The 53,756-nt window shown below is 67.8% G+C and carries 57 protein-coding genes (2 of these 57 running past the window's edge); 33 read left to right on the forward strand and 24 right to left on the reverse strand.

Going from position 1 to position 53,756, the window contains the following annotated elements; all coding sequences use genetic code 11:
• Positions 1-1,519 carry the 5' portion of a single-stranded-DNA-specific exonuclease RecJ gene (gene recJ / locus H8F25_RS02380; RefSeq protein WP_197211853.1) on the reverse strand. Its footprint begins 434 nt before the window's first position, so only the first 1,519 of its 1,953 coding nucleotides appear in the window; it begins with the start codon at positions 1,517-1,519; its stop codon lies off the left edge, out of view.
• Positions 1,520-1,651: 132 nt separating this feature from the next.
• Here recJ and H8F25_RS02385 point away from each other — a divergent pair, with 132 nt between their 5' ends.
• The 3 genes from H8F25_RS02385 to H8F25_RS02395 are packed head-to-tail and all read left to right on the forward strand — an operon-like array spanning position 1,652 to position 3,871.
• Positions 1,652-2,446, forward strand: coding sequence for an HAD-IA family hydrolase (locus H8F25_RS02385; protein ID WP_197211854.1), 795 nt, complete (start codon positions 1,652-1,654; stop codon positions 2,444-2,446).
• Complete coding sequence (locus tag H8F25_RS02390) at positions 2,443-2,790, forward strand: DUF565 domain-containing protein (RefSeq protein WP_197211855.1); 348 nt, start codon at positions 2,443-2,445, stop codon at positions 2,788-2,790. The genes H8F25_RS02385 and H8F25_RS02390 overlap by 4 nt, the downstream gene beginning before the upstream one ends.
• The gene (locus H8F25_RS02395; protein ID WP_197211856.1) at positions 2,780-3,871 is read left to right on the forward strand and encodes a hypothetical protein; all 1,092 of its coding nucleotides are present in this window, start codon (positions 2,780-2,782) and stop codon (positions 3,869-3,871) included. The genes H8F25_RS02390 and H8F25_RS02395 overlap by 11 nt, the downstream gene beginning before the upstream one ends.
• Here the strand turns inward: H8F25_RS02395 and rpmF are convergent.
• A complete protein-coding gene (gene rpmF, locus H8F25_RS02400) occupies positions 3,832-4,011 on the reverse strand; it encodes a 50S ribosomal protein L32 (RefSeq protein WP_197211857.1) in 180 nt (59 codons plus the stop codon). The two genes, H8F25_RS02395 and rpmF, sit on opposite strands and share 40 nt — an antisense overlap.
• A 135-nt stretch (positions 4,012-4,146) precedes the next feature.
• Here rpmF and ftsH point away from each other — a divergent pair, with 135 nt between their 5' ends.
• The 3 genes from ftsH (at position 4,147) to H8F25_RS02415 (ending at position 6,875) form a co-directional block, all read left to right on the forward strand.
• Positions 4,147-5,985, forward strand: coding sequence for an ATP-dependent zinc metalloprotease FtsH (gene ftsH, locus H8F25_RS02405; protein WP_197211858.1), 1,839 nt, complete (start codon positions 4,147-4,149; stop codon positions 5,983-5,985).
• A gap of 114 nt (positions 5,986-6,099) precedes the next feature.
• Positions 6,100-6,543, forward strand: coding sequence for a VOC family protein (locus H8F25_RS02410; RefSeq protein ID WP_197211859.1), 444 nt, complete (start codon positions 6,100-6,102; stop codon positions 6,541-6,543).
• Positions 6,540-6,875 carry a hypothetical protein gene (locus tag H8F25_RS02415; protein ID WP_197211860.1) on the forward strand — a complete coding sequence of 112 codons (336 nt, stop codon included), beginning with the start codon at positions 6,540-6,542 and terminating at the stop codon, positions 6,873-6,875. Before H8F25_RS02410 ends, H8F25_RS02415 begins: the two co-directional genes overlap by 4 nt.
• Positions 6,876-6,920: 45 nt before the next feature.
• Here the strand turns inward: H8F25_RS02415 and H8F25_RS02420 are convergent, their stop codons facing one another.
• Positions 6,921-7,673 carry an META domain-containing protein gene (locus H8F25_RS02420; protein ID WP_197211861.1) on the reverse strand — a complete coding sequence of 251 codons (753 nt, stop codon included), beginning with the start codon at positions 7,671-7,673 and terminating at the stop codon, positions 6,921-6,923.
• Between the two features lie 150 nt (positions 7,674-7,823).
• A complete protein-coding gene (locus H8F25_RS02425; RefSeq protein WP_197211862.1) occupies positions 7,824-8,837 on the reverse strand; it encodes an isopenicillin N synthase family oxygenase in 1,014 nt (337 codons plus the stop codon).
• A 34-nt stretch (positions 8,838-8,871) separates the two neighbouring features.
• Between H8F25_RS02425 and H8F25_RS02430 the strand changes: the two genes are divergently transcribed.
• From H8F25_RS02430 to H8F25_RS02440, 3 genes are all read left to right on the forward strand, one after another.
• Positions 8,872-9,420, forward strand: coding sequence for a rhomboid family intramembrane serine protease (locus H8F25_RS02430; protein WP_370525866.1), 549 nt, complete (start codon positions 8,872-8,874; stop codon positions 9,418-9,420).
• Positions 9,421-9,855: 435 nt separating this feature from the next.
• A complete protein-coding gene (locus tag H8F25_RS02435; protein ID WP_197211864.1) occupies positions 9,856-10,542 on the forward strand; it encodes a response regulator transcription factor in 687 nt (228 codons plus the stop codon).
• Positions 10,543-10,759: 217 nt separating this feature from the next.
• Positions 10,760-13,186, forward strand: a complete 2,427-nt coding sequence (locus tag H8F25_RS02440; protein ID WP_197211865.1) for an EAL domain-containing protein — start codon at positions 10,760-10,762, stop codon at positions 13,184-13,186.
• On the opposite strand, the gene H8F25_RS02445 is transcribed toward H8F25_RS02440, so the two are convergent.
• From H8F25_RS02445 to H8F25_RS02455, 3 genes are all read right to left on the reverse strand, one after another.
• Positions 13,111-14,331, reverse strand: a complete 1,221-nt coding sequence (locus H8F25_RS02445; protein ID WP_197211866.1) for an acetate/propionate family kinase — start codon at positions 14,329-14,331, stop codon at positions 13,111-13,113. The genes H8F25_RS02440 and H8F25_RS02445 overlap by 76 nt on opposite strands.
• Positions 14,331-16,751: a phosphoketolase gene (locus H8F25_RS02450; RefSeq protein ID WP_197211867.1), complete on the reverse strand. Its 2,421-nt coding sequence runs from the start codon at positions 16,749-16,751 to the stop codon at positions 14,331-14,333. Before H8F25_RS02450 ends, H8F25_RS02445 begins: the two co-directional genes overlap by 1 nt.
• A 105-nt stretch (positions 16,752-16,856) precedes the next feature.
• The gene (locus H8F25_RS02455) at positions 16,857-17,246 is read right to left on the reverse strand and encodes a Crp/Fnr family transcriptional regulator (protein ID WP_197211868.1); all 390 of its coding nucleotides are present in this window, start codon (positions 17,244-17,246) and stop codon (positions 16,857-16,859) included.
• Positions 17,247-18,750: 1,504 nt separating this feature from the next.
• Here H8F25_RS02455 and H8F25_RS02465 point away from each other — a divergent pair.
• On the forward strand, positions 18,751-18,972 hold the full coding sequence (locus H8F25_RS02465; RefSeq protein ID WP_197211870.1) for a hypothetical protein: 222 nt from the start codon (positions 18,751-18,753) through the stop codon (positions 18,970-18,972).
• Between the two features lie 13 nt (positions 18,973-18,985).
• On the opposite strand, the gene arsS is transcribed toward H8F25_RS02465, so the two are convergent.
• A complete protein-coding gene (gene arsS, locus H8F25_RS02470) occupies positions 18,986-19,978 on the reverse strand; it encodes an arsenosugar biosynthesis radical SAM (seleno)protein ArsS (protein WP_197213355.1) in 993 nt (330 codons plus the stop codon).
• Between the two features lie 150 nt (positions 19,979-20,128).
• Here arsS and H8F25_RS02475 point away from each other — a divergent pair, with 150 nt between their 5' ends.
• From H8F25_RS02475 to H8F25_RS02485, 3 genes are all read left to right on the forward strand, one after another.
• Complete coding sequence (locus tag H8F25_RS02475; protein WP_197211871.1) at positions 20,129-20,569, forward strand: Hepatitis C virus core protein; 441 nt, start codon at positions 20,129-20,131, stop codon at positions 20,567-20,569.
• A gap of 102 nt (positions 20,570-20,671) precedes the next feature.
• Positions 20,672-22,840, forward strand: a complete 2,169-nt coding sequence (locus H8F25_RS02480; RefSeq protein ID WP_197211872.1) for a glutamine synthetase III — start codon at positions 20,672-20,674, stop codon at positions 22,838-22,840.
• Between the two features lie 536 nt (positions 22,841-23,376).
• Positions 23,377-23,628 carry a hypothetical protein gene (locus tag H8F25_RS02485; protein WP_197211873.1) on the forward strand — a complete coding sequence of 84 codons (252 nt, stop codon included), beginning with the start codon at positions 23,377-23,379 and terminating at the stop codon, positions 23,626-23,628.
• 126 nt (positions 23,629-23,754) lie between these two features.
• Here H8F25_RS02485 and H8F25_RS02490 read toward each other — a convergent pair whose 3' ends face one another.
• A complete protein-coding gene (locus H8F25_RS02490; RefSeq protein WP_197211874.1) occupies positions 23,755-24,339 on the reverse strand; it encodes a DUF2808 domain-containing protein in 585 nt (194 codons plus the stop codon).
• A gap of 182 nt (positions 24,340-24,521) precedes the next feature.
• Positions 24,522-25,778, reverse strand: a complete 1,257-nt coding sequence (locus tag H8F25_RS02495) for a glutathione S-transferase family protein (protein ID WP_197211875.1) — start codon at positions 25,776-25,778, stop codon at positions 24,522-24,524.
• 735 nt (positions 25,779-26,513) lie between these two features.
• Between H8F25_RS02495 and H8F25_RS02500 the strand changes: the two genes are divergently transcribed.
• A complete protein-coding gene (locus H8F25_RS02500; protein WP_197211876.1) occupies positions 26,514-26,852 on the forward strand; it encodes a P-II family nitrogen regulator in 339 nt (112 codons plus the stop codon).
• A 213-nt stretch (positions 26,853-27,065) separates the two neighbouring features.
• Here H8F25_RS02500 and hemN read toward each other — a convergent pair whose 3' ends face one another.
• Entirely contained in the window at positions 27,066-28,502 is a 1,437-nt protein-coding gene (gene hemN / locus H8F25_RS02505) for an oxygen-independent coproporphyrinogen III oxidase (RefSeq protein ID WP_197211877.1), read from the reverse strand.
• Positions 28,503-28,640: 138 nt separating this feature from the next.
• Positions 28,641-29,366 (reverse strand): biliverdin-producing heme oxygenase, encoded by a 726-nt coding sequence (locus tag H8F25_RS02510; protein WP_197211878.1) that lies wholly within the window; start codon positions 29,364-29,366, stop codon positions 28,641-28,643.
• Positions 29,367-29,576: 210 nt separating this feature from the next.
• On the opposite strand from H8F25_RS02510, the gene H8F25_RS02515 reads away from it, so the two are divergent.
• The 4 genes from H8F25_RS02515 to H8F25_RS02530 all read left to right on the forward strand — a co-directional run bounded on the left by H8F25_RS02515 (position 29,577) and on the right by H8F25_RS02530 (position 31,409).
• A complete protein-coding gene (locus H8F25_RS02515) occupies positions 29,577-29,810 on the forward strand; it encodes a hypothetical protein (protein ID WP_197211879.1) in 234 nt (77 codons plus the stop codon).
• 94 nt (positions 29,811-29,904) lie between these two features.
• Positions 29,905-30,597: a peroxiredoxin-like family protein gene (locus tag H8F25_RS02520; RefSeq protein WP_197211880.1), complete on the forward strand. Its 693-nt coding sequence runs from the start codon at positions 29,905-29,907 to the stop codon at positions 30,595-30,597.
• A gap of 14 nt (positions 30,598-30,611) precedes the next feature.
• Positions 30,612-31,019: a DUF1499 domain-containing protein gene (locus H8F25_RS02525; RefSeq protein ID WP_197213357.1), complete on the forward strand. Its 408-nt coding sequence runs from the start codon at positions 30,612-30,614 to the stop codon at positions 31,017-31,019.
• 60 nt (positions 31,020-31,079) lie between these two features.
• Positions 31,080-31,409 carry a DUF6439 family protein gene (locus tag H8F25_RS02530; RefSeq protein WP_231597011.1) on the forward strand — a complete coding sequence of 110 codons (330 nt, stop codon included), beginning with the start codon at positions 31,080-31,082 and terminating at the stop codon, positions 31,407-31,409.
• Here H8F25_RS02530 and H8F25_RS02535 read toward each other — a convergent pair.
• Positions 31,375-31,815: an ATP-binding protein gene (locus tag H8F25_RS02535; RefSeq protein WP_197211881.1), complete on the reverse strand. Its 441-nt coding sequence runs from the start codon at positions 31,813-31,815 to the stop codon at positions 31,375-31,377. The genes H8F25_RS02530 and H8F25_RS02535 overlap by 35 nt on opposite strands.
• 92 nt (positions 31,816-31,907) lie before the next feature.
• Positions 31,908-32,651, reverse strand: a complete 744-nt coding sequence (locus H8F25_RS02540; RefSeq protein ID WP_197211882.1) for a GUN4 domain-containing protein — start codon at positions 32,649-32,651, stop codon at positions 31,908-31,910.
• A gap of 121 nt (positions 32,652-32,772) precedes the next feature.
• On the opposite strand from H8F25_RS02540, the gene psb28 reads away from it, so the two are divergent.
• The 3 genes from psb28 to H8F25_RS02555 are packed head-to-tail and all read left to right on the forward strand — an operon-like array spanning position 32,773 to position 35,236.
• Entirely contained in the window at positions 32,773-33,141 is a 369-nt protein-coding gene (gene psb28 / locus H8F25_RS02545) for a photosystem II reaction center protein Psb28 (protein WP_197211883.1), read from the forward strand.
• Positions 33,138-34,223 (forward strand): AI-2E family transporter, encoded by a 1,086-nt coding sequence (locus tag H8F25_RS02550; RefSeq protein WP_197211884.1) that lies wholly within the window; start codon positions 33,138-33,140, stop codon positions 34,221-34,223. Before psb28 ends, H8F25_RS02550 begins: the two co-directional genes overlap by 4 nt.
• The gene (locus H8F25_RS02555; protein WP_197211885.1) at positions 34,220-35,236 is read left to right on the forward strand and encodes an AI-2E family transporter; all 1,017 of its coding nucleotides are present in this window, start codon (positions 34,220-34,222) and stop codon (positions 35,234-35,236) included. Before H8F25_RS02550 ends, H8F25_RS02555 begins: the two co-directional genes overlap by 4 nt.
• An 81-nt stretch (positions 35,237-35,317) precedes the next feature.
• Here H8F25_RS02555 and H8F25_RS02560 read toward each other — a convergent pair whose 3' ends face one another.
• The 7 genes from H8F25_RS02560 to rsmA form a co-directional block, all read right to left on the reverse strand.
• Positions 35,318-35,575 (reverse strand): hypothetical protein, encoded by a 258-nt coding sequence (locus H8F25_RS02560; RefSeq protein ID WP_197214074.1) that lies wholly within the window; start codon positions 35,573-35,575, stop codon positions 35,318-35,320.
• Entirely contained in the window at positions 35,572-36,531 is a 960-nt protein-coding gene (gene secF, locus H8F25_RS02565; RefSeq protein ID WP_197211886.1) for a protein translocase subunit SecF, read from the reverse strand. Before secF ends, H8F25_RS02560 begins: the two co-directional genes overlap by 4 nt.
• A gap of 10 nt (positions 36,532-36,541) precedes the next feature.
• The gene (gene secD / locus H8F25_RS02570; protein ID WP_197211887.1) at positions 36,542-38,044 is read right to left on the reverse strand and encodes a protein translocase subunit SecD; all 1,503 of its coding nucleotides are present in this window, start codon (positions 38,042-38,044) and stop codon (positions 36,542-36,544) included.
• 89 nt (positions 38,045-38,133) lie between these two features.
• Complete coding sequence (locus tag H8F25_RS02575) at positions 38,134-39,117, reverse strand: pyruvate dehydrogenase complex E1 component subunit beta (protein ID WP_197213361.1); 984 nt, start codon at positions 39,115-39,117, stop codon at positions 38,134-38,136.
• Positions 39,118-39,492: 375 nt separating this feature from the next.
• Positions 39,493-39,783, reverse strand: coding sequence for a DUF3082 domain-containing protein (locus tag H8F25_RS17485; protein ID WP_231597297.1), 291 nt, complete (start codon positions 39,781-39,783; stop codon positions 39,493-39,495).
• Positions 39,784-40,009: 226 nt separating this feature from the next.
• On the reverse strand, positions 40,010-40,969 hold the full coding sequence (gene ispE / locus H8F25_RS02585) for a 4-(cytidine 5'-diphospho)-2-C-methyl-D-erythritol kinase (protein ID WP_197211889.1): 960 nt from the start codon (positions 40,967-40,969) through the stop codon (positions 40,010-40,012).
• A 3-nt stretch (positions 40,970-40,972) separates the two neighbouring features.
• Complete coding sequence (gene rsmA / locus H8F25_RS02590) at positions 40,973-41,815, reverse strand: 16S rRNA (adenine(1518)-N(6)/adenine(1519)-N(6))-dimethyltransferase RsmA (RefSeq protein WP_197211890.1); 843 nt, start codon at positions 41,813-41,815, stop codon at positions 40,973-40,975.
• A 123-nt stretch (positions 41,816-41,938) separates the two neighbouring features.
• Between rsmA and H8F25_RS02595 the strand changes: the two genes are divergently transcribed.
• Positions 41,939-42,220 carry a hypothetical protein gene (locus H8F25_RS02595; protein WP_197211891.1) on the forward strand — a complete coding sequence of 94 codons (282 nt, stop codon included), beginning with the start codon at positions 41,939-41,941 and terminating at the stop codon, positions 42,218-42,220.
• Positions 42,221-42,222: 2 nt separating this feature from the next.
• On the opposite strand, the gene H8F25_RS02600 is transcribed toward H8F25_RS02595, so the two are convergent.
• Positions 42,223-42,585 carry a YraN family protein gene (locus H8F25_RS02600; protein WP_197211892.1) on the reverse strand — a complete coding sequence of 121 codons (363 nt, stop codon included), beginning with the start codon at positions 42,583-42,585 and terminating at the stop codon, positions 42,223-42,225.
• Between the two features lie 251 nt (positions 42,586-42,836).
• On the opposite strand from H8F25_RS02600, the gene H8F25_RS02605 reads away from it, so the two are divergent.
• The 9 genes from H8F25_RS02605 to H8F25_RS02645 all read left to right on the forward strand — a co-directional run bounded on the left by H8F25_RS02605 (position 42,837) and on the right by H8F25_RS02645 (position 49,663).
• Complete coding sequence (locus H8F25_RS02605; protein WP_231597298.1) at positions 42,837-43,238, forward strand: pentapeptide repeat-containing protein; 402 nt, start codon at positions 42,837-42,839, stop codon at positions 43,236-43,238.
• Positions 43,239-43,255: 17 nt separating this feature from the next.
• The gene (locus H8F25_RS02610) at positions 43,256-43,705 is read left to right on the forward strand and encodes a hypothetical protein (protein WP_197211894.1); all 450 of its coding nucleotides are present in this window, start codon (positions 43,256-43,258) and stop codon (positions 43,703-43,705) included.
• Between the two features lie 83 nt (positions 43,706-43,788).
• Positions 43,789-44,199, forward strand: a complete 411-nt coding sequence (locus H8F25_RS02615) for a LexA family transcriptional regulator (protein WP_197211895.1) — start codon at positions 43,789-43,791, stop codon at positions 44,197-44,199.
• A 9-nt stretch (positions 44,200-44,208) separates the two neighbouring features.
• Positions 44,209-45,501, forward strand: a complete 1,293-nt coding sequence (locus tag H8F25_RS02620) for a Y-family DNA polymerase (RefSeq protein WP_197211896.1) — start codon at positions 44,209-44,211, stop codon at positions 45,499-45,501.
• 67 nt (positions 45,502-45,568) lie between these two features.
• Positions 45,569-46,150 (forward strand): hypothetical protein, encoded by a 582-nt coding sequence (locus H8F25_RS02625; RefSeq protein WP_197211897.1) that lies wholly within the window; start codon positions 45,569-45,571, stop codon positions 46,148-46,150.
• Positions 46,151-46,154: 4 nt separating this feature from the next.
• Positions 46,155-47,162 (forward strand): SDR family NAD(P)-dependent oxidoreductase, encoded by a 1,008-nt coding sequence (locus H8F25_RS02630; protein WP_370525797.1) that lies wholly within the window; start codon positions 46,155-46,157, stop codon positions 47,160-47,162.
• 138 nt (positions 47,163-47,300) lie between these two features.
• The gene (locus H8F25_RS02635) at positions 47,301-48,098 is read left to right on the forward strand and encodes an acyl-CoA desaturase (protein WP_231597012.1); all 798 of its coding nucleotides are present in this window, start codon (positions 47,301-47,303) and stop codon (positions 48,096-48,098) included.
• A gap of 173 nt (positions 48,099-48,271) precedes the next feature.
• Complete coding sequence (locus tag H8F25_RS02640; protein WP_197211899.1) at positions 48,272-48,925, forward strand: TMEM165/GDT1 family protein; 654 nt, start codon at positions 48,272-48,274, stop codon at positions 48,923-48,925.
• Positions 48,926-48,976: 51 nt separating this feature from the next.
• Positions 48,977-49,663 carry a triacylglycerol lipase gene (locus H8F25_RS02645; protein ID WP_197211900.1) on the forward strand — a complete coding sequence of 229 codons (687 nt, stop codon included), beginning with the start codon at positions 48,977-48,979 and terminating at the stop codon, positions 49,661-49,663.
• A gap of 72 nt (positions 49,664-49,735) precedes the next feature.
• On the opposite strand, the gene H8F25_RS02650 is transcribed toward H8F25_RS02645, so the two are convergent.
• Positions 49,736-49,951 (reverse strand): chlorophyll a/b-binding protein, encoded by a 216-nt coding sequence (locus tag H8F25_RS02650; RefSeq protein ID WP_197211901.1) that lies wholly within the window; start codon positions 49,949-49,951, stop codon positions 49,736-49,738.
• 118 nt (positions 49,952-50,069) lie between these two features.
• A complete protein-coding gene (locus tag H8F25_RS02655) occupies positions 50,070-52,589 on the reverse strand; it encodes a PAS domain S-box protein (RefSeq protein WP_197211902.1) in 2,520 nt (839 codons plus the stop codon).
• A gap of 221 nt (positions 52,590-52,810) precedes the next feature.
• Between H8F25_RS02655 and H8F25_RS02660 the strand changes: the two genes are divergently transcribed.
• Positions 52,811-53,506, forward strand: a complete 696-nt coding sequence (locus tag H8F25_RS02660) for a cupin domain-containing protein (RefSeq protein ID WP_197211903.1) — start codon at positions 52,811-52,813, stop codon at positions 53,504-53,506.
• A gap of 107 nt (positions 53,507-53,613) precedes the next feature.
• Positions 53,614-53,756: the 5' portion of a molecular chaperone DnaJ gene (locus tag H8F25_RS02665; RefSeq protein WP_197211904.1), read on the forward strand. The gene runs 274 nt beyond the window's last position; 143 of the gene's 417 nt are visible here — the first part of the coding sequence; it begins with the start codon at positions 53,614-53,616; the stop codon falls past the right edge of the window.

Consider the following 53,756-nt stretch of genomic DNA (forward strand, 5'->3'; position numbering starts at 1 on the left):
AGCCGCAGCTCCAGAAGAGCGGCGCGGGATGGCCGATGCCGAAGGGCTCCAGGCGCTGCATCTGGGCGAAGAAGTCCCGATCGATCCGCTCCAGCCCCAGCAGCGCCTCCGGCTCCACCAGACGGGCTGTGCCTCCGTCCCCCAGCCACTGCAGCGCCAGCCGCTCGAGACGCTCCTGCAGGGCGGCCACGCGCTCAGCCCGCACGGTGAAGCCCCCGGCGGCGGGATGGCCGCCATGGCGTTCCAGCAGTTCCGAACAGGCCGCCAGCGCCCGGTCCACGGCAAAGCCCCTCGGAGCCCGCACCGAGGCTCGCAGCAGTCCGTTGCCCTCCCCTGCCAGAAGGGCCACCGGCAGGGAGAAACGCTCCACGAGCCTGGAGGCCACGATCCCGATCACACCGTGGTGCCAGTGACCCTGCGCCAGGAGCAGGAAGGGAGCCCGGTTCGGGCCATCGGCTTCCACCAGGGCGAGGGCTTCGGCCTCGATCGCATCGCAGAGCTCGCGCCGCTGGCGGTTCATCGCTTCACACGACTGCGCCAGCTCCAGCGCCTGGTTTCCGTCGTCGGTGGTGAGCAGATCCACCACCAGCCGGGGATCACCGAGTCGCCCGACGGCGTTGATCCGCGGTGCGAGCTGAAATCCCACCAACTGCGCATCGAGCGGCCGGGACTCGATGCCAGCCAGCTGCTGCAGGGCCTGCAGGCCCTTGAGAGCGCTGCGGCCCAGCCGGGGCAGCCCGTCGAGCAACCAGCGCCGGTTCACACCGCACAGGGGAGCCATGTCGGCGATGGTGCCGATGCAGAACAGGTCCAGGGCCATGGCGAGGGCATCGGAGCGGCCCATGCGACGGCAGAGCCCTTCAGCGAGCACGTAGGCCAGCCCGACTCCCGCCAGGCCGCGGTAGGGCGATCCCTCCGGTGTGGTGGCCGGATGGAGCAGGGCCCGGTGCGGCGGCATCCGCGCCGGCAGGCTGTGGTGATCGGTGAGGATCACCTCCAGCCCAAGCGCCTCGGCCCGCTCCAGGGCCTCCAGCGCCGAGACGCCGTTGTCGACGGTGATCAGCAGAGCGATCCCGGCGGCGGCGAGCCGCTCCACCATGGCGACGTTGAGCCCGTAGCCCTCCTGCATGCGGCTCGGAATCGCCGCCTCGGGCCTGGCCCCCAGCCGCTGCAGCACGCCCACCAGCAGGGCGGTGCTGGTCATGCCATCGGCGTCGTAGTCGCCGCAGATCGCCACCGCCTCGCTCAGGCGGCAGGCCTGCTCAAGCCGTGACTCTGCGTCGATCAGATCGGGGAAGTGCTCCCGCGGTTCCGGAGCCGGCGGCGGATCGAGCAGGTCGGCAAGGGAGTCGGCACTGCGGTGTCCCCGGCGCCACAGCACCGCCAGCAGTTCCGGTGGGAGTCCGCAGAGCTCACGGGAGGAGCCGGGGCCGAACGGATCGGCTGGCAGAGGCGAAGGCAGCAACCAGCGTTCCTCGATGGGCTCAGAACGCAAGGGCTGAAGGCGAAGCGTTGCCATTGTGCGATCCCCGGGCCGCAGCTGCCGCCCAGGTTTCCCCGGTTCCGGCATCCGCCCGCAGCGGGGATCGGCGGCACGGACGGTGATGGCTCGGCAGGATGCAGCGGCGTCCTCCCCCGACCGCGGCCCGCCATGGCCAGCTCCGCCCCGACCCCCCCTTTCGGCGGATCTCCGATCCGGGCGCTGCTCTGGGATGTGGATGGCACCCTGGCCGAGACGGAACTTGCCGGCCATCGCCCTGCGTTCAACCGGGCCTTCGCCGATGAGGGGCTCGCCTGGCACTGGGATGTCGACCGGTATCTGCCGTTGCTGCGCATCAGCGGCGGCCGCGAGCGGATGCGCACCTTCGCCCGCGACTTCGGCCACACCCTCAGCGAGGCGCAGATCGAGCGTCTGCAACAGCGCAAGCAGCGCCACTACGAGCAGCTGATCCGCTCCGGTGCCGTCGGCCTGAGGCCAGGTGTGCGCCGGCTGATCCTCGAAGCCCGCGCCGCGGGACTGGCCCAGGCGATCGTCACCACCAGCGGGCGCGCTTCGGTGCAGGCCCTTCTGGAGGGTGCCGCCGGGGAGCTGGCGCAGTGCTTCGCCTTCTGGGTCTGTGGCGAGGATGTGGACCGCAAGAAGCCGGATCCGGAGGGGTATCGACAGGCTCTCGAGCGCCTGGCTCTCCAGCCTGAGGAGGGGCTGGCGATCGAGGACTCCCGCAATGGCCTGCAGGCGGCCTGCAGTGCCGGTCTCGCCTGTCTGGTCACCCTCAGCGACAGCTCACGGTGGGAGGCCGCCGGCGAGGGGGCTCAGGACTTCGCCCCGGCGCTCGCGGTGCTGGACGGCCTGGACGATCCTCCGCCACCTTCCCCTCTCGTCTCGCGCTGTCCGACGGAGCAGGTGACACTGCGCTGGTTACATAGCCTGAGAGGGGCTGCATGAACGGGCCAGCACGCCAACGCACCCGTCTGCAGCAGCTGGAGAGGCGCCTCGGCGGCTCCCTGCTCAGCCAGCTGCGCTCCAGCTGGCGGGCTGGAAGTCTGACCCTGCTCGGGCTGCTGGTGGGCTTCTATCTGGCTCAGAACCTCACCTCGCTCCTGCTGATCAACCTCCCCGGTGGCCGGCCGGCCGGGGTGCTGTGGTGCGTGCTGCTGTTCGAACTGCTGGTGCGCCTGCGCACCCGCTTCGTCTCCGATCCACCTGGCCTGGGCTGGGTGATCGTCGACAACCTGCGGCTCGGTGCCACCTACGCGCTGGTCCTGGAGGCCTTCAAGCTTGGGACCTGATCCACCAGCCGTCCCAGGGATCGATCCCCTGCTTGAGGAGGGCTTCGTCCATCCGCTGCTGGCCCAGCTGCGCACCTGGCAGGCTGAGGCGCGGAGTGGAACGCGTCGCCTTCCGCTGATCGCCCTCAACGGTCCTGTGGGGGCTGGCAAGAGCACCCTGGGCCGCCAGCTGGAAGCGCTGGCACCGCGCTTCGGCCTCCGGCTCTGTGTGGCCTCGATCGATGACCTCTACCTCAGCTGGCCTGAGCGGGGGGAGCGCCTCGCCGGCAATCCGTTCGGCGTCAGTCGCGTGCCTCCCGGCAGCCACGATCTGCCCCTGTTGCTGGAAGCCCTGGCTCAGTGGCGGCATCGCGGGGTACTCAGGCTCCCCCGCTTCGACAAGAGCCTGGCGGCCGGAGAGGGGGACCGAGCCGGCTGGCGGGAACTTGCCTGTGATGCGCTGGTGCTCGAGGGATGGCTGATGGGCTGCCGTCCTCTCTCCGAAGCAGCTCTGGAGGCCGTGATGGAGGGTGCGTTGTTGAGGACTCTCCGCACCGGCGTCGCGGAACCGTCAGCCGAACAACCACTCGGGAGGGAAAACGGGGCGCCGCCGCTGCAACGCGAGGAATGGACGTGGTTGCCCCGCTGGAACCACGAACTGGAGCACTATCTGCCGCTGTGGCAGGCCTGTGATGGGCTGTGGCTGCTGCGACCCCTGCACTGGGGCCTGCCACGTCGATGGCGCTTTCAGGCCGAAGGGCGGCAGCGACGCAGCGGAGGGGGGTGGCTGGCGCCGGCCGATCTGGCGCAGCTCGTGCGGGCCAGTCTCTGCTCGCTTCCGCCAGCGCTCTATCAGGACCCGCTGAGCCAGGAACTGGCTCCAGATGGGGTGTGGCTGGGGGCAGGCTCCGCCGGTCTCCTCACCTCGCGTTCCGGTGATCGCCAGGAGACGCGAGCTCAGAGATCAGGAGCAGCGCCTCAGCCACACGATCCCAGCTTCAAACCTCCCACCCAGGCCGTGGCCTGGCTGGATGGTCGTCGGCGGTGTCGTTCGCTCTGGCTTCAGGCCTCGCTATCGCCTTCCTCTTCAGCCACTGGATAGACAAAACCCTGGGCGCGGCCGCTGAGCACGGCCTTGCCGATCGACAGAGCCTTGGCGGCAGCCACACCGGCTTTGGCCTTCCAGTGGGCATGGCGCTGGTTGCGCTTGCCTTTGGAGGTTTTCTTCTTGGGAACTGCCATTGCTGCGTCCGCGAGCCAAACGAAGATCATCCGTTGTCACGCGAGCTTTCGTCAAATCGCTACAGTCCGATTCCGATCCAGACCCCCGTGACCATCGGATCAGGTTCTCCAGCGCCGACCCCTGCTCAGCAGCCGATGCGGCAACCCTTCCAGTTCGGTGCGTTCGGCAGGCCGGTGCCTTCCTACAGCCAGATGCTGTCGGAGATTCGCCAGGGGCAGGTCAAGGCCCTGGAGCTGCAGCCGCGCCAGCGTCAGGTCAGTGTCACCTACAAGAACGGCAAGCGCGTCGACGTGCCTGTCTTCAGCGAGAACCAGCTGTTGCTGCGCACGGCCGAGCAGGCCCGTGTGCCGCTGACGGTGCGCGATGAGCGCGGTGAGGAGGCAACAGCCGGGCTGGTCACCAATGCACTGCTGCTGGTTCTGTTGCTGGCGGGCCTGGGGCTCCTGATCCGACGATCGGCCCAGGTGGCCAACAAGGCGATGGGGTTCGGTCGCAGCCAGCCCCGCCTCCAGGCGGAGGGGGCGATTCCCGTGCGTTTCGAGGATGTCGCCGGCATCGAGGAGGCGAAGGAGGAGCTGCAGGAGGTGGTCACCTTCCTCAGGTCGCCGGAGCGCTTCACCGCAGTGGGCGCCAAGATTCCGCGCGGCGTGCTGCTGGTGGGCCCGCCCGGAACCGGCAAGACCCTTCTGGCCAGGGCGATCGCCGGGGAGGCCGGCGTGCCGTTCTTCTCGATGGCGGCCTCCGAGTTCGTCGAGCTCTTCGTGGGCGTCGGGGCCAGTCGGGTGCGTGATCTCTTTCGCCAGGCCAAGGCGAAGGCCCCCTGCATCATCTTCATCGATGAGATCGATGCGGTCGGACGCCAGCGCGGTGCCGGCATCGGCGGCGGCAACGACGAACGTGAGCAGACCCTCAACCAGCTGCTCACCGAGATGGATGGCTTCGAGGACAACGGTGGCGTGATCCTCCTGGCCGCCACCAATCGTCCCGATGTGCTCGATTCGGCTCTGATGCGCCCAGGTCGTTTCGACCGACGCATCACCGTCGATCTCCCCGATCGGCGCGGTCGCGAGGAGATCCTGGCGGTGCATGCCCGCTCGCGTCCGCTCGATCCGTCGGTGCAGCTGGCTGACTGGGCCGCCCGCACCCCAGGGTTCTCGGGTGCCGACCTGTCCAACCTGCTCAATGAAGCGGCCATCCTCACGGCCCGGCGCCAGCAGTCGAGCATTGACGAGCAGGCCCTCAGCGATGCCCTCGAGCGCATCACGATGGGCCTCACGGCTGCTCCGCTTCAGGACAGTGCCAAGAAGCGACTGATCGCCTACCACGAGGTCGGCCACGCCTTGCTCACCACCCTGGTGCCCCATGCGGACCGGCTGGACAAGGTGACGCTGTTGCCCCGGGCCGGTGGCGTCGGGGGCTTCGCCCGCACCATGCCCGACGAGGACATCCTCGATTCCGGCCTGATCAGTCGGGCCTACCTCCTGGCCCGTCTTGTGGTGCTCCTGGGTGGCAGGGCCGCGGAGATGGTGGTGTTCGGACCGAGCGAAGTGACTCAGGGAGCGTCCGGAGATCTTCAGATGGTCAGTCGCATCTGCCGCGAGATGGTCACGCGCTACGGCTTCTCCGAGCTTGGTCCGGTGGCCCTGGAGGGTGAGGATGCCGAGGTCTTTCTGGGGCGGGACTGGGTGCGTTCCCAGGCTCACTATTCCCTGGCCACCGGCAACCGCATCGACCGCCAGGTCCGCGATCTGGCCTGCTGGGCCCTGGATCGGGCCATCGCGATCCTGTCGCCGCGCCGTTCGCTGATGGACGAGCTGGTGGAGCGGCTGATCGAGGAGGAGACGATCGAGGGAGATCGCTTCCGGCAGGCCGTCGAGGCCTGGCAGGTCGCCCATCCGGATGTGGCCGGTGAGGGATTGCAGGTGACAGCGGTGGCGTCTGCCGCTGCCCCGGTGGTGCTCGCCGCCACCTGAGAGAGGCCGAGCGGCTCATCTCCGTCGATGTCTTGCAGCCGTGAGGCCTGCACGGACAGCAGCGCCTTGTGCGGCGCCTCCATGATGGTGGTCCCCAGGGAGCCGCGACCGACCATGACGCGCAGCTGTTTCCACCTGTCCATCCCTGCGATCGATCTGGAGGCAACGGTGCGTTGGTACGTCGACGGACTGGGATGCCGGCCGGGCCGCCGCAGCCCTGACGCTGCGATTCTGGATCTGGGAGGCCATCAGCTGGTGGCCCAGCGTCTGGCTCAGGGCTCGTTCCCGGAGTCTCAACGGGGCATTTATCCGCGCCACTTCGGGCTGGTGTTCGAGGAATGGAACACCTGGAGGTCTCTGCACGAGCGCGTCAGCGCTGCAGGGATTGCCTTCGCGGTGGCACCGAAATGCCGTTTCCCCGGCGAAGTGCTGGAGCACCACACGTTCTTTCTGACGGATCCCAGCGACAACTGGCTGGAGTTCAAGCACTACAGCCATCCCGAGGCGATCCTGGGCTGTGTGGATCAGGCCGTCGTGGGTGATGCCCTGTTCCGATGAACGGAGCTGACCGTGACGCCTCGCGGCGCCTGCGCAGCCGCGCCCGTCTGCTGGAATTCCTGAAGTTCCGGGTGCTGGCCGCTCAGCTGACCTTCTTCGACGACTGGCGCCTGGAGGAGAGCTTCACGCCGGATCAGGCCGCCGCCAGGGCTACAGCTCTGCCGCCGCTGGATCTGGTGGCCTTCCGGCAGTGGCTGCAGCCGCTGTGGCCGGAGGCCATGGCCCTCACCGACAGCGATCTTCACGAGTGCCTCGAGCAGGCACACCGGCTGTATGTCGACGCGCCACCGCAGCCGCGGCTCGGAACCGTTTCCGCGCCTCCGTCGCTGTGATCAGCGCCTCTGCGGCCCCCGGCCAACCCTTTCCAGAGCGGCTGCTCACAACGGCCGCGCCTCCATCAGCAACCGCACGTCGCCACTCTCATCCAGCAGCTCCAGACGGCCCTGACGATCGAGGCGCCAGCGCCGCACCTCCAGCAGATCGGCCAGGAAGCGCGCTTCATCGGCGTTCACGGCGGGTTCGCAGTCCAGCCTCGTGCCGCCGGCTGGCTCGAGCCGCAGGTTCTCTCCCTGCAAGGCATAGGTTCCGATGAAGCGATTGCAGTCGCCGCTGCCGGTCAGCTCACGGGTGAGAGGATCCAGGCGGAACTGCTGCTCCTGCCTGGGCGCCCCCAACGGGGTCGGAACGCTCGCCGCCGGCGCCCGCAGCCACGGCAGGCCCCGTAACGGCGCATCCCCGACCGGTTCCAGCAGCACCCGCACCGGTGCGGGACGCCCAGGGATCACCGCCATGGCTGCCGTGGTGCTGAACAGCAGCCGATTGGCCTGGCGGATGCCGGCCCGCAGGCTGTAGCGGCTGTCCGGGCGGATGGCCGCGTCGAGGTAAGGCACGCTGAAGGTGAAGGGGGCTCGACTTCGCACCGGCGTGCGGGTTCGGCCGACCAGCACCGTGGAATCCCCCGCGCCAACGAGCTCGATCAGCTGCAGATCGAGCACGGCATCGCTTGGAAGCGGAAAGGGCTGGCTGAGGGCGGCTGTTCCGTTCAGCTCCCCGGCCATCACGGGCCCGACGACGCCCAGCAATGTCGTGCTGGCGAGGGCGACCTGGAACAGCCGCGCGGCACAGGCCAAGACCGGGCGCCGTGTCCGGGTGATCGGAGAGGGGGCGACGGCAGTCGTCCACTGCCGTGAACGCAGCGGGGTGACGCGCAGTGTCCTGCGCAGGACGCCTGCTGCGGGAATGGGGTGTCGCAACACGGCTCCCGACCGAGGGCGACAAGGCTAGGAAGAAGCGCCGGAGCCGCCGGGGGTCTCGAGCAGATTGATCCGATACAGCACTTCCTCCAGTGCGTCAGCCGCTGTGATCGCGCTGAACCGCTGGGGATGCGCAGGGGTGCAGCAGCTCGCCAGGGGCGCCAGCACGGTCCAGGGGCGTGCATGGCAGAACTGCACCACGCTGAACCGCTCGCCGGTCTCACCGGCCGGGGCCACCACCCGGTGCCACCCGGCGGGAATCAGGCCGTTGCTGAGCCGCTCCAGCATCAGACCGGTGTTGAGGATCACCCGTCCCGGCGGAGGACAGGCCGGCACCCACCGCTCCTCCACCTGCACCTCGAGGCCGGGTGCACTGGCGCGGGGCAGGGCCGTGATCAGGTTGATATCGGCGTGCGCCGCGGCCCACAGATGCCCTTGCCCTGGCGCAGCCGGCATCGGTGGGTAACGCAGGGCCCGGGTGAGGGTGGGGGCGTCCTGCACCATCTCGTCGAAGAAGGTCTCGGCGCAGCCGATCCCAAGGGCGATCACGCGCAGGAAACGCCGCTGCAGCTCGGCCAGGGCACGGTGGAAATCGAGGAGCACCGCGGTGATGCCGGGCACGACCGCTTCCGGCAGCAGCTGCTCGGGGTAGAGGAGCGGGTGACGGCGACGGAGGGGATGGCCCGAAGGCAGGGGTTCGGCCCAGTTGAGCATCTCCTTCCAGTCAGCCCGGACTTCGCCGGCGGCGGTTTCCACCAGCAGGCCCGTGTATCCCGTCTGACCGCTGCTGCCGCTGGCATGGAACCGCTGCTTCTGCTCCGCAGGCAGCGCGAAGAACTGCGCCAGCAGGGCGTAAGCGGTGTCGATCAGCTCCTCGGAGAGATCGCTGCGGCAGTACACGAACCCGGTTGCCAGGCTGCGCCGCACGCCATCGATCACCGCACGGCGCCGCTGCCCGTCGCCCCGTTCGAAGGCCAGGAGATCGACATCAAGAATCGCGTCCACACCCTCGGCTTCCGGGGCCGCAAGGCTAGGTGCCATGCGTCAGGCTGATCTGCCGACCATGGCGGCTTCGATGCGCCGACTCCCCTCCGTCTTCTGGATTCCACCGGCCGTCGCAGCCATCCCCTGGCTGCAGGAACTGGTCGACCAGCTGTTCTTCGCGGGCCGCTGGAATCTGGCGATGCTTCCGGGCGGCTCGCTCAGCGGAGTGTTCACCGCACCCTTCAGCCACGCCGGCTTTGGCCATCTGATCGCCAACACCCTCTGGTTCCTGCCCCTCTCCTGGCTGGTGCTGCTCAAGAGCCGTCGCGACTACCTCGGTGTCTGGCTCGGTGTCTATGCCACGGCTCTTCCGGTGTGGCTGTTCTGGCCGGTGGGCAGCCATGGCCTCTCCGGTGTCAACTACGGGCTGCTGGGGTATCTGCTCTCCATCGGCTGGCTGGAGAAACGTTTCACCAGCCTGCTGCTGTCACTGTTCTGCCTCTTGGCCTATGGCGGGCTGCTTCCGGCTCTGCTGCCGTTCCTGAGCCCGTCAGGGGTGAGCTGGATCGGGCACCTCAGCGGGTTTCTGGGAGGAGTGCTGGCGGCCCTGGCGCTTCACCGGGAACCACAACCCGGCTGAAGGCCCGCCGTGCAGGGACCTCTGCCAGAGGAAGAGCCGAAAGGAGCGAGCGCCGGCTTTCAGACGCTGAGATCCTGCAGCGGGGCCCATTGGGCGATGAGTTGCTCGTGCCTCACGAGGCGATACCGGGTCTGCTCGTCAGGCTGAACGCGGTACTGGTGGCGGAGTGCAGCGAGTTGCTGTCGCAGGGCGTTGAGGACGGGATGGTTGTCGTTCAAGGCACTGAAGCGAACCACCAAATATTAACAGAAGTGGAAGATCCGTGCCAGCCCTGGTTTGACGTCTTGCAACAGCACGCTTCAGCGTTCCTGGCAGGTTCGCCGCGCCGATCCGCCAGAGGCCAGTCCGGGCCTCTCGGCTTCCTCCCGCAGGGCGGGCCCGCGGGCGGAAGCGGCCTCGATAGGATCCCCGCTGGCCCCTGCTACGGGTCCAGCCATGGATCTGACGCCCTTTCTGGACACGCTCGAGGGGACCAGTCTCGATCAGATCCTGTTGTCTGTGGCGATCAGCGGCAAGGTGGCCATCGCCATGAAGGGCCGGTTCCTGCTGCGTGCCGTCTGTGAGAACTTCCAGGACCGCAGCCATATCGGCTGTGCGGTCACGGATGAAAGCTCCTGTCTCGCCTATCTGGCGCGGGAACCTTATGAGCTGCTGATCTGCACCGATCGCCTGGAGGAGGGGAACGGGTTCGAGCTGAGCCGCAAGGCACGCGAAGCTCAGCCCCATCTGAAGGTCGTGGTGCTGGCTCTTGGCGATGTCATCCCGGCTGAATATGCCGAAGCGCCCTGGCTCGATGCCGTGGTGGCCGAGGCGGATGTGGTGGATGATCAGCGCCCCCTGCAGGCCGCCGTCATCGCGGTGATGGGGAATCATTCCTATCGCAGCCCGTCGCTGCGAACCGGCATCCTTCCCTATCTGAGTTGCCCCCGCCTGACTCCCCGGGAATATGAGGTGCTCGATCTGCTGGCCAGCGGCATGAGCGACCGGGAGATCGCCCGTTCCCTGGTGGTCAGTGAAGAGACCGCCAGGACGTACACCAAGCGGTTGCTGCAGACCCTCGGTGTCAACAACCGTCTGCAGGCGGTCCTCAAGGGAATGCGTTGCGGCATGATCCAGATCTGAAAAGCCCCGCGCCCTCTCGGATTTCTCATCACGATTCCGATCCGTTGTGACCTTGAACGGTGTGGCTCCCGCCCAGAATCAGTCAAGCGTTGAATGCGTGCGAAGGCATGATCCTGCGTCCCGAGTCCTGGATCCAGGGTGGCCATGCGACGCCACGCAAAGCTGTCTTCAGACCATCCACAGCGGTCCATAAGATGAAGTCCAGTCTTCAGCCGCGATGATCCGCTCCCTGTCGCTGCTGCGGTCCTGGCTGAAGGAAGAGCGTCGGCTGTTGCCCCGCTCCGCTCGACCTGGGTGGATCGCCCTCGGCACCCTGGGCCTGCTGAGCGTGCTGCTCATCGTCGAGAGCCATCGGCGGCATGCACAGATCAGATCCGCACAGGAACGCCAGCGGCTGGAGCAGCTGGAGCTGGTGGATGCCGCGCTCGGCGATCTCAGCCGCACCGTGTTCGACTGGGCGCGCTGGGACGATTCCCTTCAGTTCGTTCAGGGCCGCAATCCGTCGTTCGTGCAGCGGGACATCGCCGAGTCCTCCCTGTTCGCCGCCGGTGGCGTGATGGTGGTGATCGATCGCGGCGGCCGGCCTCTCGTGAGCTTCAGCGAAGCGGGGATCGATCATCCCGCTGACCGTCCGTTGCAGCAGTGCAGCCTGGCGAATCTGTCCTCCCTGACATCGCTGAGCAGCGCGGTGAAGCTCTTCTGCCCAGGAGCAGAGGGCCATCCCTATCTCGGTGTGCTGACCCAGATCAGCAACAACGACAGCACCGCAGCGGCTGAGGGCTCCATGGTGATGTTCGAACCGCTGGTGGGACCAGATCAGGGCCCAAGGCTCCGCGTGCAATTGGAGGCCCTGGCAACACAGCTGGTCAGTGGTGGCTCGGGCGAACAGCTCTCGCTCCCTGGTTCGATCCGTCTGTACGGCCCTGATGGAGGGCTGATCGGATTAAGGCCACTCGCCAGCCTGACCCCACTGGTGCACTCGCTGCGCGACGACCTGCTGCTGGTGCTCGGGCTGCTGGCGCCCTTGCTGCTGATCCGCATGCAGCTCACCCTGGCCCACCGCCGGCAGCGCCTGGTCACCCTGCATCGGGAACGGCGGGTGACCGAGCGCATCCGACGTGTCTGCAAGCAGCTGGACGGCTTGCTGGCTCGCTCAGGCGCGTCCGATCAACGGCTCTCGGCGCCACAGCGGGTGATGGAGCGGCTGCTGCGCGCCGAGGATCCCCCTCCTCCACGCGAGTCGACCGCCCATCCTCTGGCCCTGGAACGACGCCTCGATGCCTTCGCCAGGCGCTTTCAGCACTTTCTCGATGGCGCCCACAATCTGGCGCTGCTGGATCAGCTCACCCAGCTTCCGAACCGACGCTTCTTCATCGAGCAGCTGGCCCTGGAGGTGGAGCGCCATCAACGGGAGCAGCAACCGATCGCGCTGCTGTTCGTCGACATCGACCGTTTCAAGGAGCTCAATGACAGCTTCGGGCATTCCATCGGTGATTGCGCCCTGGTGCTGGTCGCGCAGCGCCTCAGAACACTCGTCGGCCTGCATGACTTTCTGGCACGCTATGGCGGCGATGAATTCGTGATTCTTCATCACCTCGAGCATGTCGCCATTGGTGATTATGAAAACCAGCACAAGAACAGTCTGCGCTTCGCTGAGCGCATCGCCGCCGCCTTTCTGGACCCCGTGGATCTGGACGGTGTATCCACTGAACTGAATCTCAGCCTCGGCATCACCCTGCTGCGCCCCGACCTGTCCAGTCCGGAAGCCGCGATGCAGCAGTGCGACCTGGCCATGCTGCGCGCCAAACAGAACAAGCACAACCGCATCGCGATCTTCGACCTGGATCACTCCGATGCACGCGACAGCGACTACGAGCTGTACACCGACCTGCTGCGGGCGATCCGCGATCAGGAGCTCTCGGTTCTGTTTCAGCCGATCGTCGACACGGAGGGTCAGCCCCGGGCTGTTGAGGCGCTGGCCCGCTGGCAGAATCCTTGCCGAGGCTGGGTGTCTCCAGAGCAGTTCCTCACGCTGGCTGAGCGCCATCGTCAGACTCTGCGGCTTTCCGAGGCACTGCTGCGCCAGGCCCTGATCGGGTACAAAGCCATTCCCATGGGCGCGGAAAGGCCCCTGAACCTGTCGTTCAACATCACCCCCACCGAGCTCGAAGATCCGAGCCTCGTCAGCCGCATCCTGCGTCAGCTCGAGCTGCACGACGTCGCACCGGCCCAGTTGACGCTTGAGCTCACCGAACGGGGCATTCTCGAGGGCTCAGCCATCGTTCAGGACAATCTTCGCCACCTGCGTCTGCATGACATCCGCCTCTCCCTCGATGATTTCGGCACGGGCTATTCGTCGCTCAGCCTGCTCAGTCAACTGCAGCCTGATGAAGTGAAGATCGATCGCTGCTTCGTGATGGCGATGCAGCAGGATCCCTACGCCCTGCAGATCATCACCCTGCTTGCGCGTATGGCGCCAGCACTGGGCTTTCAGCTGGTCGCCGAGGGAGTGGAGGATCGGGTCAGCTTCGAGCGCCTTCGGGATCTCGGCATCCAACGGTTCCAGGGTTACTGGTTCGCCAGGCCGCTGGCCTCCGCTGCGGTGGATGCGTTTTCGGCACTGCCGCCCGCTGCCTGCGTCTGAAGGTCACTCACGCCGTCCTGATCGTGGCGGGCCCTCTCGGCCGCCCGGCAGGCGCGGGCGATCACGCCTTCCTCATCCGCGGGCACCACCACCAGGCGGAACGGGCCCAACCAGTGCAGATCCTGCTGGAGCTCCTCCCGAAGCTGCAGATCGTGTTCGCCGATGCCACCGCTGAGTGCGATCACATCCACGCCACCGAGGCTTGCCGCCATGGCGCCGATGCCCTGCCGCAATCGCTCCATGAAGACCGCGATCGCCAGCCGTGCTCCGGTATGGCCGTCCGCCGCCGCGAGGCGCAGGTCGCGCATGCTGCCGCTCAGCCCCGACAGGCCCAGAAGGCCGCTGCCCGACTGCAGCTGCTGCTCCAGATCCGCGGCGCTGACACCCCGTCGCAACAGATCCAGAAGCACGCCGGGATCGACGCTGCCGCAGCGACTGGCCATCACCAGACCCTCCATCGGCGTGAAACCCATGGTGGTGGCGATGCTGACGCCGCCACGGATGGCACACAGGGAACAGCCTGCACCCAGGTGACAGCTGATCAGCCGCAACGGCCCCTCGGGCCCGGAACCCTCGAGCCGATGCACCACCTCACTGACGTGCTGATGGTTGAGGCCATGGAAGCCGTATCTGCGCAAGCCCAGATCCCGCCAGGCCGCCGGCAGGGCATAGGTGTAGGCCTGCGCCGGCAGGGTGTGATGAAAGGCGGTGTCGAAGCAGGCCCACTGGGGCAGCCCGGGCAGACGCGCCCTCAACCAGCGCATCACCCGCAGGGCGGGGGGATTGTGAAGCGGAGCCAGAGGCACCAGCTCCTCCAGCGCGTCGAGCACCGGAGCATCGAGGCGGGTGGGCGCCGTGAAGCGGCTGCCTCCATGCACGACGCGATGCCCCACCAGAGTCGGAGTCCGGGAGCTGTGCATGAGAAGCGGCGCCAGAGAGTCCCCCAGCACGATGTCCGGCGACTGGGCGGAAGCGGCGGATGTGGTGGGGTCCCAGGTCCACTGTTCCCGCCAGAGCACGGCATCGTCGTGGTCGATCAGAGCGGCCTTGAGGCTGGAGCTGCCGGCATTGACCACAAGCACTGCCCCGTCAGGGGAGTCCTGCCCGGGACGACCGTGGCCGTCGCTGGAGCCGCTCGAGGCCATCAGGCTTCGCCGACCGGCAGGGACCAGGTCCAGGAGCGGATCTCCGGCGCATCGATGCCGTGCTGATGGGCATACTCGCGGTTCTGAAGGATGGCATCCTTCATGCGCTCCTTGACGTGCGCCGCGCGCGAACCGAGTCCGGGGACGCGGTCGATGACGTCGATGACCAGGTTGTAACGATCAATCTGATTGTTCATGGCCAGCTCGAGAGGCGTGTTGATGTTCCCCTTTTCCTTGTAGCCACGCACATGGAAGTTGCCATGATTGCGACGCCGATAGGTGAGGCGGTGGATCAGCCAGGGGTAGCCATGGAAATTGAAGATCACCGGCTTGTCGGTGGTGAACAGGGAGTCGAAATCCCGATCTGAAAGCCCATGGGGATGCTCGCTCGGCTGGGTGAGCGCAAACAGCTTGACCACATTCAGCACGCGGATTCGCAGCCGTGGGATCTCGCGGCGCAGGATCTCCACCGCCGCCAGGGTTTCCTTGGTGGGGATGTCGCCGGCACACGCCATCACCACATCAGGCTCATCGGGTTCGCTGCCGTGGTGGTCGTTGCTGGCCCAGCCCCAGAGGCCGATGCCCTTGGCCACATGCTGGCGGGCCTCCTCGAGGCTGAGGTACTGAAGATGCTTCTGCTTATCGGACACGATGATGTTGCACACATTGGGCTCCACCAGGGCTGTTTCGGCCACCGCCAGCAGTGAATTGGCATCGGCCGGCAGATAGACCCTCACCACCTCGCCGCTCTTGTTGCCGGCGAGATCGATGAAGCCTGGATCCTGATGGGTGAAGCCATTGTGATCCTGGCGCCAGACAGTCGAGGAGATCAGGCAGGTCCAGGGACCGATCGGAGCTCGCCAGGGCGCGTGGTGGATGCAGCTCTCCAGCCATTTGGCGTGCTGATTGAACATCGAGGCGATCACATGGGCAAAGGCCTCATAGGTGTGGAAAAAGCCATAGCGCCCCGTGAGCAGGTAGCCCTCCATCATCCCCACCAGCGTGTGCTCGCTCAGCATCTCCACCACCCGGCCATCGCGGCTGAGTTCGCTGCCGTTGAGGTCTTCGGGCAGGAACTCCTCCATCCACACCTTCTTGCTGCGTTCGTAGATCGCCTGAAGTCGGTTGGAGGCGGTTTCATCCGGACCGAACACACGCACGGCATTCGGATTGAGCGCGATGGCATCGCGCAGCAGTTCGCCGAGGGGATAGGTGTTCTCATGCTCCACCGTGCCGGGGGCCGGCACGGCCACGGCGTAGTCGCTCGACTGGGGCAGTCGCAGCTTGCGACGAAGCAGCCCTCCGTTGGCATGGGGGTTGGAGCCCATGCGGCGCTGGCCCCGGGGAGACAGCGCCTGCAGCTCGGGCCGCAGCGTGCCGTTGTCGTCAAACAGCTCCCAGGGGCGATAGCTCTTCAGCCAGTCCTCGAGCATCCGCAGCTGCAGGGGATCGTGGACGGGGTCCGGCAGCGGCACCTGATGGGCCCGCCAGAAACCCTCGAGCTTCTTCTCACCGAGGGCCGCCGGGCCGGTCCAACCCTTGGGCGAGCGCAGCACGATCATCGGCCAGGCGGGCCTCACGGCTTCGCCGCTGGTCCGCGCCTCGGCCCGGATCGCCTGGATGCGGGCGATGGCGGTGTCCATCGCCTCCGCCATGGCGCGGTGCATGGCCTCGGGTTCGTGTCCCTCCACGAACAGGGGATCCCAGCCGTAGCCCCGCATCAGGCTCTCCAGCTCGGAGCGGGGAATCCTGGCCAGCAGGGTGGGGTTGGCGATCTTGTAGCCGTTCAGGTGCAGCACAGGCAGCACCGCACCGTCGTGGATCGGGTTGAGGAACTTGTTGATGTGCCAGCTTGTGGCGAGCGGGCCGGTCTCGGCTTCTCCGTCGCCGACGCAGGCAAGGGCGATCAGATCGGGGTTGTCGAACACGGCACCGCAGGCGTGCGACAGCACGTAGCCCAGCTCACCGCCTTCATGGATCGACCCCGGTGTCTCCGGGGTGCAGTGGGAGCCGATGTGTCCCGGGAAGGAGAACTGTTTGAAGAAGCGGGCCATCCCCGCGGCATCTCGGCTCTTGTCCGGATACACCTCGCTGTAGGTGCCGTCGAGGTAGGTGGGCCCCAGCACGCCCGGCGCCCCGTGACCGGGCCCGGACAGGTAGATCATGTCCAGGTCGTGATGGCGGATCACCCGGTTGGCGTGCGCCCAGAGGAAGGCCTGACCGGGGCTGGAGCCCCAGTGCCCCAGCAGGCGTGTCTTGATGTGCTCCGGCTGCAGCGCTTCCCGCAGGAGCGGATTGGCGCGCAGATAGATCATCCCCACGGCCAGGTAGTTGGCGGCCCGCCACCAGGCGTCGAGCAGGTGCAGGTCGTCGCTGGACGTGGCGAATGCCGCGGTGGGGCCGGAAAGGGTGCTGGTCATGGTGTCGGGGACAGCCCCGGGAGGGGGGGATGCGGGCAGGGGCGGTGAGCATTCCGGCCCGTGGGCGAGTCTGGTTGAAAACCGCGGTGAGAGCGCCAGCGCGCGTCAGCGCTCCGCCACAGAGCGCTTCAGTTCCTGGAGCCGGCACTCGAGGTCGTGCAGCATTTCGAGACCGAACATCGGCAGCTCCTGGACAGCGAACAGAAACTCCGGCCTGTCCATTTCGAGAAGTTCCGCATCGCTGATGGCCGTTGCCGTGCCGAAGCGGCGGTGCTCCGGATCGACCAGAGCTCCGACACCGAAACAACCGCCGGGGCCGACGGTTTCGCTGAGTTCACTGCCCCAGGTGAGGGCGATGGTGCCGCTGACGACGCCATAGAGAACATCACCATGATCACCTGGCTGGAAAATGATGTCGCCCGCCTTGACATGCCGCGTCGGCCGGCTGCCTGACAGAGCAGCGATGGTGGAGAGCTCGGGAGTTGATTGGCTCATGATCAGGATGTGGAAGGCGCCTGATGGACCGGATGAATGCGCGCAGGCAGGGCGACAGGATCTGGACCTGCAGTCCTGTGCTTCACACCGCCGCCTTCACCTGCGTGAGCGTGAAGTCCCGGCCAGGCCGGGGATGCATCGGCAGTCAGGACCACGATGGAGCTCCCTGGTTAAGACGGCATCAACCCTGTTGTGCAGGCTGCAGAGACAGGTCGCATCAGGCACATGGCTCCGACGCGACGGCGGGTCGATCCACCGCCGGACGCACCGCGGGAGGCGGTTTTGCTGCCTTCTCCCGGAGGGCTGCAAGGGAGTGCTCAGCCTCCGAGAGCCACCGCGCCGGTTCGGTCTTCCTGGGATGAATCCGCGGCATCGGGAGCAGGGTGAGCTCTGCGCCGGCTGACTTGCACGGCCTGTCGATAGGCCCGCCCCCGCAACCGCAGATCGAGTTCCCCGACGGTGATCTGCGTCCCCGGGCGATCGGGATCAGCCACCGGCCTGGTGAGGTGGGCAAACACCGAACGATGCAGGAGCTGGTTCTGTCTGGCGATGTGCGCGAGACGCTCCTGCTCGCTCCGGGCATCACCGGAGCCATGCTTGCGCTTGCCCACCTTCCATCTCCTGAGGGCGGTTGCAGGCTAGGTCGGCCGCGTCGGCCTGCCGGATCGATGACCCGGTGCGGCACGGTCTCGTGCTGATCGCGATCGCTGCGCTCCCGTGTCCTGCCTCCCCAGTCCGGGATCCATGCGTCAGCAGGCGCTGACGGAACAGGCATGAATGCCTATGGCATCCAGCCGATGGGCGAATGCAGAGTGAAACCAATCAACGGGAGGTCCAGCGATGGAAGACACACCACCCAATCGGTCTTCAGGAGCGCACTGAAGGCAGGCCCCTGCTCCAACAGTCTGAATCCGACATCCGGTTTTCCGGTTCATCACGAATCACCCCATGCACCGCCAATCCAGCCGCTTTCCGGTTGATCAGGTGCCCCGGGGTCATCCGAAAACCGTCCCATGGAAACCATGGCCCCAGGTGCCTGTTTCGGGACCTCCGCCCCGCAACTTCACACACCCGAATCATCCGCTGACGACTCCTTGATGGCGCGCGAATGACGGCTCTGCCGCATCACCCATCCCCGACCCAAACAGGTCACGCGTCCGTTCAGCCCGTTCCCGTTGCGGCCAAACCGCCGCGATTCACGCCCCGTCCAGGCCATTCCTGAGGGAATGACGTTCCGGTGCTGGGTTGCAATCAGCGATCACCCTTCACGATTCATGTCCTGCCGCGGCTGTTTTGCCGCCCAGGAGTCTTCCCCCGCGGCCCGGTTTCCTGACTCAGGAAGCCGGGCCTGTTCCTGTTTCGGGGGCTTCCCGGCAGCCCATGACCGGATGTGGCCCCGGAGCGAAGAACGATGACGCACTCGTCCGTTGCCTCACGGGTGACCCGTGCCGCCAGCCGGCCTACGATCGCTGTCCAGCTGAGGGGGAATCCGCCCCGGACTGCCATGCTCATCGGAGAGGTCTACTTGGAGGCCCTTGCCAGCGGCATCATCACCCAGGACGAGATCGACTGGCTCACCACCCATCAGGCCAGCTTCAACCGGGATGAGGAAGCCAAGGCGCTGAAGATCGGCCGCCTGCTCGACGAGGGTGCCATCCAGATCGGTTGTCGCCTTCTGGGCAAGCCCAGCACCAGTGTCAGCAACACCGGCAGCGGCGCCGGCTGAGCACCGTCCTCTGTCAGCTGAGTGCACCACCGCAGCTCGAGCCATGACCGGCCGTGCAGCCCCAGCAATGGTCTCCGACCTGAATCGGATCGCCCAGGGGATCCGTCTGCAGCAGATCCTCAAGTCGGGCGCGCCGCCCGCCACGGCCTGACAGAGCCTCCGGGTGGAGACTCAGATCAAGCATCTGGTTGAAATCGCAATCGTGGATCTCGCCGCGCCAGTCGACGCTGATCAGGTTGCGGCACATCACCGCATCCAGGTTGGTGCTCCGGTGGGCACCGCGCAGCAGTTCCATGTAGCGGTCATGCTCGCCGCTGGCCCGCAGGCTCGCGGCAAAACGCTGAATCGGCATGTTGGCCAGGGCGAAGAGGCGATGGAACATCACTCCGTGGCGCTCGGCCAGAACCTTCTTGTAGTCGTGTTCCAGTTGTTGCTGCTCCGGAGGCAGCTGGGGGCCCTGGGGGTTGAACACGAGATGCAGCTGCAGGGGCGAGTTCTCGTGGCCGTAGCCCAGCGCGTTCAGCCGCCGCAGGCCGGCGATGCTCCGCTCGAAGACGCCATCGCCGCGCTGGCGGTCGACGTTGTCCTCCAGGTAGCAGGGCAGCGAGGCCACCACCTGTACCCCCTCTCCCGCCAGGAACTCCGCCAGATCCTCCTGTCCCGGCTCGCTCAGGATCGTCAGGTTGCAGCGATCGATCACCTCCACCCCCTGACCGCGCACCCGGCGCACCAGGTCCCGGAACCCGGGATGCAGTTCGGGAGCACCGCCGGTGATGTCCAGGCAGCTGAGTCGGCGCGCCTCCAGCACCGCAGGGATCAGCGCCAGGGTCCCGGCGTCCATGCTTTCGCGGCGATGGGGACCGGCGCCGACGTGGCAGTGGCTGCAGCTCTGGTTGCATCGATAGCCCAGATTCACCTGCAGGGTTGTCAGCGCACCGCGGCGCAGCTTCGGGAAAGGATGAGCCCCTTCGTTCGCGGGACGTCTCTCGGAGAGGCTCTGACTCATGGCGTCAGCGAACGGGTTCGCAGTGGTGTCACCGGCTTCGCTCACCAGGATGCCGTGCGGGATCACGACCGGTAGGCGTGGCACGACGTCTTGCCCGTGTGGAGGCACTCTCGGTTCCGCATCAGCCTCCAGCTTGAGAGAATGGCGTGGATGAGCCTCCCCACCACCAGCACGAGCCCCTCCACCCTGAGCGCCAGCAGCCTGGATCCACCCCGGGGCTATCGCCCTCTGGCCTGGCTCGGTCTCGTCTCCAACATCCTGGTCATCCCCATGACGCTGGTGGTGATCCTGGCCGATCCCAACTGGCGCACGGCTCACATCGCGGTCGGGGCCGGCGCGCTGCTTCCCTGCGCCACCGTCGGGATCATCGCCTCGGTGGCCCTGCTGCAATGGCGTCACTGGGGGCAGGTGCTCGCGATCGTGGCTCTGTCGTTGAGCCTGGCCGTGGCCCTTCCCTACGGCATCGTGCGCCTGGTGCTCGACCCGGCCCAGCGCCCGCTTCTGGGACTGGTCACCCCTCTGATCTGGAGCGTCAACACGGCGGCTCTGGTCTTCTGGTGCCGCCCTGCGGTGCGGCGCTACCTCCGCTGAAGGGCAGGGCCGCCGGAGCGCTTCGGTGGAGATTCTGTAGCGAGGACGTCATCGGGGGGGTCACGCTGCAGGATTGGATGCGTCTCAGACAAAAGAGACCCAATGCCCAGTCCACAGCGCTTCGCCGCTCTCCAGGCCATTCAGCAGCGGCAGCCTGTCGCCACGGCCCCGGTCCAGAAACTCTCCGAGATCTGGGCCAGCGACGTGTTCAGTCTCGACAAGATGAAGGCCGCCCTTCCCAAGGAGATCTTCAAATCGGTGCAACGCACCATCCGCGAGGGCAGCAAGCTTGATGTATCGGTGGCCAATGTGGTGGCCCAGGCGATGAAGGAGTGGGCCGTCAGTCGCGGCGCCCTGTACTACTCCCACGTTTTCTATCCCCTCACCAACTCCACCGCTGAGAAGCACGACGGCTTCATTTCACCTCAGGGTGATGGCAGTGCGATCACCGAGTTCACCGGCAAGCTGCTGGTGCAGGGTGAGCCTGATGGGTCCTCCTTCCCCAACGGCGGGATCCGCTCCACCTTTGAGGCCCGTGGCTACACGGCCTGGGACATCACCAGTCCCGCCTATCTGATGGAGACGCCGAATGGCATCACCCTCTGCATTCCCACGGTCTTCGTGTCGTGGACCGGGGAGGCGCTGGACAAGAAGACTCCCCTGCTGCGCTCCAACGCCGCCGTCGACCGCCAGGCACGCCGTCTGCTGAGTCTGCTGGGGGAGAAGGACATCGCCCCGGTGAGTTCCAGTTGTGGCGCTGAACAGGAATACTTCCTGATCGACCGTGCCTACCTGTCGCTGCGCCCCGACCTGCTGCTGGCCGGTCGCACCCTGTTCGGACATCCTTCGGCCAAAGGGCAACAGTTCGACGACCATTATTTCGGCGCCATTCCGGAGCGCGTTCAGGTGTTCATGCAGGAGGTGGAACGCAGCCTCTATCGCCTGGGCATCCCCGCCAAGACCCGCCACAACGAGGTGGCTCCGTCGCAGTTCGAGATTGCTCCGTTCCATGAGGCGGCCAACGTGGCCACCGATCACCAGCAGCTGACGATGACGGTGCTGCGGGAGACGGCCCGCAAGCACGGCATGGTCTGCCTGTTGCATGAGAAGCCCTTCGCCGGCATCAACGGCAGCGGTAAACATGTCAACTGGTCGATCGGCAATGCCACCCAGGGCAATCTGCTGGATCCAGGCAACACCCCCCACGAGAACCTGCAGTTCCTGATCTTCTGCGGTGCTGTGATCCGTGGCGTGCATCTCTATGGGCCGCTCATGCGGGCGGCGATCGCCACCGCCAGCAATGATCACCGCCTCGGCGCCAACGAAGCGCCACCTGCGATCATCTCGGTGTATCTCGGCAGCCAGCTCGAAGATGTCTTCCAGCAGATCCGCGGCGGCCAGCTCAGTGGCTCGGCGATCGGCGGAATGATGGATTTCGGCATCGACACCTTGCCTGAATTCCCCCGCGACGCCGGCGATCGCAACCGCACCTCCCCGTTCGCCTTCACCGGCAATCGCTTCGAATTCCGGGCCGTCGGTTCGGGACAGTCGGTGGCCGGTCCACTGGTGGTGCTGAACACGATCCTGGCCGATTCGATCGCCTGGATCGCCGATGCGCTCGAGGCGCGCCTGAACCAGGGAGAGCCCCTGGATCAGGCCGCCCTGGCGGTGCTGCAGGTGGTGATGCAGCAGCACGGCCAGGTGGTCTTCGGCGGCAACGGCTATTCCGAGGAATGGCACCACATGGCGGTTGCGGAGCGCGGTCTGGAGAATCTGCGCACCACTGCCGACGCCCTGCCGGTGCTGGAGCGGCCCGCCATCCGCGAGCTGTTCGAGCGCACCGGCGTGCTCACGCCGGTCGAGCTGCAGAGCCGCTTCGAGGTCTACGCCGAGCAGTACATCCTGGCGATTGACGTCGAGGCCAAGCTCGCAGTCCAGATCGCCCAGACCCAGATCTACCCCGCCGCGATGCGGTACGTGGGCGATCTCTCCGCGATCCTCCAGCGTCAGAGCGCGCTGGGTGTGCCTGTATCAACCCAGCTCTGCCAACGGGTGTCGGCGCTCTGCCAGACCCTGCTCGAGTGCACGACCTCCCTCGAGGAGGCCATCGCCAGCCCGCCCCACGGAACCGAGGCCCATCTGCGCCATGCCGCTGATGTGCTGGTGCCGCGCATGAACCGCGTCCGGGAGGTGGTCGATGAGCTCGAAGGGCTGGTGGATGATGACCTCTGGCCCCTGCCCACCTACCAGGAGCTGCTGTTCGTGCGCTGAACAGGCTCCGGTCCGCGCCGCAGGGAGGAAGCCCTGCGGCGCGCCGGTGTCGCCTGTGCCGTTGCCGACACCGGCAGATGTCGCCATAGTGACAGTCACCAGCTGGCACAGCACCCAGACTTCCGGCATTCCGATCGTTCCACGACTCCGCCGACCGCTGCTGTTCAGCTGGCTTCACCCGATCGCCTGCCGATCGGCACTCCCCCAACAGTTGGGTTGTCAACGCCTGATCGGCAGTCCCCTCCATCCCGACCACCCTGCCGCCATGGAACGACAGGTTCGTCTCCCCCCGGTCGCCCCACGCCCTGCCGGCATCCGGGACATCCACCCGCATCGCCCCCTCCGCTGAACGCGTTTCACCAACCACCGCCTCTGGGTGGATCCCGATCTGAACGCGAGCTCAACCCTTTCTGTTCCGTCCACCCCGCCGTTCGCAGCACCCTCCGTTCCATTCCGATCTCGGCGCTTCCTGAGCCCGAGTGTTTCGCGGCTTGTTCAGAACTCTCAACCTTCATCCACCAAGCGAGGCTTCCACCATGTCCGTGCCTTCCGCTCCACCGTCCCGCGCCGCCCAGGGCGCCGGTCAGCGTCTCTACAGGCTTGTCGATCAGTACGGTGACCCCCATCCGGTCCTGGACGACCTGTACGACTCCCTGGAGGCGGCCTGGTCGGAAGCACTCAGCTGGTGGCGCGACCATTTCGGTCCCGAGCAGTCGGCGATCGGCATCGGCGTCGAGGTGAGCACCGCCAGCGGTGACTGGCGCACGCTGCGTCACCCGGGCGTCTGAGGGGAGGCCCCTGGCACCGTCAGAATGGGCGCCGCTCCGCTGTACCGGCACGATGACCTTCTCACTGTCGGCCGTGGTCGTCTTCGCGGGCCGTTCTGCATCCCGGCTGCCGGCAGCGCGTTCTGCTCAGAGCGGATAGCGCTCATAGATGCGCAGGGTGGCCGTGCCCACCGGGCTGGCCACGGGGTTCACCCCAGCCGGCCACACCATCACCTGGAACAGATAGGTGTCGGCCGCCTGGGGATTGGTCCAGGGCCTCAGCACCACCGTCACGGTTTCACCGGGAGGCACCGGTTCCAGGAACGTCACGTTGATGAGTCGGGAACGACCATCGAAGCTGGCCTGCACCGGGATGGCCCTCCCCTCTCGCCGCGGCCTGCCCAGAAAGGCGCGGGTCAGCTGGGGTGAGAAGGGGAAGTTCCAGTCCGCCCCTCGTGTCTGCTGCACGCTGACGCGACCCAGGGAGGCTCCGGCCTGGGGATCGAGGCTGAGCGTCAGGTAGTACGACACCGGCGCCGAACCGGCGTTGGAGTCATAGGTGATCAGCTCCGCTTTCCAGGGGGCGCGCACGAACACCGTGCTGCCGTTGAGCTCGAGAGCCGACACCGGCAGGATCGCGGGTGAGAGCGGGCCTGCCAGGGCCATCAGCACCGCTGCTGATGGCAGCAGGCACCCCCGGGTGGCGGCGTGGAGACGGAGCAGACCTGACATGACCGATGGCCGCGGAATTCGGTGGAGTCGGAGGCTCCGTGGCGCACCTTGCCAGGCCGCTCAGGCGCCGGCAACCGGACAACCGCAACGGTGGCCGACGCTCTGGGCCTGGCCCGTCGGTTCCTGAACCCGATCCGGATCGGTCGGGTGCTGGGGAGGTGGCGCTGAGGCAGATCGCACGCTCAGAGCACGGCGCTTCTCGACTGGGCGGCGGCCCTCAGGAACGGCGCGGGATCCTGATCGCGGCGATGCTGAAGGGGAAGCGCGGGCCCCTGCCCGGTGGGGTCGAGGGGATCGAGGGTGGCTGTCCGTTCCAGAGCCTGTCGCAGTCGGCGGGCCGCATGCAGTGGCATGTCGCGCGGCACCGAGATGCGGTCGCGCAGAGCGCGCAGGGCCGTGGCGGAGCCAGCCGGCGGCGGGATGTCCAGGACACGGACCAGGTGGGTGAGGGCAGCGCGCAGCGCCTGATCGAACAGATCTCCGGGCAGCTTGTATCGGGATACCAGCGTGCGACGGTGTTTCAGCACCCTGGCCAGAGCCACGGCTGAGGCGTCCTCAGGTTCGTGCTGAGACGTTTCCGGATCGAGCACCAGTGTTTCTCCAATGGGCCAGGGGCCCTGATCGATCCGAGCGGCCAGGCGCTGCTGCTCCGGCAGACCGTTGGGGAAGCAGCCCCCCATCTGTGGAGGCAGGTCATGGGCATGGGTGTGGAAATCGCTCTGGGTGCCGAGGTAGGTGGACCTCTGTTCGAGGGCAGAGAACCAGCGATGAAGGGCCGGATGCCGCTGTCGCAGGAGGTAGCCCTTGTAGTAGGCAAGCGAGGCGTTCATCCGCTCCACGTAGGGCACGAACACCAGATCCGCCGTGCTGAGTTCGGATCCCATCAGGAAAGGGCCTCCCTGGGCGAGCAGAGCCTGCTCCATCGCCTCGGCCACGCGACAGAACTGAGCCGACGCGGCGGCACTCCGGGGGCTGTGTGGATAGCAGAGCCATTGGCACCAGGCCTGGAACAGTTGACGTTCCAGGCGCCTGAGCGGCAACACCTCAGGCTCGCGCATCCCCGGACCCAGGCAGCCGAAGGCCGCCTCAAGGCTCTCCAGGATGCGGTCGCTCTCGGTGATCAGGCGACCGTCCAGCTCAACGGCCGGCAGCATGCCGGAGGGCACCAGGCGTTGATACCAGGCCTCCTTCTCGCCGTAGCAGAACATCGTGACCTTGCGGATCCGATGGGGAATCCGCCGTTCCTCAAGCCACAGCCAGACCTTCTGGCAGTAGGGACACCAGGCATGGTGATCGCGGAACAGGGTGACCCTCACCGCGCCCTCGGGATGATCGAACAGGCGCAGGTCGGCCTGGGGGTTGGTGGGGCCGACCGAGCGATCAGGCTCCGGAGAAGCATGCGACTCCAGTTCCGACCAGGTCAGGGGCAGGTCAGGCACGGGGGGTGGGTGCGGGTACAACCACAAGCAAACAGGGTGATCCTGCCGCAGGCACTGGTGACACCGTGACGACGGCTGGCGATGGCGGTCGCAGGGTTGGGGTCATGCTCAGCGGTGATGCATGCCGAACCCTGCAGCGATTGCGCGTCCGACGCTGATCACGGATCGGCAGAACTGTTTCGTCTGTTACAGAGTCAGAACCACCGTGGCGTGCACCGTAGCGGCGTGAACTCCTGAGAGGTGGTGCATGCCATGCCTCCCGATTCCTGGTCTCGCGGACGCCGACCTCGAGAGGTCTGCTGTGAGCGTCTCATCAGACCTCTCACGGCTTGTGTCCAGAAGCCGCGACCGGGTTGCGTGGTACGGGCCCTCATCGGTGCCGGAGCCAGCCTCTCAGCACGGATGCCCGGCTCAGCCCTGGCAGCCCCCGCGGCCGTCAACGCCTCTTCGGAGCTGCCCCAGATGCTGGTCGGGTCTGCCATGGTTCCAGCGATGACGACGGGTCTGCCATCAGGATCCCGGAGTGGAGAGGCCATTGCGGTCTCTGCACCACGCCATTCACGGCCGTTCTCATCATCCATGGCTGTTCTGCCCTGGCGACTGCCATCATCCTGTTCGGTCTCGGTGCCGTGATGCCGCGACGCATCAGCATCTAGCAGGAGAAACCGGGCCTCCACTGCGTGGGCCACGGTGAAAAGACCGACGACCCCAACACCAACTGATCCGGACACTTCCATGAAGATGATCACAGCCCTGGTGCGTCCCTCCAAGGTGGATGCCGTCAAGTCAGCTCTCGTGGCGATCGAGGTGATCGGCATGACCGTGACGGATTCCCGAGGCTTCGGCCGCCAGAAGGGACAGGTGGAGCGCTATCGCGGTACGGAGTTCACCGTCGAATTCCTGCCCAAGAGCAAGATCCTGGTCACCGTGCCTGATCACAAGGTCAGTCAGACGGTCGAGGCCATCGCCAATGCCGCCCGCACCGGTGAGATCGGTGACGGCAAGATCTTCGTCACCCCGGTGGAACAGGTGTATCGCATCCGCACCGGTGAAGGCGGCGAAGCCGCTCTCTGATCCAACGGCCTCGCGGGGCACCGTCCTGTTCTCGCCTCGCCGTCCGTTGCTGGCGCCAGAGTTTCCCAGGTTCACCGACCCTGGGACCGCTCACTCGATGGGACGCCTGCCCCACAGGCTCCTCCCTTCCCCTGATGCCCCCGGAGTCCAGCGCGGGCTTCGGGGGTTTTCTGTTGCGCTCCGCTCGTTGCTCACCCCTGACGTGAGGGCGGCTCAGATGAGGCGCGACCCGCTGGCCCGGCGCCGCTGGGTCGGATCAAAGACCGCGGCCACTGTGCGGATCAGCCAGCGACCGCTGGTGGTGACATCCACCTGGCCTCGATGGCCGTTGCGCTGGAAGCAGACGAGGCCATCTGCGGCGAGCGACTGCAGATCGCTCCATTCCTGCTGAAAGCGATCCAGATCGAGCTCCACCCGGAAATGGCACATCACCTCGCGGATCAGTTCGCGTCGTTCGATCACGTCGGGATCCTGCACCGTCAGGCCCCGCTCCACCGGCAGCTCCCCCTGCTCGAGCGCACGGCTCCAGGCGCGCAGATTGCGCTGGTTCTGGCAGTAGAGGTTGGCAAACATGCTGATCGCCGTCGGCCCGATGCCAAGAAGATCCAGTTCACCGCCGGTGGTGTAGCCCTGGAAGTTCCGGTGCAGCCGACCCTGCCGGGCCGCCACCGCGAGGCTGTCGTCGGCGAGGGCGTAGTGATCCATCCCGATCGCCTCCCAACCCTGGGCGGTGAGCAGGCGATGGGCTTCTTCCAGCATGGCCAGCCGCTGTCGCTGGCTGGGGAGATCGGTGGCGTTGATCCTGCGCTGCATCGGCAGTTGATCAGGCAGATAGGCAAAGGAGAACAGGGAGATCCGGTCCGGACGCAGTTCACGCACCAGCTCCAACGTGGTGCGGAAGCGTGCCGGCGTCTGCAGGGGCAGGCCACAGATCAGGTCGACGTTGACGCTCTGAAAGTCGGCTTCGCGCATCCAGGCCATGGCCCGCCGCAGCTGATCCACCGGCACCACACGGTTCACGGCGCGCTGCACGAGCGGGTCGGCGTCCTGGATCCCGAAGCTGATGCGGCGGAAACCGAGACGGCGCAGGTGCAGCACCGCATCCCGGTCGAGCAGTTCGGGGTTGACCTCGATCGAGGCCTCCAGGTCGGACTGCAGCTCGAAACGGCTGGCCACCAGGTCCCACAGCCGCCCGATTTCGTCGTTGTTCAGATAGTTGGGGGTGCCACCTCCCCAGTGGAGCTGGGCCAGGGGCCGCCGCGTGCCCCCCTGCCGCTCGATCAGCTCCAGCTCCCGTTCGAGAGCTTCGAGATAGGGGCTCACCGCCCGCGAGCCGGCCTGGGTGGTCACCCGGTTGCAGCCGCAGTACCAGCAGGCGTGCCGGCAGAAGGGCACATGCACATAGAGCGACAGTGGGTCCTCGCCCGGTTGCTGCAGCTGCCGTGTCAGATCCGCAGGGCCGACGGCCTCGCTGAAGGCGGCGGCGGTCGGATAGCTGGTGTAGCGGGGGACCGGCCGGTCGTGCCTGAGCAACAGCTCCAGGGCGCGATCGACCTCTGTGGACGGCCCGGCGTGCGGAGCCGCTGTGGGCGTCAATGGCGGCTCGCAGCATCGTGACGCGGACCTGGGGGAGCCCTGGGCGAGGGTCATGGTGGTGAGGGGAGAGAAGGGAGAAGCTCCGCAGCGGGGAGCCGTGGCAAGGAGGAGCCATGGGCGGGCCAGCCATGGCGGCGCCCTGGAACGAGGCGGAAGCAGCGCTCTGCGGATCGCCCCATGCCGTTCGCTGACTCAGGCCGCGGATGGAGCCGCCGTGCCCTGCAGCTCTGCGAGCTCCGCCAGCAGCCGCTGGGTGAGCAGGAAAGCCGCCTCGCTCTCCTCGAGCAGTTCCTGCTCCTGGGCATCGGTGAGGGTCAGGGCTTCGAAGCCGTCATGCAGCGCGGCCTTGAGCGCAGCGATGGGCTGCTCGAAGTGCCAGAACCACAGCGCCGGCAGTGCGTCGGCCGCCAGGATCTGATTTGCCTGCTCGGCCAGCTGCTGACCGCCGGAGAGGTCGCCGCCGTAGCGCACATAGACATGGGCCATCAGGCGATGGGGAGAGCGCTCGGCCAGTTCCTGCAGCCGCTCCAGCCAGGCCCTCGCCGCAGGCGAGGCGGGTGTGGCGGGTAGGGCGGCCAGGCTGGCGACATCCCGCTCCAGAGCGGCACGGCGACTGAGCTGCTGCCAGGGGAGGGCATCGGCGCCCAGCTGGGCCGCCACCAAGGGCGCATGCTCCTCCAGAAAGCCGTAGGCCGGCTCCAGGGCACGGACCAGCGCGGCCAGCTGCAGCGGAGTGGCCTCCCCGGTGAGCAGGGAACGGGAAAAGGTCATCCCTTCAGCCTGGTGGTGCGCTCTGCCGATGCGCCCGTGCAATCGCCGGATCCGGGGACCGAAACCACGGCGCTGTCGCGCATCGTCGGCGGTGGCGTGATCGGAGATCGAGGCCTCCAGGGGAGGCGCCAGGGGGGCGGAGACCATGGCCGTCACGGGCGGGGAGCCCGTCGAAGAGGAGCAGACAAGATCATAACGCTACCGTTGTTTCGTGATGCTTTGCGCGCTGGGTTTCCGGGCCGGTTCGCAGGGTTTCGTTGCATTCGCGCCGCAGTCAGGAGGTGGTGGCGTGAGCCAGCGGACGGCGAGGGCGGCGGGGTGGGAACCTGGCAGCGGTCCCCGCGTTCCGAGCTGGCCATGAGCATCCCGGCCGCTGATCCCGCTCCGGGTCTGAAGCTGCTGCGTTTCGGTGTACGGCTCCTGCGCGTCAGCGCCAGCACGGTTGCGGTCTTTGCCCTGCTGCGGCAGCAGTGGATCGCCGGTGCGCTCTTTGCGCTCGCCTGGCTGCTGATCCTGGGTGCCCCGCTGGTGTTCCCCCAGCTGGAGCCGGTCCCCTCCGCTGACGCGGACGCCGGGACACCGGATCGCTGAATCCTCCGCACGGCTGCCGCTGGCAAGGCCGCCCGGCTGCGTGGTGCCGGTGCCGGCCGTCCCCTCCGGGCGGACAGCCGATACGGTGGCGCCCATGCAAGCCCCCGCTTCCCTGCTGCAACGGCTCGAAGCCCATTCCGGGATGGGTCCCGGGCGCCGTCGCCTTGTGGTGCTCTTCCCCCAGCTGGGCGACTTCGACAGCCTGGAGTACGGACAGGCCCTGGCGGCGGCCCTGCCGCATCTGGAGGCTTCCAGCATCGCCTTGCTGGCCATCGGCATCGGCGATGAGGCCGGCGCCGAGCGCTTCTGCCAGCACACCGGTTTCCCGCGCGCCCGGCTGGAGGTCGATGCCGAGCCAGACCTGCACCGCCAGCTGGGGCTCTATGAAGGAGTGCGCACTCCCCTGGGGCCCTGGCCGGGCCTTCTGCTGATGTGTGCCGGCATCGGTTCGCCCGGTACCCTCGCCGAGGTGCTGCGCGGCTACACCGGCGATCGCACCGCTCCCCAGCGCCTGCAGGCTCCCCTCTTCGCCCTGGCCGGCGGGGAGGGCTTCCAGCGACCGTTCGAGCTGGCGACAGTGCGATTGCGCAACATGATCGAAGTGCTCGGTCACTGGCGCACCTACGTGCCCGATGACGCCCACCTCACCCAGCGGGGCGGCACCTTCCTGCTCGACGCGGACGACGCGATTCTCTACAGCCATCGCGATGCCGGCATCCTCGGCTTCTCCGCCACCATGGCGCGGCCGCTGAGCTTCCTGGATCCTTACCTGGCCTCCGGAGCCTGACCCGTTTGTTCACCATGATCCCGACGCTGCAACACTTCGCTCTGATGATCAGCCTGGCGCTGTTCCATCTGGTCGGTCCCGTGCCAGCGGATCTGGGCGTGCATGGCGGGGCGCTCTCCCCCTGCCCATCCAGGGCCCACTGCGCCCGCGTCGACTGGCGCGTCGCCGATCCTGAGGCAACCCTCGCGGCGCTGCGGCCAGTGATCGCAGCGATGCCTCGCACCGAACTGGTGGAGGAGTCCTCCGGCTATCTGCACGCCACCAGCAGCAGCGCCCTGTTCGGCTTCGTCGACGATCTCGAGCTGTATGCCGATCCGGCCCATGGCCTGCTGCAGGCCCGCTCGGTCTCCCGTCTCGGCGACTCGGATCTGGGGGTGAACGCCCAGCGGCTGGCGTCCCTGGAGGCTGCGCTGCCCGATTGAGTGGCCGTGCCCCGCGCGCCGGAGTCACCGACCGGGCGCAGCCCCGATGGGAGCGCCAGGATGGTCCCCCGTCGAAGCGTCGTCGTGACTGCTGCGCCCACCGCCCCGTCCAGCTCGCACCGTTGGCCAGACCAGGCCCTGCCTCTGACCCAGCAGCTGCATCGGAGCCTCAGCATCAACGAGCGGGACTGGCACGCGCTCAAAAGCCAGCGTCCCCGTCGTGCCGCCGAGCAGCTCTCAGCCGCCCTGGTGCAGCTGTTGTCCCGTGACACCCCCACCAATGCCGCCGCCGGGGAGGCGCGCCGGGAGGCGATCGCCCTGGTGGAAAACGCGCTGGGCTGGCTGAAGGCTGAGATCAGCGATCCGGGTTGTCCGAGCCACGGCCGTTGATCAGCCGCAGCCGCCGCAGGGGCCGCCGTGCCGCCAGCTGCAGCCGGTTGCCGCGGCGGCTCCAGCGCACATCGTCGAAGCAGTGATGGATCAGGAACAGCCCACGGCCGCAGATCGCATCCGGCGCTTCCGGAAGGGCGTGGACCCTTGAATCGCGCGGCACCCCCGGGCCCTCATCCTGCACCTGCCAGATCAGCCAGTTGGGGGTGATGATCTGGCGCACCCGCAGGCATTTCAGGGGGTCGCAACCATTGCCGTGACGCACGGCATTGACCAGGGCCTCCTGCAGGCCGAGCTGCAGTTCCGCCTGACGCACGGCACAGTCCACGGGCTCGAGCAGGATCTCCAGCAGGGGAGCAAGCTGCAGCGTCGATGGAGTGATGAAATCAGCCCAACGCAGAGCCATGCGGCGGCCGAGCAGGGGTCGGTGATCCGGTTTCAACCTACGCCAGGACCCTCACCCCGGCTGGGGCGATGGCAAGCGAGTGTCATCAAGCCTCAGGAGGGAGACTCCACCGCGGCGGCAATCCGGCTGGCCAGGGCAGGGTGCTGGAGCAGGGCATCCATCAGGCGGACACCGCGCAGCTGGTTCACCAGCGGCATGTGCCCATCCGGGGCCGCGAGCGACCAGGTGAACGAGCCTGGGTAGCGGGTCCAGCGGCCATCCGTTTTCCAGCCGAGGCGCGGCCAGAGCCGCTCCCACTGGCCACCGCAGGCTCGCAGCAGTCTCCCCTGCACCGAGAACCCGAACCGACCCTGGGAATAGACGATCCAGAGGCGATCGAGCGACTCCAGATCCACCGAGGGCATCCCTGCCACTTCGCTGTAGAAGACGTAACCGCGCTTCACGGCATCCGGTCCGGCCAGCTGACGCAGGATCTCACTGGTGAGCCGGTCGGCCTGCTCGAACTCCTGCACCATCAGATGGCGCTGCAGGGGGGCGTGGTCGATGGCCGCGGCACTGCCCACCGCCAGCCAGCCGTCCGGATGGCGATCCAGGAACGCCTGTCGCAGAGACGCGTCCTCAGCGCTGAGCAACCAATGGATCAGCGTGCCGGCCGCCCAGTCCTCGCCGGTGGCGTCCAGCCGGTCCAGGGCGGCGGGCAGCAGCGGCAGCAGTTCGTCCCGTCGGTCTTCGAGCTGCGGCAGCAGGCTGCGACGCTGGCGCGAGGAGCCGCCCAGGAAGCGCTCCAGCAGCTGATCGGCGCGGGCGGTGCGGGTGACCGGAGGTCCGGAAAGCATGGAGAACGGTCGGCCGGGAGATGTCCGCTGGCGGGCAGGCCGACCCATTGTCAGGCATCGGCGTGAACGCCGGCGGGTCGTTCGCCGGCCTCTGCCTAGGATCGGCTTTTCACGGATTGCCATGGGCGCCGCCATTCAGTTCTTCCGTGGGGTGGACGAGCCCGTGGTGCCCGATATCCGCCTCACCCGCTCCCGCGACGGCCGCACCGGCCAGGCGATCTTCGTGTTCGAGGACCCCGAGGCCCTGGCGCCGGAGACCATGGGCGACATCACCGGCATGTTCATGGTCGATGAAGAGGGAGAAATGGTGACCCGCAAGGTCGACGCCCGTTTCGTCAACGGCAAGGCCAGCGCCCTCGAGGCCACCTACACCTGGAAGACCACCGCTGACTTCGAGCGGTTCATGCGCTTCGCCCAGCGCTATGCCGAAAGCCACGAGCTGGGCTTCTCGGGACAGGGCGAGGAAGAGGGGGCCGGGGACGAGGCTTGAAGTTCGGCGACTGGCTCGGTCTGCTCGGCCTCACGGCGTCTCTGGCGCTGCTCTGGAGTCTCCGCGGGGGCGTCATCCTGGTCTTCGCCGCCGTGGTGCTGGCGATGGCGCTCTGCACGTTGGTGGGTGCCGTCCGCCAGCGCCTCGGCTGCGGCCGTCCCCCGGCACTCCTTCTCAGTCTGCTGGCGGTGCTGCTGGTGGTGCTGGTGGCTCTGACGACGATCCTGCCCCCCTTCTTCGGGCAGTTCGCCCAGCTGCTCCAGAAGCTCCCGGAGTCGGCTGACCGTCTGGTCGAGCTGGTGCAGACGGCGATGACGAGCGTCTCGCGCATGCTCTACGGCAGCCAGGAGGCCGGACTGGGCTGGCTGAGGCAGAACCTCACTCCCGGTCCGGAGGCCCGGGGAGCGCTGGCAAGCAGCCTCAGCGGCGGCCTGCTGCGGCTGCTCGGTCTGGCTGGAAATCTGGGCGCCGGCCTGCTGCAGACGCTGTTCGTGGTGGCGGTGGCCCTGATGATCGCGGTCCAGCCGCAGGCCTACCGCGAGGTGGCCGTCCTGCTGGTGCCCTCCTTCTATCGCCGCCGCTTCCGACAGGTCCTGCTCCAATGCGGTGAGGCGCTCAGCGCCTGGATGGTGGGAGTGCTGATCAGTTCGCTCTGCGTCGGGATCCTGGCGGCGATCGGCCTCTCGCTGCTCGGAGTCAAGCTGGTGGCGGCCAACGCCGTCCTGGCGGGTGTTCTCAACATCATTCCCAACATCGGCCCCACGCTGAGCACGCTGTTCCCGATGTCGGTGGCGCTGCTTCAGGACCCCTGGAAAGCCCTGGCTGTCCTGGTTCTCTACATCATTGTCCAGAACCTTGAGAGCTATCTGATCACCCCGTCGGTGATGCATCACCAGGTGGCGCTGCTGCCCGGTCTGACCCTGACCGCTCAGTTGCTGTTCACCCTGGTGTTCGGTCCGCTCGGTCTGCTGCTGGCACTGCCGCTCGCAGTCTGTCTGCAGGTGATCGTGCGGGAGGTGCTGATCCACGACGTGCTGGACGGCTGGAAACGACGGCCTCGCCTGGAGCGCCTCGGACCATGAACGCCCGCACCCTGCTCGGGGCCCTCGCCCTGGTCATCCTCGTCCTGCTGGTGTGGGAGCTGAGATGGGTGCTCCTGGTCCTGTTCGGCGCCGTGGTGCTTGCGGTCGCCCTCGATGTACCGATCAGCGCCCTGCGACGCCTGTCGCCCCTCAACCGTCCTGCGGCGCTGCTGCTTGTTCTGGTCGGTCTTCTGCTGCTGGGCTGGGGTCTGTTCACCCTGCTGCTGCCTGAAGTGATTCAGCAGGTGGAGCAGCTGTTCAGCCTGCTTCCCACGCTCAGCCGTCGCCTGGCGGAACTCACCGATCGCATCCCCTGGTTGCCGGATCTCGAGCACCAGCTGTTCCAGTCCAACAATCTCGAGCGGCTGCAGCCCCTGGGGGGGCAGCTTCTGGGTGTGGCCGGAGGAGCCGCGAACACCACGATCCAGCTGCTGTTGATGGCCCTGCTGGCTGTGCTGATGGCGCTTGATCCCCGCAGCCACACCCGCCTGGTGGTGGCGATCACCCCCGCCTTCTATCGCTCCCGCATGCGACAGCTGCTGCAGGAGTGCCGTGAGGCGCTCGGGGGCTGGTTGGCCGGCATGACCCTCTCGGCGGTGGTGGTCTTCCTGACCACCTGGGCCGGCCTGGCCTTGCTGCGTGTCCCTCTGGCTCTGCTCAGCGGTCTGATCTGCGGACTGCTCACCTTCGTTCCGACGATCGGTCCGACCGCCGCCACCCTGGTGCCGCTGTCGGTGGCTCTGCTGGTCTCTCCCGCAAAGGTGCTCCAGGTGCTGGTGCTTCGGTTGGTCCTGCAGAACGGCGAAGCCTTCCTGCTGACGCCCTTGCTGCTCAATCGCGCCGTCAATCTCCTGCCCACGGTGGCCCTGATGTCCCAGCTGTGCCTCGGGGCACTGCTCGGTCTGCCGGGTGTGCTTCTGGCGCTGCCGCTGGTGGTGGTGCTGCAGGTCCTGTGCCAGCAGGTTCTGGTGAACGACATCATGGATCACTGGGACCGTCAGGGAGAGTTCTGACTGCGGCAGCCACGCCTCTCCCGGTCCGGATCCCGACGACACGCGGGAGTGCCGGGCACGGGGCCCTTCGGCCTGTGCGGACTAGCGCCGTGATCGCCCGTATCGCCGCCAGAGAGAGGGCTGGGCCAGGAGCACCGCGATGGCCAGCGGATGGGCGGTGATCGCGGTCGCCAGGGAGGTCAGGGTGACGTGATCGACCAGCAGGACCAGCTCGGTTCGCAGATCGAGCACCGCCAGGATCAGGAGCACCAGAGGCAGGAGGTGGAAGCGCCCTGCAGGAGTCGCGTCGGGGGGGGGGTGGTCCTGAGTCCGCTCGGCCTGGCCGGATGATCCGCTCATCGGCGGGACAGCACCGGCAGGAGGGTCGGGGCCACGGCGATGCTGGACCACGCCCCCACCAGAATGCCGGTGCTCAGTGCCACAGCAAACCAGAACAGGGTGCTGCCCCCGAAGAGGATCAGGGCGATCAGCGGCAACAGGGTGGTGAGGCTCGTGTAGACGGAGCGGGTGAGGGTGGCACTGACGGCGGCATCCGCCTGTTCAGCAAGGCTCTGCTCCTTGAGCTCGGCCCGTTTTTCACGGATCCGGTCGAAGATCACCACCGTGTCGTTGACCGAATAGCCGGCGATCGTCAGCAGGGCCACGGCAAACAGGCTGTTGACCTCGACGCCGGCCAGAAGACCCAGCCAGGCGAACACGCCACAGGTGATCAGCACATCGTGGCCGAGGCAGACCAGGGCCAGCAGGGCGAAGATGCGGTCGTAGCGGAAGGTGATGTACAGGGCGATGCCCACGAAGCTGACCAGCAGCGAAATCAGGCTGCTGCGCAACAGCTGGGCCCCGAGCGTGGGCCCGATCGTGTCGACCGACAGGCCACCGGGCTCGATCTCCCCGACCAGCGGCCGGATCTGATCGACCAGTGCCTGCCCCTGGGCGGCACTGAGGGTGGGAAGGCGCAGGAGCACCAGCTCGCCGTCATCGAGAATCTGGCCGGAGACGCCCCGGAGATCAGGGGGACTCTCACCGGCTTCGGCAGGCAGGGAGATGGAGCGCACTCCGGCCTCAAGCGCGCTCACCGTGAGCGGCGGACAGGAGTCGTCGCAACGGCGGCTGAGTTCGATCTGGGTGCCACCGGTGAAATCCAGGCCAGGCCGCAGCGGCAAGCCGATCTCCGGGGATCGCCAGGACAGCGCCATGCCGAAGAGGCTCAGCAACAGGGCAATTCCGGAGATCGCCCAGAGCAGGCGACGGCGGCGATTGACGCGCAGATCGAGGAGTGAGGCGAGAGTGGCCATCGAGGGGGGGTCAGGATGCCGTGGCGGGCAGCTCGGCCCCGGGCAGGAAGTAGGTGGGACGGCGCAGGGCCGGGTAGCTCATCAGCAATCTCAGCAGGGTGCGGGTGCAGGTGAGCGCGCTGAACAGGCTGAGCAGAACACCGATGCCGAGGGTGACGGCAAATCCCTTCACGAAGCCGGTGCCGAGCGCAAAGAGGGCAGCGCAGCTGATCAGGGTGGTGAGCTGGCCGTCGAGGATCGAGGAGAACGCGAGGGCGAATCCGGTGTCGATCGAACGGATGAGGGTATTCCCAGAGCGAAGTTCATCCTTGATCCGCTCAAAGATGAGCACATTGGCATCCACCGCCATGCCGAGCGACAGGATGAAGCCGGCGATGCCCGGCAGGGTGAGCGTGACGGGGATCAGGGCATAGATCGCCAGATTGAACAGCCCGTAGAGGCTGAGAGCCACCACGGCCACCATGCCGGCCAGGCGATAGGTGATCACCATGAACAGAGCCACCAGGGCCAGGCCGGACAGGGCCGCCAGCAGGCTGGTGCGGATGTTCTCGGCTCCGAGTGACGGGCCGATGGTGCGCACCTCGATGATCTTCACCGGCAGTGGCAGCGAGCCACCGCGCAGCTGAACCTCCAGCTCGCGGGCCTCCTCGGCGGTGAAGTTGCCGGTGATGCTGGCCCCACCGCCGGTGATGCCAGCAGCCTTGAACTCAGGGCCGACGGTGGCTTCGCTGATCGAGCGTCCATCGAGGACGATGCCCAGCACCCGGCCGGTGCCGGCGATCGACTGGGTGAGCGCTGCGAACTTCTCACCGCCCTCGCGGTTGAAGCTCAGGGTCACATCCCAGGTGCTGGCCGTGGCGCTCTGCTGCCGGCCGGCGGCGGTGAGCTCCTTGCCGGTGAGCTGGGTGGGGCCGTAAAGGCCCACCAAACGGCGGTTGACCTCCTGAAGGAGAAGGCCGATCTGATCGCTCTCGCTGCTTCCGGCCGGCACCTCCACCCCGAGGTCCCTGAGGGAACGGGCCAGATCCTCAGGGGGCAGCTGCGGCGTGGGCCTGGGACCCCCGGCATCGGTGGGATCCTGGTTGAGCGCGGGGTCCCGTGCGGCCAGCACCGCCTCGGCCTGACGCTTCAGGGGCAGCAGACCCTGCATCTCCTTCTCGGTGCCGGGCTTCTGGGCGCGGAACTCGAGCAGGGCCGTGCTGCCCAGCACCCGGGCGGCACGGCTGGGGTCCTGTTCGCCAGGCAGCTGCAGCACCAGCTGGTCATTGCCCACGGTCTGCAGCGTCGATTCCGCCACCCCGAGGCCATTGATGCGACGCTCGAGCACCTCCTTGACGGCCTCCAGCTGCTCCTTCTGGACGCTGCGGATCTCACCGGCGGGCAGTACCTGCAGGGTGAGCTGGCTGCCACCGCGCAGATCGAGGCCGAGCTGGAGGCCATAGCTGGCGAGAAGGGCGGCGGAGGCGATCGCGAGCGCCAGGATGAGGGCTACCCAGCCCTGTTGGCGTGCCATGAAGTTCGGGCGGTGGTAGGAGGCGGGAAGGGGCAGTGCTGAGGCGGTGGAGCCCCGTGCCTGGCCGCCCTCCGGTTTTCAGGGACGTCTCAGACGCTGCCGGCCTTGAGCTGCAGGGCCGCCTCGACGATCTGATGGGGCTGAATGATCGTCAGGTTCTCCAGTTTTCCGTTGTATGGGGTCGGGATGTCCTGGGAGGAGAGGCGGATCGGCCTGGCGTCGAGATCGTCGAAGCAGTGTTCGGTGATCAGGGCGACGAGCTCGGCGCCGATGCCGCCGGTCTTCATGCACTCTTCCACCACCAGAACCTTGTGGGTCTTGCGGATCGAACGGCTGATCGTCTCCATGTCGAACGGCTTGAGGCTGATCAGATCGATCAGCTCCACATCCACCCCCTCGGCCTCCAGCTGCTGCACCGCCTTGAGGCAATGGTGACGCATGCGCGAATAGGTGAGGATCGTCACATCCTTGCCTTCGCGGACCACCTCAGCCTGATCCAGTGCGCAGATGTAATCCCCCTCGGGGATGTCTTCGGAGAGGTTGTAGAGCAGCACATGCTCAAAGAAGAGCACTGGATTGTTATCGCGGATCGCGGCCTTCATCAGGCCCTTGGCATTGGTGGGCGTGCTCACCGCCACGATCTTGATGCCGGGAACGGCGTGGAAGTAGGCCTCCAGCCGCTGACTGTGCTCAGCGCCCAGCTGTCTCCCCACACCGCCCGGGCCACGCACCACCGCAGGAATCGTGAAGTTGCCGCCGCTGGTGTAACGCAGCATCCCCATGTTGTTGGAGATCTGGTTGAAGGCGAGCAGCAGGAAGCCCATGTTCATGCCCTCCACGATCGGCCTCAGGCCGGTCATGGCGGCACCGACCGCCATGCCGGTGAAGCTGTTCTCGGCGATCGGGGTATCGAGCACGCGCAGCTCGCCGTATTTCTCGTAGAGATCCTTGGTGACCTTGTAGGAGCCGCCGTACTGGCCCACGTCCTCCCCCATCACGCAGACATGGGGATCGCGGGCCATCTCCTCGTCGATGGCCTCACGCAGGGCATTGAACAGAAGGGTTTCGTCCACGGCAGGAGGGCTCTGGGGCTGCGCTCCGCAGGCGCGAAGCAGGCTCAACCTATCTCAGTCCCGTCCGGCGCTTCGCTGGTTCTGCGGCGGCGATGGGCTCAGCCGCCGGCGGCGAAGGTGCTCAGCAGCAGCACCGACAGGAGCATGCCCGGCAGCAGCAGCACCACCAGCAGTGCGAGGTCGTGGGGGGTCATCGTCGGGGGTGTCTGCAACAAGGGAGAGGTGCGGAGCCGGGTGCCACGGCGATCCGGGGCGGTCGCTGCGGTGTCTCGGAGGTGCCCCCCGCCGCTGTGGGGCTGGGAGCCCCCTGACCACGGCGCAAGCTAAGGGGGCCCGGGGCTCAGCCGCCAGGCTCTGCATCGCTCTGTTCTCCCCTCAGGACGCCCCCTGCGAGTGGCGGGGCTGCAGAAGGCTGCGCAGGAAGGTGAGCGCCAGCCCGACACCGATGAAGGCGAAGCTGAAGGTGGCCAGGAAACACATCCCCACGATCAGCGTCTTGAGGGCGGTGGCGATGCTCTGGGCGATCTGGGCGCTGTAGTGGGGAGGATGCTCCGCGTAGTACCCGACCACCTTCTGGCTCAGGCCCAGGCTCAGCCAGGCCAGCAGGCCGCTGGTGAGCGCACCGGAGAGGAAGCTGAGCGGGCCCTTGCGGGGCCGCTGATCCACGCTCTCAGCACTGGCCTGCGGCGCGGCGGCCTCGGCAGCAGCGGCCGTGCCGAAGCCGGATCCCGCGGCTGCAGCGGGAGCGACATCCGAGACCGGGGGCACCTCAGCCCCGCTGGCCGGCTGGGCGGGGAGGGGTTCGGGAGCGGAGGGGGGATTGGCGGCGGACATGGCTGCGGAACTGACGGATGGAGAACTGAGGACGACAGGGACCGGCTGAGCGAATGCCTCAGGCTCCGCCCGCGCTCGCGGGCGTGTCCTCCACCCTGACGCCGTGATCCAGGAAACGGCAGCACCAGTGCTCGAAGCCGGCCTCCTGCAGGCTCGGTGCCAGCCGCTCGCCGGCGGCCTCCGCCTGATCGCCGTCGTCGTAGAGAGCGAACAGGGTGGGGCCGGAGCCGCTCATCGCCACCACACGTGCCTCACCCTGCTCGCGCAGCAGTCGCAGGCCCAGCCGCACGCTCTCGACCTCCGGTTCCACGACCGCCTGCAGATCGTTCCGCAACGGCGGCAAGGGCCGCTCGCCCTGCAACGCCTCCAGCAGTGGCCCCCGGCGCAGGGCTGATCGGCGCTGCTCGAAGTCCTCCTCATGATCGAGATAGAAATCGCCGCGCAGCTCCCGGCAGCGGCCGTAGGCCCAGGGGGTGGAGACGCTGGCGGAGGGATCCTTGACCAGCAGCACCCCGAATCCGGGCCGCTGCGGCAGGTCCGGATCCTCAAGGATCTCGCCGCGCCCGAAGCAGAGGCGGGTGCCGCCCTCCAGGCAGAACGGCAGGTCCGAGCCCAGTTCGGCAGCGAAGCGATGCAGGTCGGCCGCCGCGAACCCCAGCCCCCAGAGGCGGTTCAGCCCCACCAGCGCGGCGGCCCCGTCGCTGGAGCCACCGGCGAGGCCGGCGCCGATGGGGATGCGCTTGCGCAGCTGCATGTGAACGCCGAGCTCCGGCAGCCCGGCACGGCTGCGCAGCAGCTCCGCGGCCCGCACGATCAGGTTGCTGCCATCGCTGGGCAGGTCCTGCCGGTCGATCGTCAGCGCGAGGCGTCCATCGGCGCTCGGTGCCAGGAGCAGCTCATCGGCGAGATCCAGGCTCTGCATCAGCATCGCCAGCTCGTGGAAGCCGTCGGGCCGCAGACCCAGCACCTCCAGATGCAGGTTGATCTTCGCCGGCGCCAGGACGCGGAGGGTCGCCATCGTTCAGCCGCTGGTGGGCACACAGGAGAGGCGATTCAAGCCGGTGGCCAGCGCCACCCACTGGGCCGGGCTCAGCTCCTGGGGGCGCTGGGCGAGCTCCACGCCGGCCTCCGCGGCGAGGCGGCTCAGATCCTCCGGCGGCAGCACTCCGGCCAGGGTGTTGCGCAGCATCTTGCGGCGGGAGGCGTAGCAGCGGCGCAGCAGGCTTTCCACCTGGCGCGCCACGGCGGGTGCCAGCAGCTCCTGCGGCGGCAGGGGCTCCAGCAGGATCACCTCCGACATCACCTTCGGCGGCGGCGCGAAGCAGCGCGGAGGCACCGGGCAGACGCTGCGGCAGCGCGCCAGCAGCTGCATGCGCACGCTCAGGGCCGAGCAGGCGCTGCTGCCCGGCAGGGCGCGGATCCGCTCCCCCACCTCCTGCTGCACCAGCAGCACCAGCCGTCCATAGGCGGGCTGCACAGGGCGATCCAGCCGACCGACCAGCCGCTCCAGCAGCGGACCGGTGATGTTGTACGGGATGTTGGCCACCACCTTGGTGGGTGGCTCGACGCCCTCGGCCCGCAGCGGCACCTCCAGGGCGTCCCCCTCGATCAGATGGAAGCGCGGGTCGCCGCCGAAGCGCTGCCGCAGCCCCGCCACCAGGTCGCGGTCCAGCTCCACCGCCACCAGGTCCTGCAGCGGGCCGGCCAGCAGCCGCTCGGTCAGCGCCCCGCGGCCGGGCCCCACCTCCAGCACCCGATCGCCCGGGACCAGCTCAGCGGCGGCGAGGATCCGATCCAGCACCCTCTCATCCACCAGCCAGTGCTGGCCGAAGCGCTTGCGGGCGCGATGGCCGGCGGCGGTCATGGACATGCAGCGGTGCCGCACCGATTGTGACGCCTCGGCGGATGGCCGGGCTCCCTGCCCGGCCGGGGCTGCCGGTTCGGCGAAGGGTGGTCAAGCTGGAGTGACCATCGCGGATCTGAAGTCATGCGCCCCCTGCCGATCCTGCTGGCGCTCGTCCCCCTGCTGGCCCTTCCGGCCGTTGCGGGCAGCGTCACCGCCGATTCGATCAACGATCATTCCGCCGCCCTTCAGGAGGCCCTGGCCCGGGTGCCGCGCGGGGCCACCGCCACCCGCAGCCAGTGCCAGTCGATTCAGGTGGGTGGCTTCGGGTTGCCGCGCTGGCGTTGCACGGTGTGGTTCAGCGAGGCGCCCGCGCCGGGCGCTCCGGCTTCCGGCCAGCCGGCTGCTCCGGCGACGGCTCCCTGAGCTCAGCCCTCGAGCCGGATCCAGCGCACCGGCAGCCGTGCCGGCGGCAGCGGGACGAGGGCCGCCACCATCTCCACCGGGCTGCGCTGCCAGTCCGGATGGGCCGCCAGCCAGCAGGCCCAGCTGCGGGCCAGCCGCAGGCGCTTCTCGCCCCGCAGGGCGGCCAGGCCGCCGCCATCGCAGGCGCCGGGCCGCCGCGCCTTCACCTCCACCAGCAGCAGCCGCTGCCCCTTGCGCAGCACCAGATCCAGCTCCCCCCAGCGGCAGCGCCACTGGCGATCCAGCAGCCGCCAGCCCCTCTGCCGCAGCAGTCGCAGCGCCCGTTGTTCGGCCCAGTCCCCCTGGCGCTGCTGCGCGGTGCGCATGGCGGTGTGAGCGGCTGAGGGCAGAGTTCCCCGACGGCGACACCGTCTTCCTCCCCCGCCCCTCGCGCCTAGGGTCTTCACCCCTTCGCAGTGAACCGATGGCGCCGAGCCCCTCGCCGCAGCCGATCACCGCCGAGCTGCCCCCAGCCCCACCGGCGGCATCCTCTCGCCGCTCCCCTGGCCTGGGCGCCGTTGCCGCTCTGCTGGCTGCGTTGCTGCTCTGGCTGCCTGCCCAGCCGGTGCTGGCGGCGATGGACTACGCCAAGCAGGTGCTGATCGGCGCCGACTTCCATGGGGCCGACCTGCGCGGCGTGACCTTCAACCTCACGAATCTGCGCGAGGCCGATTTCCACGACGCCGATCTGCGCAACGCTTCCCTGTTCGGGGCCAAGCTGCAGGACGCCGACATGCGCGGCGCCGATCTGCGCGAGGCCACCCTCGATTCGGCCGTGTTCGATGGCACCGACCTGCGCAATGCGCGCCTCGACGATGCCTTCGCGTTCAACACCAAGTTCCGCGATGTGCTGATCGAGGGAGCTGATTTCACCAACGTGCCGCTGCGGGGTGATGCGCTCAGCGCTCTCTGTTCCGTGGCCAGCGGCACCAATCCCTCCAGTGGTCGCGCAACCCGCGACACACTGGGCTGCGGCTGATCCACCGGATCCGATCCATGCCTCTCGATCCCCGCAGCCGTGAGCGGCTCGAAGCCCTCGGCCGCACCCTGCCCCAGCCCCTGCCGGCTCCGGAGCCGACGCGGCCCAGCCGCGGCGATGCCACCGCCCCGCGCCACGCCGTCGAGACCGAGGACAACCCCGAGCAGCTGTTCCGCGAACTGATGGGAGCCAGTGCCGACGGCACCGTGCCGCCCCATCTGCTCGATCGGCTGCGCCAGCTGGAGAAGGAGCGCCTGCGCAGCCGGCCTGCGGTGCCGCCCCGGGGCGAGGGCTCGCTGCAGCCGGCCAGCGCCGCCGCAGCGCCCGCATCCGGTGCCACCGCGCGGCGCCGTCAGGGAACGCGGCCGGGCGGCGGCCGCCCGGCCCGTGTCGCTCCCGGCAGCGAAGAGGCCGATCTTTACACCGCCTTCGCCCAGCTGCTGCTCGAAGACGAGGAACTCGACTGACCCCGTCGACCCGTCCGGCAACCTCCCACGCCCCGCAGCCAGTACATCTGAACTAGCGTGGCGATCCCCGCCGCCGACCTGCGATGCGTCCTGAGGGTCTCTGCCGCGACACCGGCTGCGCGCCCGCCGGCGCCTCCGGGGGCGCTGTCGCGCCGGCGGATCTTGATCTGGCCCGTCTGCTGATTCCGGATCCGGAGCGCAGCCTGCTGCTGCGGGTCTGCGGCCAATCGATGCAGGGTGCCGGCATCCGCCACGGCGATTTACTGGTGGTGGAGCGGAATCGGACGGTCCGCAACGGTGCGGTCGTGGTCGCCCGCCTGGGGGAGCGCTTCACCCTCAAGCGGCTGCAGTGGCGACAGGGCCGCTGCTGGCTGGAGCCGGCTCACCCCGCCTACCCGCCCCTGGATCTGGAGCGGATCGCACGCCGGCAGGGCCTGAGTGCCGCGGATGTGCAGATCTGGGGGGTGGCGGTGCACGTGATCCGCGCGCTCTGAGCCCTCGCCATGGCCCGCGCCACCGTGCTGATCGACGGCAACAACTTCTATGCCTCCTGCGAGGCGGTGCTCGATGCCTCCGTGATCGGCCGGCCGCTGGTGGTGCTCTCCAACAACGACGGCTGCATCGTCTCGCGCAGTGCCGAGGCCCGCGCCCTGGGCATCCCGATGGGAGCCCCCTGTTTCAAGGTGCGCGCCGAACTGCAGCGCCACAACGTGATCGTGCGCAGCTCCAACTACAGCCTCTACGCCGACATGAGCATGCGGCTGATGGCCACCCTCGAGCAGTGGGTGGAGGAGCTGGAGATCTATTCGATCGATGAGGCCTTCGGGCTGCTCAGCCGCCCGCCGAGCCTCGATGGACAGCCCGGCGAGCTGCGCACCTGGGGCCTGGAGCTGCGCCGTCAGGTGCGCCGGCGTCTGGGTCTGCCGGTGGCCGTGGGGATCGCCTCCACCAAGGTGCGCGCCAAGATCGCCAACCGGATCGCCAAACGCGACCCCGCCCACGGCGGCGTCTTCGATCTGGAGGCGGTCGCCGACGCCGATGCCGCCCTGGAGAGCATCGCGATCGAGGACGTCTGGGGCATCGGCCGGCGCCTGTCGCGCTGGTGCCGCCTGCGCGGCATCGCCCATGCCCGTGCCCTGCGCGACATGCCCAGCGGTGAACTGCGGCGCCGCTGCGGCGTGGTGGGGGTGCGCCTGCAGCAGGAGCTGCGTGGCATCGCCTGCCTGCCGCTGGTGGAGGAGCCGCCGGCCAAGCGCGAGACCTGCGTCAGCCGCAGCTTCTCCACTCCGATCCGCTGCCGGGAGGAGCTGCGCCAGGCGGTGGCCACCTATCTCGTCCGCGCCGCCGAGAAACTGCGCCGCCAGCGCCAGCTGTGCGGCTGCGTCACGGTGTTCGTGCGCAGCAGCCCTTTCGACGGCAGCAGCTTCTACAGCAATGCCGCCACCGTCCGGCTGACCACCGCCAGCAACGACACCGGCGTCCTGCTGGCGGCGGCCCTGCCGCTGGTGGAGGAGCTGTTCCGGCCCCACAAACCGCTGCAGAAGGCGGGGGTGCTGCTGCAGCAGCTGCAGGGTGACAGCGAGCTGCAGGGCCATCTGCTGGAGCCTCTGGAGCCCGCACAGCAGAGGCGGCGACAGGCGCTGATGGCCGTGGTCGATGGCCTCAACCGCCGCTACGGCAGCGCCACGGTGCAGTGGGCCGCCTGCGGCCTGGCCCCTCGCTGGGCGATGCGCCGCTCGCGCCTCTCCGGCGCCGCCACCACCCGCATCGCTGAACTGCCGCGGGTGTGGGCGTGAGGACAGGGGGAGGCCCCAGGGAGCCGCAGAGGCCAGGCCACGATGGAACCCGTTTCGGTGCTGCGCCATGCCGGTCGCGTTTCCTCCGGCCCTGCTGCTCAGTGCCCTGGTGCTGCAGCTGGCTGGCTCACCGCTGGCGCCGCGCCCGGAATCGGCCCTGCCGCCCGAGCTGATGCCGCTGCTGCGCGCGCTCAAGCGCCATGGCTTCCGGGTGCGCATCGCCCTGCCACCGGCGCGTCGGGCCTACGGGCAGTACGAACCCGCCAGCCGCACCCTGTGGCTCTCGCCCCTCAGCTTCGAGCTCGGCATCGCCCGGCAGACCTTCCTGCATGAGGCGGTGCATGCGGCGCAGAGCTGTCCGGATGGACGGGTGCTGCGGCCGATCGGCTGGACGCTGCCGCTGCAGCCGGTGGTGCGCAATGAGATCAGCGGCCTGCTGCTCAACGCCTACGGCGCGCACAGCCGGGTGCTGGAGCAGGAGGCCTTCGCACTGCAGGGACAGCCCGATGCGGTGCCGCGCCTGCTGCGGGCCCTGGAGCAGCGCTGTGGTGGTCGCAAGGCGAGCGGGGCACACATCCGGAATGGCACCGCCGCCGGGCAGGTGAAGCCACTGGCGCTGGCAGTGCCAGGGTTGAGGCAGCCGTCCTGACAGCGTGAACCCCTCCGGCCAGGCGCCGATGCGGCGCATCCTGCTCACTGGCGGCAGTTCCGGCATCGGGCTGGAAGCGGCCGCCCTGCTGATGCAGGCAGGGCATCACCTCACCCTCCCGTGCCGGGACGCCGCCGGCATCGACCGGGTGCGCAGCCGGCTGGGCCCTGCGGTGCAGACGCCCCTCTGCGATCTGGCGGATCTCGCCAGCGTGGCGGCCTGCTGTGAGGCGCTGCTGGCTGGAGGCGAACCGATCGACACGCTGGTGCTCAACGCCGGTCTGCAGTTCAGTGGCGCCCGTGAACCGCGCTGGTCCGCCCAGGGCTTCGAGCTGACGGTGGCGGTCAATCACCTGGCCCATCAGGCGCTGCTGCAGCGGCTGCTGCCCCTGCTGCGGCGGGGCACGCCGCCGCGTCTGGTGGTCACCGCCTCCGAGGTGCATGACCCGGCGGCGCCCGGCGGGCGGGTGGGACGGGCGGCGGGCCTGGGGGATCTGGCCGGCCTGCAGCAGGGGCCCGGGGCGGCGATGCTGGCCGGCGGCGAGCGCTTTGACGCCGAGAAGGCCTACAAGGACAGCAAGCTCTGCAATCTGCTGATGGCCCGGGAGCTGGCGCGCAGGCTGCGCCGGCTGGGCGTGGACCTGCCGGTGCTGGCCTGGAGTCCGGGGCTGGTGATCCCCCGCGGGGAGGGCGGCTTCTTCCGGGAGAGCCGCCGCCTCAATCCGCTCGGCCAGGCCCTGTTCGCTCTGCTGGCCCGCGATCTGCTGCGCCTGACCGAAACGCCGCAGCGGGCCGGTGCCCTGCTGGCGGGCCTCGCCGTCGACCCTCTGCCCGAGGCCGCTGGCTTCCGCTACTGGAGCAACCGGGTGCTGGGTCCGGGCCGGCTCCGCTTCGAGGTCAGCCAACCGAGTGCGGAGGCCTGCGACGACGCCCTGGCCGAACGGCTGTGGACCCTCAGCGCCGCCGTGCTGGGCCTGGACCCGCAGCAGGGACTCGAGGGCCTGCCGCAGTAGCCACCGCCCTGCGATCCGCCGATGCAGGCGCCTAAGGTGAAGCATTCAGGATCAGATCTGAGCCGGATTTCTCACACGTCACCCCACAACAGTCGGGCGCGACGTTTTCTGCATGGGCTCGGTCCTGTGTTCATCGGCATGGCCCATCTGGGCTGCGCCCTGCTGCTGCTCACCGGGCTGGATCTGGCCGCCGGGCTCTGGGCCCTGGCGCTGTATCTGCTGCGGATGCTCGCCACCACGGCGATCTATCACCGCCTGGTCACCCATCGCAGTTATCAGGCGCCACGGCTGGTGTGGTGGCTGGGGTCGCTGGTGGCCGCCTCCTCGGGCCAGATGGGCCCGAGCTGGTGGAAGGCGCACCACCTCGCCCATCACCGCCACGTCGACACAGCCGGCGATCCCCACACGCCGCTGGGCGCCGGTGGACCCTGGCGGGGCTTCTGGGACGCGCAGGCGGGCTGGCTGCTCTCGCCGCGCTTTCATCCCGAGAGCCTGCCTGCCGATGTGGAGGCGGATCCGGTGCTGCGCCTGATCGACCGGGCCCATGTGGTCCCTGCCCTGGCCCTCGCCCTGCTGTCCTGGTGGATCGGCGGGCTGGAGTGGCTCGCGGCCTACTGCCTGAGCACCACCCTGCTGTTTCATGGCGTCGCCAGCGTCAACTCGGTGGCCCACCTGGTGGGCGATCAGCCCTTCGCCACCGCCGATGCCAGCCGGAACAACCGCTGGGTGGCGCTGATCACCCTCGGCGAGGGCTGGCACAACCTGCACCACGCCTTCCAGGCCTCGGCGCGCCAGGGCTTCTCGCTGCGGGCCGGGAGGGTGGTGCACCTGCCCGATCCCACCTATCGCTTCATCCGCCTGCTCGAGCGACTGGGCTGGGCCTCGGAGGTGAGACTCCCAAGCGACCGGGCGCTGGTGGCGAGGGCCTCCGGCTGAGGCCGTCCGGCCCCGGCCGTGGGGGCGGATGATCATCGGTGCCGACCGCCTTCTGTCGGAGCGATCTCCGGGGCGGTGAGATCCTGTTAGCCCCGAGAGGGCGGGTCGTGCGACAGCACCGACCCGGACCGCCGTGCTGATCTTTTCACGCGCCTCCGCCGAAACTCGCCGCCATGACCGTTTCCATTGCCGCTGACACGGGCCTGGCGGCCTTCGGTTCAAGCCTCACCGCGATCACCCTCGCGGAGCTGGGCGACAAGACCTTCTTCATGGCGCTGATCCTGGCGGCCCGCCATCGCCCCCGCGATGTGTTCATCGGATCATTCGCCGCCCTGACGGCCGTGACGCTGATCTCGCTAGGCCTCGGCTTCGGGCTGCGCGAGATGCTGCCGGCCACGGTGGTGCCCTGGCTGGCGGCGGCGCTGTTTCTGGGGTTCGGCATCAAGCTGCTGATCGATGCCCAGGGCATGGCCGCCGATGAGGCGGAGGAGGAGGAACGGGAGGCGGAACAGGCGATCAACGAGGCCGAGAGCCATGGCGCCATCGTCACCACCTGGGCGGTGATCTGGGAGGCCTTCGCGCTGGTGTTCGTGGCCGAACTGGGCGACCGGACCCAGTTCGCCACGATTTTTCTGGCGACGGCGCCGGCCTTCAGCTTCGCCGGCCTGCTGGCGGGCACCCTCCTCGGCCACGCCCTGGTCACGGCTCTGGCCGTCGGCGCCGGCAAGTGGATCGGCAGCCGCATCAGCGAGCAGCTGCTCTATCGCCTCAGCGGTGGCCTGTTCCTCGCCTTCGGCCTGTTCGCCCTGCAGCAGGCGCTCACCTGAGCCACCGGCCGCGGAGCTCCGATGATGCGACGGCCGTGCACTCCGTCCGCCATGCCGCTGCCGAGCCAGCCGATCGTGATCCTCGGGGGCTTTCTGATCGATCCGCCCGCCTACGGGCCGATGGCCGAGCGCCTTGAGATGCTGAGCGGTCAGCCGGTGCAGCTGGTGCCGGTGGGCAAGGCCGAGTGGACCCTGACGGTGTTCGCCTTCGCCTGGGCCCGCATCCTCGATCGGGTGGCCCGGACCGTGAGCGAGCTGGCCCAGAGCTCTCCGACCGGCCGGGTGACCCTGGTGGGCCACAGCTCCGGCGGCATCATGCTGCGCCTGTTTCTCGATGACGCCCCGTTCCAGGGACGCCGCTATGACGGCAAGGCCCTGGCCGACGTGCTGGTGATGCTGGGCAGTCCCCACACCGCCCTCAAGGCCACGGTGCTGCGCGCCATGGTGCAGCGGCGGCTACCCGGGGCGACCTTCGCCGATCGCGTGCGCTATGCCTCGGTGGCGGGCGATCTGGATCTGTCCACCGCCACGCCCCTGGCCCGGCGGCTCGCACCGGCGGCCTATCGCAACAGCACCGGCGATGCCGACGACCGTGGCGATGGCCTGGTGCCGGTGTCCTCCGCCCTGCTGGAGGGTTCCACCGCCGTGGAGCTGCCCGGTGTGGCCCATGGCGGAGCCTTCGGAGCGAGCTGGTACGGCACTCCGGAGGTGGTGGAGCGGTGGTGGGCCGCCCTCTGATGCCAGAGGGGCCGGCGTCACCTGAGCTGCGGTGAACCGACTCCGATCACGGCTACAGGAGGCTCCCGCGCCTCAGCCCAGATACCAGCGCAGGAGGTCGATCACCTGGCCGGCGGGGCCGTGGCCGGTGAGCAGCTCACCGAGCACGGCGGCGGCGAAGCCCACCATCGCCACGCGACCATTGAGGCGCTCCACCGAGGTGAGGGCCGCCACATTCCAGGGCCGCCGGGTGGTGAGTCCTTCGCCGAAACGCTCGGAAGGTTCGTAGAGGAACGGGCGCTCAGGCATCAGCGGCACGACGGGGTTGGCTGGAGCCTATGGGAGAGACCTATCCTGCGGAGTGCGCAATCGGAGATCGGCTGCCGCTGCATTCCGGCGACCGCTGAGGCAAGGAGCCGGAGAGACCTCAGGCCGGATTCGACGGAGAGGGCGCAGCGATCACCCGGTTGCGGCCAGCACGCTTGGCGGCGTAGAGCGCTTCATCGACACGCTGCAGCCAGTTGAGTTCCGGCTCGGCGCGCAGGCGCTGGGCCACACCGAAACTGGCGGTGACGCTGCCGGCCAGCTCGAACGGCGTGGCTTCGATCGCCGCACGCAGCTTTTCGGCCAGAGCGAGACCGGCCTGCTGGGGGCAATGGGGCAGAAGGAGGATGAATTCCTCGCCACCCCAGCGGCCGAGGCAATCGCCTTTGCGCAGGATGCTCTGGATGCGCCGGCAGAACTCGACGAGGACGAGATCACCGATGAGGTGTCCGTAACGATCATTGATCATCTTGAACTGATCGAGATCACAGAGGATGAGCGTCAATGGCTCGTCGTGACGATCAGAGCGAGAGATCGCCTGCTCGATCAAGGCCTTCAGATGGCGACGGTTCCAGGCCTCGGTGAGCACGTCGACGGAAGCCAGCGACTGGAGATGATCATTGGCGAGCTCCAGTTCCTGTTCGTATTGCTTGCGCTCACTGATATCTCTACAGGTGCCGAGCAGCCGCCTGAAGCCTCCCTGGTCATCGAACAGCGGGACGGCGATGACTTCCGCCCAGACCGTGGAGCCATCCTTGCAGAGGAACTCCACTTCACCCCGGAAACTTCTGAGCTCACGCCCGGCCTGGATATCGGCCTGGAGCTCCTGAAAATAGGCCTTGGCGAGAGTCAGTGAATCAGGGGTCAGGGCATCGTTCCAGGTTTCTCCGATCACCTCCTCGGGTGTGAAGCCACGCAGCCCGAAGATGGAGGGGCTGATGTAGCTGCAACGACCATCCAGTTCGGTGGTCCAGATCACATCCCTGGCGTTGTCGGCAATGAGCCGATAGCGCTCCTCGCTGACCCGCAGTTGTTCGCGCAGGCGATGCTGCTCGGTGATGTTGCGGGACACCCCGATCAGTTCCATGAAGTGGCCCTCGGCATCCATCAGCCCGGTAGCCCTCACCTCGCTCCAGATCGTGCTGCCGTCCTTGCAGATCTCCTGAACCTCCATTTCGAAATTGACGGTGCGACCGGCCAGCAGATCCCGGCGTGCCTGTTCCAGTCCCTGGCTGAAGCGCTCACAGGATTCAGGGGTGAAATTCTGCGACAGCGGCATCGCCATCACCTCGGCGGGGGTGAATCCACGTATCCGCTCCACGGAGGGGCTGGCATAGCTGAATCGGCCATCCAGGCTGATCGACCAGACGACATCAAGAATGTGATCCGCTAGGCGCCGGTGCCGTTCTTCACTCTGCGTGAGACTGGTCATGGCGTTGACCAGGTCATCGATCAGCCGGAAGTGACCCACGAAACCATCAAGACGGCCGTTGGTGGTGATGAAGGGCGTGCAATGGGTTTCGATCCAGTGAACCGTGCCATCCTTGGCGTAGATCTGATCGCGCGCGAGGATCGGCGATCCATTTTCGATCAGGTGCTTCAGATTGGCCTGGTACTCCGCACTCTCGCCCTGATGCACAAGAAACAGGGTGCAGGGCTGTCCGATCCACTCCTGGGGATCCCAGCCCAGGGCGGTGGTCAATGAAGGGGATACCCAGCGCACGCTGCCATCGGTATTGATCAGAAAGACCACATCACCGGAGTTTTCGGCGAGCAGCCGAAACTGCTCTTCGGAGGCTTCCAGCTGGGACGTTGCCTGCTTCAGGGCGGTGATGTCGGTCGAACATCCGATCAGGAACTCGCTTTCCCCCGAGGAGGGATAGAGCAGCTTGCGACTGAGAAAGACCCGCTCGCCACCATCGGGGAAGGGGAGCCGCTCCTCTTCGCACAGGGGACCACCATGCTCAAACACCCTGCGATCGAACGCGACGATCGCATCGGCCCACGGCTCCGGCAGGATGTCGTGATCGCACTTACCGATGATGTTGGGGCCGGGGGGGTAGTCGGCCTGATTCAGATGGGCACCATGGTTGAGATAAATGTAGCGACCACGCCTGTCTTTCATGTAGACATGGGCATCGATATTCGACAGCACGGTCTGCAGCAACGACGGCCTGGCCGCGCTGCCATTCGATGCCACACCACTGTGGGGGCGGAGGATCTGGGCCAGCAGCTGTCGCTCGCCCGAGGGCGATCGGCCGGAGCACAGCAGCTGCAGCAGGACGACAGGATGCTGCTCCGCTGAGAGCCGTCCCTCGAACTGAACCAGCGGCTGAAGCTGGGTGATGACTTCGGCGAACAGATGCAGGCAGCGTTCCTGATCATGGGCATGAAAGAGATCCCAGATGCGCAGCTGCTGCAGATCGGTTTCCTTGCGTCCGACCTGGTGGCAGAAGCTGGGATTGCCACTCCGGATCGAACCATCGGACTCAAGAATGGCCAGGCCGATCTCTGCCTGCTGGATCGTGGCCTCCCAGCTGGCGCCGCCGGAGTCGCCCTCGTTCGAGGAGGTGAACGGGGAGCCTGCCCGTTGGCGCAGGGTGGAATCTTCGACCTGCTTCACTGAAATCCCGAGTCCTGCGTTCTGGGGCTGGTGCGCATCAGCTCAACCGGTTCAGACATTGCGGTGGCGTGTGCGACAGCAAACAGTGGATGGCGACGTGCCATTTCCATTCGGTGGAGATTAAACGGGTTTTCGCTTGCGTGGGTGCCGGACCTTCCCGCCCGCGCCGCTTGCCGGCAAGCACTGCCGGAACGGCGTCCGCCGACCGCCACAATCAAGCCATGGAACTGCACGCCGATCTCGGTCAGCGGGCCGTGCTGGACACGCTGGCACTCCCCTGGATCCCGTCCCCGATGCCGGGGGTCGAGCGCCGGATGCTCGACCGGCGCGGGGCCGAGGTGGCCCGGGCGACCTCGATCGTGCGTTACGCCCCTGGCAGCCGCTTCGAGCGCCACAGCCATGGGGGCGGCGAGGAGATCCTCGTCCTGGAGGGAACCTTCCGTGACGAATCCGGCGACTATCCGGCCGGAACATACCTGCGCAATCCCGCAGGATCCGGTCACGCCCCCTCCAGCGCAACGGGTTGCACGCTGCTGGTGAAGCTCTGGCAGATGCATCCCGCCGACCAGCAGCGGGTGGTCATCGATACGGGCGAGGCCGTCTGGCGGCCGGGCCTCGTGCCGGGCCTGGAGGTGCTGCCCCTGCATGGCTTCGGCTCGGAGCACGTCGCCCTGGTGCACTGGGCTCCCGGCACCCGCTTCCCACCCCACAGCCATCCCGGTGGCGAGGAGCTCTTTGTGCTGAAGGGCGTGTTCGAGGACGAGCACGGTCGCTACCCCGCCGGCCACTGGCTGCGCAATCCCCCGGGGAGCGTGCACCGGCCCTGGAGCGAGGTCGGCTGCACCATCTGGGTGAAGACCGGCCATCTGCCCGCCAGCATGGCGCCCGATGGCGATCCGGCTCCGCTGGTCCCCTGAGCCTCGGTGGATGCGTCAGGAAGCCCCGCGACGGCTCCCGCATCGGGTGAGCGGAGCAAGCCGTGCCTGCCGCTGACCGGGCAAGCTGGGGCCAGATCGGATTCTCCATGCCCCAGACCTCCCGCCAGAAGAGTGACGCCGCCGGCCTGGCCGCCTCGCGCCGTGGCTCCAGCGACGGATCTGCAGCAGGACGCCAGCCTCGCCGGGTTGCTGAGGATGGCGAAGTCCGTGGCTTTGCCGCCAGCGGTGG

Source organism: Synechococcus sp. CBW1004 (assembly GCF_015840715.1).
Taxonomy (GTDB): Bacteria; Cyanobacteriota; Cyanobacteriia; order PCC-6307; family Cyanobiaceae; genus Cyanobium.

Excerpts from the sequence above, each read along its gene's own strand:
- H8F25_RS02385 (WP_197211854.1), top strand. The coding sequence starts at position 1,652 with ATGGCCAGCTCCGCCCCGACCCCCCCTTTCGGCGGATCTCCGATCCGG.
- H8F25_RS02390 (WP_197211855.1), top strand. The coding sequence starts at position 2,443 with ATGAACGGGCCAGCACGCCAACGCACCCGTCTGCAGCAGCTGGAGAGG.
- rpmF (WP_197211857.1), bottom strand. The coding sequence starts at position 4,011 with ATGGCAGTTCCCAAGAAGAAAACCTCCAAAGGCAAGCGCAACCAGCGC.
- ftsH (WP_197211858.1), top strand. The coding sequence starts at position 4,147 with ATGCGGCAACCCTTCCAGTTCGGTGCGTTCGGCAGGCCGGTGCCTTCC.
- H8F25_RS02410 (WP_197211859.1), top strand. The coding sequence starts at position 6,100 with ATGACGCGCAGCTGTTTCCACCTGTCCATCCCTGCGATCGATCTGGAG.
- H8F25_RS02415 (WP_197211860.1), top strand. The coding sequence starts at position 6,540 with ATGAACGGAGCTGACCGTGACGCCTCGCGGCGCCTGCGCAGCCGCGCC.
- H8F25_RS02425 (WP_197211862.1), bottom strand. The coding sequence starts at position 8,837 with ATGGCACCTAGCCTTGCGGCCCCGGAAGCCGAGGGTGTGGACGCGATT.
- H8F25_RS02430 (WP_370525866.1), top strand. The coding sequence starts at position 8,872 with ATGCGCCGACTCCCCTCCGTCTTCTGGATTCCACCGGCCGTCGCAGCC.
- H8F25_RS02435 (WP_197211864.1), top strand. The coding sequence starts at position 9,856 with ATGGATCTGACGCCCTTTCTGGACACGCTCGAGGGGACCAGTCTCGAT.
- H8F25_RS02440 (WP_197211865.1), top strand. The coding sequence starts at position 10,760 with ATGATCCGCTCCCTGTCGCTGCTGCGGTCCTGGCTGAAGGAAGAGCGT.
- H8F25_RS02445 (WP_197211866.1), bottom strand. The coding sequence starts at position 14,331 with ATGGCCTCGAGCGGCTCCAGCGACGGCCACGGTCGTCCCGGGCAGGAC.
- H8F25_RS02450 (WP_197211867.1), bottom strand. The coding sequence starts at position 16,751 with ATGACCAGCACCCTTTCCGGCCCCACCGCGGCATTCGCCACGTCCAGC.
- H8F25_RS02455 (WP_197211868.1), bottom strand. The coding sequence starts at position 17,246 with ATGAGCCAATCAACTCCCGAGCTCTCCACCATCGCTGCTCTGTCAGGC.
- H8F25_RS02465 (WP_197211870.1), top strand. The coding sequence starts at position 18,751 with ATGCTCATCGGAGAGGTCTACTTGGAGGCCCTTGCCAGCGGCATCATC.
- arsS (WP_197213355.1), bottom strand. The coding sequence starts at position 19,978 with ATGAGTCAGAGCCTCTCCGAGAGACGTCCCGCGAACGAAGGGGCTCAT.
- H8F25_RS02475 (WP_197211871.1), top strand. The coding sequence starts at position 20,129 with ATGAGCCTCCCCACCACCAGCACGAGCCCCTCCACCCTGAGCGCCAGC.
- H8F25_RS02480 (WP_197211872.1), top strand. The coding sequence starts at position 20,672 with ATGCCCAGTCCACAGCGCTTCGCCGCTCTCCAGGCCATTCAGCAGCGG.
- H8F25_RS02485 (WP_197211873.1), top strand. The coding sequence starts at position 23,377 with ATGTCCGTGCCTTCCGCTCCACCGTCCCGCGCCGCCCAGGGCGCCGGT.
- H8F25_RS02490 (WP_197211874.1), bottom strand. The coding sequence starts at position 24,339 with ATGTCAGGTCTGCTCCGTCTCCACGCCGCCACCCGGGGGTGCCTGCTG.
- H8F25_RS02500 (WP_197211876.1), top strand. The coding sequence starts at position 26,514 with ATGAAGATGATCACAGCCCTGGTGCGTCCCTCCAAGGTGGATGCCGTC.
- hemN (WP_197211877.1), bottom strand. The coding sequence starts at position 28,502 with ATGACCCTCGCCCAGGGCTCCCCCAGGTCCGCGTCACGATGCTGCGAG.
- H8F25_RS02510 (WP_197211878.1), bottom strand. The coding sequence starts at position 29,366 with ATGGTCTCCGCCCCCCTGGCGCCTCCCCTGGAGGCCTCGATCTCCGAT.
- H8F25_RS02515 (WP_197211879.1), top strand. The coding sequence starts at position 29,577 with ATGAGCATCCCGGCCGCTGATCCCGCTCCGGGTCTGAAGCTGCTGCGT.
- H8F25_RS02520 (WP_197211880.1), top strand. The coding sequence starts at position 29,905 with ATGCAAGCCCCCGCTTCCCTGCTGCAACGGCTCGAAGCCCATTCCGGG.
- H8F25_RS02525 (WP_197213357.1), top strand. The coding sequence starts at position 30,612 with ATGATCCCGACGCTGCAACACTTCGCTCTGATGATCAGCCTGGCGCTG.
- H8F25_RS02530 (WP_231597011.1), top strand. The coding sequence starts at position 31,080 with ATGGTCCCCCGTCGAAGCGTCGTCGTGACTGCTGCGCCCACCGCCCCG.
- H8F25_RS02535 (WP_197211881.1), bottom strand. The coding sequence starts at position 31,815 with ATGGCTCTGCGTTGGGCTGATTTCATCACTCCATCGACGCTGCAGCTT.
- H8F25_RS02540 (WP_197211882.1), bottom strand. The coding sequence starts at position 32,651 with ATGCTTTCCGGACCTCCGGTCACCCGCACCGCCCGCGCCGATCAGCTG.
- psb28 (WP_197211883.1), top strand. The coding sequence starts at position 32,773 with ATGGGCGCCGCCATTCAGTTCTTCCGTGGGGTGGACGAGCCCGTGGTG.
- H8F25_RS02555 (WP_197211885.1), top strand. The coding sequence starts at position 34,220 with ATGAACGCCCGCACCCTGCTCGGGGCCCTCGCCCTGGTCATCCTCGTC.
- H8F25_RS02560 (WP_197214074.1), bottom strand. The coding sequence starts at position 35,575 with ATGAGCGGATCATCCGGCCAGGCCGAGCGGACTCAGGACCACCCCCCC.
- secF (WP_197211886.1), bottom strand. The coding sequence starts at position 36,531 with ATGGCCACTCTCGCCTCACTCCTCGATCTGCGCGTCAATCGCCGCCGT.
- secD (WP_197211887.1), bottom strand. The coding sequence starts at position 38,044 with ATGGCACGCCAACAGGGCTGGGTAGCCCTCATCCTGGCGCTCGCGATC.
- ispE (WP_197211889.1), bottom strand. The coding sequence starts at position 40,969 with ATGGCGACCCTCCGCGTCCTGGCGCCGGCGAAGATCAACCTGCATCTG.
- rsmA (WP_197211890.1), bottom strand. The coding sequence starts at position 41,815 with ATGACCGCCGCCGGCCATCGCGCCCGCAAGCGCTTCGGCCAGCACTGG.
- H8F25_RS02595 (WP_197211891.1), top strand. The coding sequence starts at position 41,939 with ATGCGCCCCCTGCCGATCCTGCTGGCGCTCGTCCCCCTGCTGGCCCTT.
- H8F25_RS02600 (WP_197211892.1), bottom strand. The coding sequence starts at position 42,585 with ATGCGCACCGCGCAGCAGCGCCAGGGGGACTGGGCCGAACAACGGGCG.
- H8F25_RS02605 (WP_231597298.1), top strand. The coding sequence starts at position 42,837 with ATGGACTACGCCAAGCAGGTGCTGATCGGCGCCGACTTCCATGGGGCC.
- H8F25_RS02610 (WP_197211894.1), top strand. The coding sequence starts at position 43,256 with ATGCCTCTCGATCCCCGCAGCCGTGAGCGGCTCGAAGCCCTCGGCCGC.
- H8F25_RS02615 (WP_197211895.1), top strand. The coding sequence starts at position 43,789 with ATGCGTCCTGAGGGTCTCTGCCGCGACACCGGCTGCGCGCCCGCCGGC.
- H8F25_RS02620 (WP_197211896.1), top strand. The coding sequence starts at position 44,209 with ATGGCCCGCGCCACCGTGCTGATCGACGGCAACAACTTCTATGCCTCC.
- H8F25_RS02625 (WP_197211897.1), top strand. The coding sequence starts at position 45,569 with ATGCCGGTCGCGTTTCCTCCGGCCCTGCTGCTCAGTGCCCTGGTGCTG.
- H8F25_RS02635 (WP_231597012.1), top strand. The coding sequence starts at position 47,301 with ATGGCCCATCTGGGCTGCGCCCTGCTGCTGCTCACCGGGCTGGATCTG.
- H8F25_RS02640 (WP_197211899.1), top strand. The coding sequence starts at position 48,272 with ATGACCGTTTCCATTGCCGCTGACACGGGCCTGGCGGCCTTCGGTTCA.
- H8F25_RS02645 (WP_197211900.1), top strand. The coding sequence starts at position 48,977 with ATGCCGCTGCCGAGCCAGCCGATCGTGATCCTCGGGGGCTTTCTGATC.
- H8F25_RS02650 (WP_197211901.1), bottom strand. The coding sequence starts at position 49,951 with ATGCCTGAGCGCCCGTTCCTCTACGAACCTTCCGAGCGTTTCGGCGAA.
- H8F25_RS02660 (WP_197211903.1), top strand. The coding sequence starts at position 52,811 with ATGGAACTGCACGCCGATCTCGGTCAGCGGGCCGTGCTGGACACGCTG.